This window comes from Amycolatopsis sp. NPDC098790 (assembly GCF_044759945.1).
Taxonomy (GTDB): Bacteria; Actinomycetota; Actinomycetes; order Mycobacteriales; family Pseudonocardiaceae; genus Amycolatopsis.
Genome location: NZ_JBIWAI010000002.1, coordinates 1,805,137 through 1,862,807, shown reverse-complemented (window position 1 = coordinate 1,862,807; position 57,671 = coordinate 1,805,137). Strand labels below are relative to the sequence as shown.

Annotated in this window: 46 protein-coding genes (2 of these 46 only partly in view); 30 read left to right on the top strand and 16 right to left on the bottom strand. The window is 71.9% G+C overall.

The annotated features are described in order from the left end of the window. The 7 genes from pucD to ACIQWX_RS22375 all read left to right on the top strand — a co-directional run. A protein-coding gene (pucD, locus tag ACIQWX_RS22405; RefSeq protein WP_400874089.1) for a xanthine dehydrogenase subunit D crosses the window boundary here: on the top strand, positions 1-98 show its final stretch. It extends 2,194 nt beyond the left edge of the window; the window shows 98 of its 2,292 coding nt (coding positions 2,195-2,292); its start codon lies beyond the left edge, outside the window; it ends in the stop codon at positions 96-98. A gap of 1 nt (position 99) precedes the next feature. Then, positions 100-582: a nucleoside deaminase gene (locus ACIQWX_RS22400; RefSeq protein ID WP_400874086.1), complete on the top strand. Its 483-nt coding sequence runs from the start codon at positions 100-102 to the stop codon at positions 580-582. A 108-nt stretch (positions 583-690) separates the two neighbouring features. Further along, a complete protein-coding gene (locus ACIQWX_RS22395; RefSeq protein WP_400874084.1) occupies positions 691-2,136 on the top strand; it encodes an NCS2 family permease in 1,446 nt (481 codons plus the stop codon). 10 nt (positions 2,137-2,146) lie between these two features. Next, entirely contained in the window at positions 2,147-2,524 is a 378-nt protein-coding gene (locus tag ACIQWX_RS22390; RefSeq protein ID WP_400874081.1) for a gamma-glutamylcyclotransferase, read from the top strand. Continuing rightward, positions 2,521-3,615 (top strand): glycerate kinase, encoded by a 1,095-nt coding sequence (locus ACIQWX_RS22385; RefSeq protein ID WP_400874078.1) that lies wholly within the window; start codon positions 2,521-2,523, stop codon positions 3,613-3,615. Before ACIQWX_RS22390 ends, ACIQWX_RS22385 begins: the two co-directional genes overlap by 4 nt. Before the next feature lie 27 nt (positions 3,616-3,642). Then, on the top strand, positions 3,643-4,338 hold the full coding sequence (locus ACIQWX_RS22380) for a TetR/AcrR family transcriptional regulator (RefSeq protein ID WP_400874075.1): 696 nt from the start codon (positions 3,643-3,645) through the stop codon (positions 4,336-4,338). A gap of 299 nt (positions 4,339-4,637) precedes the next feature. Beyond that, positions 4,638-6,860, top strand: a complete 2,223-nt coding sequence (locus ACIQWX_RS22375; protein WP_400874072.1) for a glycoside hydrolase family 15 protein — start codon at positions 4,638-4,640, stop codon at positions 6,858-6,860. Positions 6,861-6,907: 47 nt separating this feature from the next. Here ACIQWX_RS22375 and ACIQWX_RS22370 read toward each other — a convergent pair whose 3' ends face one another. Together ACIQWX_RS22370 and ACIQWX_RS22365 are read right to left on the bottom strand one after the other, a co-directional pair. Further along, complete coding sequence (locus ACIQWX_RS22370) at positions 6,908-7,777, bottom strand: hypothetical protein (RefSeq protein WP_400874069.1); 870 nt, start codon at positions 7,775-7,777, stop codon at positions 6,908-6,910. Continuing rightward, positions 7,774-8,775 (bottom strand): SPFH domain-containing protein, encoded by a 1,002-nt coding sequence (locus ACIQWX_RS22365; protein ID WP_400874067.1) that lies wholly within the window; start codon positions 8,773-8,775, stop codon positions 7,774-7,776. The genes ACIQWX_RS22370 and ACIQWX_RS22365 overlap by 4 nt, the downstream gene beginning before the upstream one ends. A 76-nt stretch (positions 8,776-8,851) precedes the next feature. Between ACIQWX_RS22365 and ACIQWX_RS22360 the strand changes: the two genes are divergently transcribed. Further along, positions 8,852-9,529: an NUDIX hydrolase gene (locus ACIQWX_RS22360; protein WP_400874064.1), complete on the top strand. Its 678-nt coding sequence runs from the start codon at positions 8,852-8,854 to the stop codon at positions 9,527-9,529. A 3-nt stretch (positions 9,530-9,532) separates the two neighbouring features. Here the strand turns inward: ACIQWX_RS22360 and ACIQWX_RS22355 are convergent, their stop codons facing one another. The 4 genes from ACIQWX_RS22355 to ACIQWX_RS22340 form a co-directional block, all read right to left on the bottom strand. Beyond that, positions 9,533-11,302, bottom strand: a complete 1,770-nt coding sequence (locus ACIQWX_RS22355; protein WP_400874061.1) for an FtsX-like permease family protein — start codon at positions 11,300-11,302, stop codon at positions 9,533-9,535. A 3-nt stretch (positions 11,303-11,305) separates the two neighbouring features. Beyond that, a complete protein-coding gene (locus ACIQWX_RS22350; RefSeq protein ID WP_400874058.1) occupies positions 11,306-11,965 on the bottom strand; it encodes an ABC transporter ATP-binding protein in 660 nt (219 codons plus the stop codon). A gap of 140 nt (positions 11,966-12,105) precedes the next feature. After that, positions 12,106-12,636: a PadR family transcriptional regulator gene (locus tag ACIQWX_RS22345; protein WP_400874055.1), complete on the bottom strand. Its 531-nt coding sequence runs from the start codon at positions 12,634-12,636 to the stop codon at positions 12,106-12,108. A gap of 33 nt (positions 12,637-12,669) precedes the next feature. Then, a complete protein-coding gene (locus ACIQWX_RS22340) occupies positions 12,670-13,788 on the bottom strand; it encodes an FAD-dependent monooxygenase (RefSeq protein ID WP_400874052.1) in 1,119 nt (372 codons plus the stop codon). 88 nt (positions 13,789-13,876) lie between these two features. Between ACIQWX_RS22340 and ACIQWX_RS22335 the strand changes: the two genes are divergently transcribed. The 3 genes from ACIQWX_RS22335 to ACIQWX_RS22325 are packed head-to-tail and all read left to right on the top strand — an operon-like array spanning position 13,877 to position 14,886. Further along, positions 13,877-14,572, top strand: coding sequence for a TetR family transcriptional regulator (locus ACIQWX_RS22335; RefSeq protein ID WP_400874049.1), 696 nt, complete (start codon positions 13,877-13,879; stop codon positions 14,570-14,572). Next, positions 14,496-14,735, top strand: coding sequence for a helix-turn-helix domain-containing protein (locus ACIQWX_RS22330; protein WP_400874046.1), 240 nt, complete (start codon positions 14,496-14,498; stop codon positions 14,733-14,735). The genes ACIQWX_RS22335 and ACIQWX_RS22330 overlap by 77 nt, the downstream gene beginning before the upstream one ends. A gap of 22 nt (positions 14,736-14,757) precedes the next feature. After that, positions 14,758-14,886, top strand: coding sequence for a helix-turn-helix domain-containing protein (locus tag ACIQWX_RS22325; protein WP_400874043.1), 129 nt, complete (start codon positions 14,758-14,760; stop codon positions 14,884-14,886). Between the two features lie 19 nt (positions 14,887-14,905). Here the strand turns inward: ACIQWX_RS22325 and ACIQWX_RS22320 are convergent, their stop codons facing one another. The 3 genes from ACIQWX_RS22320 to ACIQWX_RS22310 all read right to left on the bottom strand — a co-directional run bounded on the left by ACIQWX_RS22320 (position 14,906) and on the right by ACIQWX_RS22310 (position 19,490). Continuing rightward, on the bottom strand, positions 14,906-15,499 hold the full coding sequence (locus ACIQWX_RS22320; protein ID WP_400874041.1) for a hypothetical protein: 594 nt from the start codon (positions 15,497-15,499) through the stop codon (positions 14,906-14,908). Between the two features lie 65 nt (positions 15,500-15,564). Next, positions 15,565-18,402, bottom strand: coding sequence for a glycoside hydrolase family 2 TIM barrel-domain containing protein (locus ACIQWX_RS22315; protein ID WP_400874038.1), 2,838 nt, complete (start codon positions 18,400-18,402; stop codon positions 15,565-15,567). Between the two features lie 83 nt (positions 18,403-18,485). Further along, positions 18,486-19,490, bottom strand: coding sequence for a LacI family DNA-binding transcriptional regulator (locus tag ACIQWX_RS22310; RefSeq protein WP_400874035.1), 1,005 nt, complete (start codon positions 19,488-19,490; stop codon positions 18,486-18,488). 241 nt (positions 19,491-19,731) lie between these two features. On the opposite strand from ACIQWX_RS22310, the gene ACIQWX_RS22305 reads away from it, so the two are divergent. Beyond that, positions 19,732-21,126 carry an amino acid permease gene (locus tag ACIQWX_RS22305; RefSeq protein WP_400874032.1) on the top strand — a complete coding sequence of 465 codons (1,395 nt, stop codon included), beginning with the start codon at positions 19,732-19,734 and terminating at the stop codon, positions 21,124-21,126. On the opposite strand, the gene ACIQWX_RS22300 is transcribed toward ACIQWX_RS22305, so the two are convergent. After that, positions 21,114-21,731, bottom strand: a complete 618-nt coding sequence (locus ACIQWX_RS22300; RefSeq protein ID WP_400874029.1) for a transcriptional regulator — start codon at positions 21,729-21,731, stop codon at positions 21,114-21,116. The genes ACIQWX_RS22305 and ACIQWX_RS22300 overlap by 13 nt on opposite strands. Beyond that, the gene (locus tag ACIQWX_RS22295; protein ID WP_400874027.1) at positions 21,728-22,837 is read right to left on the bottom strand and encodes a pyridoxal-phosphate dependent enzyme; all 1,110 of its coding nucleotides are present in this window, start codon (positions 22,835-22,837) and stop codon (positions 21,728-21,730) included. The genes ACIQWX_RS22300 and ACIQWX_RS22295 overlap by 4 nt, the downstream gene beginning before the upstream one ends. A 732-nt stretch (positions 22,838-23,569) precedes the next feature. Here ACIQWX_RS22295 and ACIQWX_RS22290 point away from each other — a divergent pair. From ACIQWX_RS22290 to ACIQWX_RS22255, 8 genes are all read left to right on the top strand, one after another. After that, on the top strand, positions 23,570-30,430 hold the full coding sequence (locus tag ACIQWX_RS22290; RefSeq protein ID WP_400874024.1) for an SDR family NAD(P)-dependent oxidoreductase: 6,861 nt from the start codon (positions 23,570-23,572) through the stop codon (positions 30,428-30,430). 8 nt (positions 30,431-30,438) lie between these two features. Continuing rightward, positions 30,439-34,767 carry a beta-ketoacyl synthase N-terminal-like domain-containing protein gene (locus tag ACIQWX_RS22285; protein WP_400875858.1) on the top strand — a complete coding sequence of 1,443 codons (4,329 nt, stop codon included), beginning with the start codon at positions 30,439-30,441 and terminating at the stop codon, positions 34,765-34,767. After that, positions 34,764-35,069 carry an acyl carrier protein gene (locus ACIQWX_RS22280; RefSeq protein ID WP_400874021.1) on the top strand — a complete coding sequence of 102 codons (306 nt, stop codon included), beginning with the start codon at positions 34,764-34,766 and terminating at the stop codon, positions 35,067-35,069. Before ACIQWX_RS22285 ends, ACIQWX_RS22280 begins: the two co-directional genes overlap by 4 nt. Next, positions 35,066-35,872 (top strand): alpha/beta fold hydrolase, encoded by an 807-nt coding sequence (locus ACIQWX_RS22275; protein ID WP_400874018.1) that lies wholly within the window; start codon positions 35,066-35,068, stop codon positions 35,870-35,872. Before ACIQWX_RS22280 ends, ACIQWX_RS22275 begins: the two co-directional genes overlap by 4 nt. Next, positions 35,872-37,041 (top strand): glycosyltransferase, encoded by a 1,170-nt coding sequence (locus tag ACIQWX_RS22270; RefSeq protein ID WP_400874015.1) that lies wholly within the window; start codon positions 35,872-35,874, stop codon positions 37,039-37,041. Before ACIQWX_RS22275 ends, ACIQWX_RS22270 begins: the two co-directional genes overlap by 1 nt. 45 nt (positions 37,042-37,086) lie before the next feature. Next, the gene (locus tag ACIQWX_RS22265; protein ID WP_400874012.1) at positions 37,087-37,551 is read left to right on the top strand and encodes a GNAT family N-acetyltransferase; all 465 of its coding nucleotides are present in this window, start codon (positions 37,087-37,089) and stop codon (positions 37,549-37,551) included. A 39-nt stretch (positions 37,552-37,590) separates the two neighbouring features. Beyond that, a complete protein-coding gene (locus ACIQWX_RS22260; protein WP_400874009.1) occupies positions 37,591-38,427 on the top strand; it encodes an SDR family NAD(P)-dependent oxidoreductase in 837 nt (278 codons plus the stop codon). Positions 38,428-38,509: 82 nt separating this feature from the next. Then, positions 38,510-40,543 carry a DHA2 family efflux MFS transporter permease subunit gene (locus ACIQWX_RS22255; protein ID WP_400874006.1) on the top strand — a complete coding sequence of 678 codons (2,034 nt, stop codon included), beginning with the start codon at positions 38,510-38,512 and terminating at the stop codon, positions 40,541-40,543. A 36-nt stretch (positions 40,544-40,579) separates the two neighbouring features. On the opposite strand, the gene ACIQWX_RS22250 is transcribed toward ACIQWX_RS22255, so the two are convergent. Both ACIQWX_RS22250 and ACIQWX_RS22245 read right to left on the bottom strand, forming a co-directional pair. Further along, positions 40,580-42,622: a hypothetical protein gene (locus ACIQWX_RS22250; protein ID WP_400874004.1), complete on the bottom strand. Its 2,043-nt coding sequence runs from the start codon at positions 42,620-42,622 to the stop codon at positions 40,580-40,582. Positions 42,623-42,683: 61 nt separating this feature from the next. Further along, positions 42,684-43,523: a PHP domain-containing protein gene (locus ACIQWX_RS22245; protein ID WP_400874001.1), complete on the bottom strand. Its 840-nt coding sequence runs from the start codon at positions 43,521-43,523 to the stop codon at positions 42,684-42,686. A 39-nt stretch (positions 43,524-43,562) separates the two neighbouring features. Here ACIQWX_RS22245 and ligD point away from each other — a divergent pair, with 39 nt between their 5' ends. Then, positions 43,563-44,510, top strand: a complete 948-nt coding sequence (gene ligD, locus ACIQWX_RS22240; RefSeq protein WP_400873998.1) for a non-homologous end-joining DNA ligase — start codon at positions 43,563-43,565, stop codon at positions 44,508-44,510. A 44-nt stretch (positions 44,511-44,554) separates the two neighbouring features. Beyond that, positions 44,555-44,962: a response regulator gene (locus tag ACIQWX_RS22235; RefSeq protein WP_400873996.1), complete on the top strand. Its 408-nt coding sequence runs from the start codon at positions 44,555-44,557 to the stop codon at positions 44,960-44,962. On the opposite strand, the gene ACIQWX_RS22230 is transcribed toward ACIQWX_RS22235, so the two are convergent. Next, positions 44,893-46,089, bottom strand: coding sequence for a thiolase family protein (locus tag ACIQWX_RS22230; RefSeq protein ID WP_400873993.1), 1,197 nt, complete (start codon positions 46,087-46,089; stop codon positions 44,893-44,895). The genes ACIQWX_RS22235 and ACIQWX_RS22230 overlap by 70 nt on opposite strands. Positions 46,090-46,220: 131 nt before the next feature. Between ACIQWX_RS22230 and ACIQWX_RS22225 the strand changes: the two genes are divergently transcribed. The 6 genes from ACIQWX_RS22225 to ACIQWX_RS22200 all read left to right on the top strand — a co-directional run bounded on the left by ACIQWX_RS22225 (position 46,221) and on the right by ACIQWX_RS22200 (position 54,966). Further along, a complete protein-coding gene (locus ACIQWX_RS22225; protein WP_400873990.1) occupies positions 46,221-46,658 on the top strand; it encodes a winged helix-turn-helix transcriptional regulator in 438 nt (145 codons plus the stop codon). Positions 46,659-46,955: 297 nt separating this feature from the next. Next, entirely contained in the window at positions 46,956-50,546 is a 3,591-nt protein-coding gene (locus tag ACIQWX_RS22220; RefSeq protein WP_400873987.1) for a discoidin domain-containing protein, read from the top strand. A 58-nt stretch (positions 50,547-50,604) separates the two neighbouring features. Beyond that, positions 50,605-51,366: an SDR family oxidoreductase gene (locus tag ACIQWX_RS22215; RefSeq protein ID WP_400873984.1), complete on the top strand. Its 762-nt coding sequence runs from the start codon at positions 50,605-50,607 to the stop codon at positions 51,364-51,366. A 99-nt stretch (positions 51,367-51,465) separates the two neighbouring features. Next, positions 51,466-53,766: a glycosyl hydrolase family 95 catalytic domain-containing protein gene (locus ACIQWX_RS22210; protein WP_400873981.1), complete on the top strand. Its 2,301-nt coding sequence runs from the start codon at positions 51,466-51,468 to the stop codon at positions 53,764-53,766. 59 nt (positions 53,767-53,825) lie between these two features. Beyond that, positions 53,826-54,194 carry a DoxX family protein gene (locus ACIQWX_RS22205; protein WP_400873979.1) on the top strand — a complete coding sequence of 123 codons (369 nt, stop codon included), beginning with the start codon at positions 53,826-53,828 and terminating at the stop codon, positions 54,192-54,194. A 16-nt stretch (positions 54,195-54,210) separates the two neighbouring features. Continuing rightward, on the top strand, positions 54,211-54,966 hold the full coding sequence (locus ACIQWX_RS22200; RefSeq protein WP_400873976.1) for an alpha/beta fold hydrolase: 756 nt from the start codon (positions 54,211-54,213) through the stop codon (positions 54,964-54,966). Here the strand turns inward: ACIQWX_RS22200 and ACIQWX_RS22195 are convergent. Next, positions 54,963-55,121, bottom strand: a complete 159-nt coding sequence (locus ACIQWX_RS22195; RefSeq protein WP_400873973.1) for a hypothetical protein — start codon at positions 55,119-55,121, stop codon at positions 54,963-54,965. The genes ACIQWX_RS22200 and ACIQWX_RS22195 overlap by 4 nt on opposite strands. 120 nt (positions 55,122-55,241) lie before the next feature. On the opposite strand from ACIQWX_RS22195, the gene ACIQWX_RS22190 reads away from it, so the two are divergent. Next, entirely contained in the window at positions 55,242-55,997 is a 756-nt protein-coding gene (locus tag ACIQWX_RS22190) for an HpcH/HpaI aldolase/citrate lyase family protein (RefSeq protein ID WP_400873970.1), read from the top strand. Positions 55,998-56,050: 53 nt separating this feature from the next. Next, positions 56,051-56,809 (top strand): DinB family protein, encoded by a 759-nt coding sequence (locus tag ACIQWX_RS22185; protein ID WP_400873967.1) that lies wholly within the window; start codon positions 56,051-56,053, stop codon positions 56,807-56,809. On the opposite strand, the gene ACIQWX_RS22180 is transcribed toward ACIQWX_RS22185, so the two are convergent. After that, positions 56,806-57,671: the 3' portion of an epoxide hydrolase family protein gene (locus ACIQWX_RS22180; protein WP_400873965.1), read on the bottom strand. Its footprint extends 361 nt past the window's final position; 866 of the gene's 1,227 nt are visible here — the last part of the coding sequence; the start codon falls outside the window, past its right edge; its stop codon occupies positions 56,806-56,808. The two genes, ACIQWX_RS22185 and ACIQWX_RS22180, sit on opposite strands and share 4 nt — an antisense overlap.

Below are 57,671 nucleotides of genomic sequence, written 5' to 3'. Positions count from 1 at the left end.
TCTCCGCCACGCCGGCGATCGCCAACGCCATCCGCGCGGCCACCGGCCTCGAGCTGCCGCGCGTCCCGATCCGCCCCGAGCACATCACAGGAGTTTGAAATGACCACGTCGCTTTCGGTCGAGCAGGAATGGCTCGACGAAGCCATCCGCATCGCGGCGACGAACGTCGCGAACGGCGGCGGCCCCTTCGGCGCGCTGATCGTCAAGGACGGCGAGGTCGTCGCGACCGGAGTCAACCGCGTCACCGCGAACCTCGACCCGACCGCGCACGCCGAGGTCGTCGCGATCCGCGCGGCCTGCCAGGCGCTCGGCACGTTCAAGCTCGACGGCTGCGTGCTCGTCTCCAGCTGCGAGCCGTGCCCGATGTGCCTGTCCTCGGCGCTGTGGGCGCGGGTCGACAAGGTCCTCTTCGCCGCCGACCGCGACGACGCGGCCAAGGCCGGCTTCGACGACCGCGCCTTCTACGAACTCTTCGACCGTCCCCGCGAAACGTGGACGGTGCCCGTGACCCGACTGTCCACGAAGGACGGTTTCGCCCCCTTCGCGGCTTGGCTCGACAAGGCCGACCGCACCGACTACTGACCCACAAGGCCAGCTGACCGGAGCAAACCGAATCGAACGTCCCGCTCGCCCAGGCACGGTGTGGTGCCTTGGCCTGGCCGAGCACACCCACCGGCAAGGGCAGGACGCATGACCCAGACCGAAGTCCCCACTCCCGTGGTCGACGAAGTACCCCCGCAACGCCGCTCGCTGCTCGACAAGCTGTTCGAGCTGCGCGCCAGGCAGAGCACGATCGGCCGCGAAGTCCGCGGCGGCGTCACGACGTTCGTCGCGATGGCGTACATCGTGCTGCTCAACCCGCTCATCCTCGGCGCTTCCGCCGACATCACCGGCGCCCGGCTGTCGGCCGCGCAGGTGACCACCGCGACCGCGCTGGCCGCCGCGGTGATGACCGTCCTCATGGGACTCGTCGGCAACGCGCCGCTCGCGCTGGCCGCCGGCCTCGGCATCAACGGCATCGTCGCCTTCCAGATGGCCCCGTCGATGACGTGGGCGCAGGCGTTCGGGCTGGTCGTGCTCGAAGGCGTGTGCATCGTGCTGATGGCCGTCAGCGGTGTCCGCGAGCGGATCATGAACGCGATCCCGCGACCGCTGAAGATGGCGATCACCGTCGGGATCGGGCTCTACATCGCCCTGGTCGGGCTGGTCAGCGCCGGGTTCGTGACCCGGATGCCGGACGCGGCGCAGACGACGGTCCCGGTGCGCCTCGGGGCGAGCGGGCACCTGCACGGCTGGCCGATCGTCGTGTTCTGCTTCGGCCTGCTGCTGATGATCGTGCTGATGGCCCGCAAGGTCCCGGGCGCGGTGCTGATCAGCATCGGGGTGGCCACGTTGTTCGCCGTCGTGCTGCACGAAGGGTTCGGCGTCGGCGGCTGGGGCCTCACCACTCCGGCCTTGCCCGACCACGTGGTCGCGGCGCCGGACTTCGGGCTGTTCGGCCACATCGACCTGTTCGGCGGCTTCGCCTCGGCGGGCGCGCTCGCGGCAACGGTGTTCCTGTTCACGCTGGTGCTGTCCGGCTTCTTCGACGCGATGGGCACGATCACCAGCGTCTCGGACGAAGCCGGCCTGTCGAAGAACGGCAAGGTCCCCCGGATGGGCCGGATCCTCCTGGTCGACGGCGCGGGCGCGATCGCGGGCGGCGTCACGGGTTCGTCGCCGAACACGGTGTTCCTGGAGTCCGCGGCCGGCGTCGGCGAAGGCGCCCGGACGGGCCTGGCGAGCGTCGTCACCGGCCTGCTCTTCGCCGGAACGCTGCTGTTCACGCCCCTCGCCGGGGTGGTCCCGGCCCAGGCGGCGGCGCCCGCGCTGGTGGTCATCGGCGGCATGATGGTGGCGCAGTGCCGAAACATCCCGTGGAACGACCCCGACTACACGATCCCGGTGTTCCTGACGGCGGCCCTGATCCCGTTCACGTACTCGATCACCAACGGCGTCGGCGCGGGCTTGATCGCGTTCGTGCTGATCAAGATCGGCCGCGGCAAGTGGCGCGAGGCAGGCTGGCTGCTGTCCCTGCTGGCACTGGTGTTCGCGGTGTACTTCGCCGTCGACGGCGTAGAAGCCCTCTTCCGCTAAGGAGAATGACGTGGCCCTGATGTTCTTCAACGGCGGCGCCATGCGCGGCGAACCGCTCCACCACCTCCTGGACGGCTCGCCCTTCGTGGGCACGACGGAAACGGCCCCGAAGTACCGTTTCTACGCGGTAGGCGACCAGTGCCCGGCGCTGTACCCGGTCTCGCACGGAGGAGCCCCGGTGACGGGCGAGGTCTACGACGTCTCACTGGACGACTTGCGCGACAAGGTACTGCCCTCGGAGCCGCACGAGCTGGAGCTGGGGGTGGTGGAACTGGCGGACGGAAGTTCGGCATTCGCCATGCTGCTGCGCCGGCCGTACACATCGCACGTGGCGTTGCGCGACATCACGGAGGTCGGCGACTGGCGGGCGTACAAGGCAAGCGCGTGAAGGTCCTGGTGGCACCGGACAAGTTCAAGGGATCACTGACGGCGGCCGAGGTGGCATCGGCGGTGGCATCCGGTCTCACCGACGTCCACCCCGGCCTGGAGGTGAAGACCCTACCGGTGGCAGACGGCGGCGACGGCACGGTCGACGCGGCGGTCGCCGCCGGCTACGAGCGGGTCCGAGTCCCAGCACGAGGCCCGACGGGGGAGCGGGTGACGGCGTCGTACGCGGCCCGCGGCGACACGGCGGTGGTGGAGCTGGCCGAGGCATCCGGGCTGCACCGCCTCCCGGGAGCCCCGGCCCCGCTGACGGCAACGAGCGCAGGCACCGGCGACGTCATCGCGGCGGCCGTGCGAGCGGGGTGCCGCCGCATAGTGCTCGGAGTAGGCGGCAGCGCGTGCACGGACGGCGGAGCGGGCATGCTGTCCGCACTGGGAGCCCGCCTCCTGGACGCCGCCGGACGCGAGCTTCCGTTGGGCGGAGCGGCCCTTCTTAGGCTGGCGTCACTGGACGTGTCGGGGTTGTCCGAAGTGGACATCGAGCTGGCGAGCGACGTGGACAACCCGCTCTATGGACCCCACGGAGCGGCGGCGGTCTACGGCCCGCAGAAGGGAGCATCGCCGGAGGAAGTCGAGACGCTGGACGCGGCGTTGCGGAACTGGGCGTCGATCGCCGGCTCGGATTTCGCATCCCGTCCCGGCGCGGGCGCGGCCGGGGGAGTGGGTTTCGCGGCAATGGCAGTGCTGGGTGCCCGGATGCGACCGGGCATCGAGCTACTGCTGGACCTACTGGGCTTCGACGGGGCCTTGGCCGGAGCATCGCTGGTCGTGACGGGCGAGGGATCCCTGGACGAGCAGACGTTGTCCGGCAAGGCCCCGGCCGGGGTGGCGCGAGCGGCGGCGGCCAAGGGAATACCGTGCGTAGCGGTATCCGGCCGCTGCCAGCTGTCCGCGGCAAAGCTGCGCGACGCGGGAATCTCGGCGGCGTACGCCCTGACGGACCTGGAACCAGACCCGTCACGCTGCATGGCGGAGGCGGCACCGTTGCTGCGCCGCCTCGCCCACCGCCTGGCGATCGATCAGCTGAACGCCTGATACCAGCAATTGGTTACCATCGTAACCATGGCAACAAAGACGGCGGCGGACACCCGGGCACGCATCCTGGAGGCGGCAGCAGCACTGCTGGTGGCCGAGGGCCGCGACGGGTTGTCAACACGCGCGGTAAGCGCGGCGGCGGGCGTCCAGCCCCCGGCGTTGTACAGGCTGTTCGGAGACAAGGACGGCCTGCTGGACGCGGTAGCGGCGTACGGGTTCGACGAGTATTTGACGAGCAAGCGAGCCCTGGGCTCAACGGGCGACGCGGTAGAGGACCTCCGCCGAGGTTGGGACTTGCACATCGAGTTCGGGCTGTCGAGGCCCGAGTTCTACGTGCTGATGTACGGAGACGCCCGCCCAGGCCGCACATCCCCGGCAGCGCGCGAGGCAGAGGCAATGCTGCGAGGAATAGTCGAGCGAGTAGCGGCAGCGGGCAGGCTGAGGGTGAGCGTAGAGCGAGCGGCAAGACTGGTGCACGCAACAGGAATGGGCGTAGTCCTGTCGCTGATCGCAACGCCGGAGCAAGAGCGAGACGAAGAGCTGTCAACAACGGCCCGAGAGACGGTACTGACCCGAATCCTGACGGGAACAGAGGAGCAGCCAGGTTCAGGCCTGCCAGAGCGAGCAATAGCACTAAGGGCAGGCCTGGACGGAGCAGCAGCGCTGACCCAGGCAGAACGGGTGCTGATGGCCGAATGGCTGAACCGCATAGCAAACGCGTAAAGCGAGGGCCAGTCGAAAACCCGAGCACCATCGGAACCCAGGCCCTCCCGCAACCCCGATCCGAAGCCAGAACACGGCCGGCAACACCGGGTCAAGGCATCTTTCCCGCCTTGACGCGGTGTTACCGGCCGTAGTCACAATGCCAGCTTCGGGGTTGCAGACAGAGACCATGCCAGTGGCTAGTCCACTCGTAGCAGGGCTGTATCGATCCAGTCCGATCGGACATTGCTTGTCACCCCGACGTGACCCAATATGTTGCCGCCCACAACATATCCACGACAAAGCCGTCGGAGGCCCCGATGATCAGGTGGAAAGCGGTCCTGGCCAGCACAGGAGCAACAATCCTGCTCACAGCGGCAGTCCCGGCGACAGCCCAAGCAAGCGGCACGGCAACAGACTGCTGCGGAGGAGGAGCCTCCTGGGCAACGGGCAACAAGTCAGCATTGGGGACATCAACGACAACGGCCAGCCCACTGTGGTTCACGGTGGCCAACGGAGTGACATCCGAGGTGTTCTACCCCCGAGCCGACATCCCGAACATGCAGGACATGCAGTACGTGATCACCGACGGAACCACATTCGTGGACCTCGAGCGAGACGCGACGAACCACGCAGTGACGATGCCGGACGAGAAGGCACTCCAGTACACGGTCACAAACACGGCAAAGAGCGGAAAGTACCGCATCACCACGGACTACGTAACGGACCCAGCCCGAGCAACACTGCTCACGAACACCCGCTTCCAATCCTTGGACGGCGGAAACTACCGCCTGTACCTCCTGGCCAACCCGTCAATGGCGGGCGGAGGGGCGAACGACAACGCGTGGTGGGACGGTACCGGCCTGGTAGCAACCGGAACCGAGACCCTGTTCGCCGGCACAGCAACGACAGTCGCACAGGCAATACGAGTCTCGACCGGTTTCACAGCGCACGACAACGGCTACACGGGCGCGGCGAGCGACTGCCTGACCGACCTCCGTGCGGACAAGAACCTGAACAACCAGTTCGACAACATCTCCAGCACGGGCAACGTGGTCCAGTGTGGACAGATCCCGGTAGGAACGGACACGACGTTCACGGTCGCCCTCGGCTACGGCAGCACGACGGCAGCGGCAACGTCCAACGCGAGCGGCTCGCTGAGCACCGGCTTCTCGGCAATCTCGAGTACCTACCGCACCGGCTGGAACTCCTACGTGAACAGCCTGAAACCGGCCCCGGCCAGCGTCTCGGGCGACACACAACGCCGCCGCGCGTACTACGTGGCAGCAATGGCGCTGAAGACGGCGGAGGACAGACAACACCCCGGAGCAAGCGTCGCGGGCCTGGCGACCCCTTGGGGCGACTACACAAACGGCGACCACCTCAACGACGGCTACCACCGAGTCTGGGGCCGCGACCTCTACCAGCAGGCAACGGGTCTCCTCGCCGCCGGCGACAGCGCCCAGGCCAAACGGATGGCCCAATTCCTCTGGAACTCCCAGTGGATCGGCACCCCCACAGCCGGAGACGGCACGACGTACCCGGCAGGCTCATTCCCCCGCTACAGCCCGGTATCCGGGGTGAACGGCGCCACCGCCCAGCAACTCGGCTGCTGCGAACAGCTCGACCAGGACGCCGACGCAATCCTGCTGGCCTGGCTGACCGGCCTGACCGACGCGTCAACGTACGCCAAGGTCAAAACAACGGCCAACCACATAGTCTCAACCGGCCCGGACACAACCGAGCGCTGGGAAGAGCAGTACGGAAAGTCCCCATCATCAGTGGCAGCCGAAATCGCCGGCTTGATCGCAGCAGGCGCAATCGCACGCGCGAACGGCGACACAGCAAGCGCCACATCATGGGAGTCCACAGCGGACAACTGGCGCAACTCCCTGGCAGGCTGGACGGTCACGACAACCGGCTACTGGGGCGGCCACACGTACTACGAGCGCCTGGACCGAGCGGGAAACCCCAACGACAGCGCAACGATCTGCTTTGACGAAGGCTGCTTCTACGAGCACGACGTCACGGACTTCGGGTTCCTGGACCTCGTCCGACTCGGCATCCGCCCAGCAGCGGACGCGACGATCGCGAACTCGATAGCCCCCACAGCGGCCGCGTCCGACGGCAACTCGTCGGTGCAGGTGACGCTCCCCAACGGCGACATCTACTTCCACCGCTACCCCCACGACAACTACGGCGAGAGCACCACGAACTGCACGGGCTGGCCCGCGAACGGCGGCCAACGGTTCGGCCGCCTCTGGCCGGTGCTGTCGGGGGAGCGGGGCCAATACGAACTCGCCAACGGCCGCTCGGCCACGGTCTACCTGAAGTCCATGGCGGACTCGGCCAACGAAGGCTACTTCGTGCCCGAGCAGATCTGGGACCGCGCCGACGTCGGCTGCTTTGGCCTGGGCCGCCCAACGGGCAGCGCTGGCCCGCTGATGTGGGCCGAGGGCCAGTACCTCCGGCTCGCCCAGAGCATGGACGCGGGCCACAACCTCGACACACCGTCGATCGTCAAGTCTCGTTACGGCACCTAGAACGACCTGCCGGCCCGGCACGCCCCCTCGGTGTGCCGGACCGGCGGTCACCGCACCAGGCGGACGGTCTTCGCCGCCGGGACGAACGTCGCCGTCTGGCCGCGGGTGAGGGCCACCGTGTCGGCTTCGAGGCCGTCGCCGAACGCGACCAGGCGGTCGGACTCGACCTCGACCGTCAGCGGCGCCCGCGTCAGTTCCCCTTCGGTGCACGTGGTTCCGGTCGTCGGCGACGGCCAGGCCTCGCGCACGAACCAGACCAGCCGGGCCTCGCCGGGCGCAGGCAGGCGTAACGCGCTGCCGCGTTCGCGCCACACCGACCCGCACCAGCCGGTCGCGCCGGTGCCCGTCCCGACGAGGATCCCCGACGACGCCTGGCGTTCCGCCGGCCCGCCACCGACCCCCAGCCGGTAGCGGGCCGTCTGGTGCCCGGCGTGGCCCAGGTAGATCTCGTTGAGCGCGAGCAGCCGCTGGCCGTCGTCGGCGGTCAGCTCGGCCATCGTGCGGTGCTCGACGTCCTGAGTGGACCGCACCAGGTCCGCGACGGCCGCCGGTGGGTGCCGCACCAGCACCCCGGGCGCGCCCGGCGCGATCCCGACCACCGGCTGCCCGTCGAGGTACTTGGCCACGTTCGCGACGAGCCCGTCCTGGCCGACCACGACGACGACGTCCTCCGGGGTGAACAGGAACCGGTCGAGGTCCGCCCGTTCGACCTCGCCGCGGCGCCAGTCGAGCGGGATGGCCGCCGACGCCGCGGCGAGGGCCGCACGCACGGCGGCGTCCGCCTCGGTCACCTCGGCCAGGTCCCGCCCGCGCGTGCGCAGGAAGAACTCCGCCTGGCCGCGTGTGCCGTGCCGGGCGAGCAGCTCGGCCAGCTCGGTGCGCCGGTGCACCAGCACGACGCGCGGTGCGAGGCTCACGACCGCACACCCAGCTTCGTCAGCAGCAGCGCGAGCAGGTCCGGCGTGACCGTCAGGCTGTCGATCTGCGGCAGGTTGCCGGCCAGCTCCTTCAGCGCCAGGCCGGTCAGGACACCTTCGGGCAGGTCGCGGTACGCGGCCAGCCGCGCGGCTTCCCCGGCCGCTTCCGCCTCACCGAGCGCGCGCTTGCCTTCGGCTTCGACGAGCGTCAGACGTTCCTTGCGCGAGGCCTGCGCCTCGGTCTCGATCCGGCTCGCCGCCGCGGCTTCTTCGGCCTGACGCCGGGCGTTCGTGCCGCGCTGGGCGACCAGCTGCTCTTCGCGACGGGCGAGCTCGATCTGGTTCTGCAGCTCGTTTTCGCCGATCGCGCGTTCGCGTTCGACGGCCAGCGCGCGCCGCTCGAAGGTCGCCCGGTCGGCCTCCTGCTGGACCTTCTCCCGCGCGGTCGTCTGCAACGCCTTTTCGACTTCCGGCTCGGCCCGGATCGCGACGACGCGGACGTCGACGACGGCCGAGCCGGTCTGCGCGAGCCGCGTGTCCTCCTCGGCGAGCCCCGCGCGGACCCGGTCGCGGACCGCGCTCACGCCGTCGACCAGCGCGGTCGCCAGGTCGATGCGGGTCAGCACCTCCACGGCGTACTGCTGGACGTTCTCGGTGAGCAGCCCGCTGATCTGGGCGAGGGGGTCGCTTCTCCAGCGTCCGGTGTTCGGGTCGATGGAGAAGTCGATCCGCTGCGCGGCCAGCTCGGGGTTCTCGATCCGGAAGGTCAGCGCGAGCTGGACGGTGACGTCCTGGAAGTCGGCCGTGCGGGCGTGGAACAGCAGCGGCAGTTCGCGGTCGTCGACCGGGACCTCCGAGACGACCGCGGTCAGCGGCCGGTACCAGAACGACAGTCCGACGCCGTCGTGCGCGAGCTTGCCGCGGCGGTAGTGGCGGATGTGCACGGTGGGGGCGCCACGCAGGTGGCGGAACCCGAAGCGGCGGTCGATGTCGGCCATGAGCCCTCCTCTTATCGTCGAGGTGACGATATGCGGACGGGTGGCTAATCGTCAAGGTGACGATTATAGTCGTGGCATGGGTCACCCGCCGTTCGCCGTCACTGTGGATCTCGTCGTGCTCACCCTGACCGGGGACGAGCTGTGCGCACTGGTGGTGCGCCGGGGAGTCGAGCCGTACAAAGGGGAGTGGGCACTGCCCGGCGGGTTCGTCCGCGAGGACGAGGACCTCTCGGACGCGGCGCGCCGCGAGCTGGCGGAGGAGACGGGGCTGGCGCCGGGGACCGTCCACATCGAACAGCTCGCCGGCTACGGCGCCCCGGACCGCGACCCGCGGATGCGCGTGGTGACGGTCGCGTACCTGGCGCTGGCACCGGACTTGCCAACGCCTCGCGCGGGCACCGACGCAGCGGAGGCACGCTGGACGCCAGTGCGGTCGCCGGCCCGCGAGCACCTGGCGTTCGACCACGACCGGATCCTGGCCGACGGGGTCGAGCGCGCCCGCGCGAAACTGGAGTATTCCCCGCTGGCCACGGCGTTCTGCGCGCCGGAGTTCACGGTCGCGGAGCTGAGGCGGGTGTACGAGCTGGTGTGGGACACGCGGCTGGACCCGCGCAATTTCCACCGCAAGGTGACCGGGGCCGAGGGTTTGCTGGCGCCGACCGGGCGGACGACCACCCGGGACGGTGGCCGTCCCGCGCAGTTGTACCGGCGGGGGAAGGCCGAGTTGCTGTACCCGCCGATGCTGCGCGGGTGACGCTCAGGCCAGCGCGCGCCCGGCCGGGCGGCGGGCGTGCACCCACGCGGGCAGCGCGGTCAGCACGCCGACCGCCACCAGCACCCCGAGGGCGGCCACGAACTGCGCCGGCACCGGGGGCGGGGCGAACTTCGGGTTGAAGAACCCGTACAACCCGATCCCGCCCGGGATGCCGGCGAGCACCGCGGGCACGGCGGGCAGGAGCTGCGCGGTGCACAGCGCCGCGACGACCTGACCCGGCGTCGCGCCGAACGTGCGGCTGACCGCCAGCGCGTGCCGCGCCTGGACCGCGCTGCTCCATCCGACGAACACCGTGTTGAGCACGGAAAGCGCGGCCAGCGCGACCGTCACCCCCAACGCGACCTGGCCGATCCGGGCGTTCACCGCCGCCATGGCGGGATCGGTCAGCCCGGTGCCCGTGTCGTGGGCGACGGCGGCGCGAAACGCCAGCAGCGCGGAGATCGTGACGCTGATGGCCGCCGTCCCGAGCGCCGTCAACGCGGCGCGGCCCGGCCGGCGGGCGAGCAGCCGGACGCCGACCAGCAGCGACGTCGGCAGATACGCCGTCAACGCGGTCAGCCGCGGGTGGCGCGAGATCAGGTGGGCCGGCTCGGCCAGGGCGTGGACGGTGCTGGTCCGCGCCGCCCGCAGGACAGGCCCGGCCGTCGCGGTCAAGACCACCAATGCCGCGAGGATGACCACGGCGACGACGGTGCCCACGCCCGGCGGCTGGGTGGTGACCAGCAGGCCGGCGCTGGGATTGGCCAGCCCGGGCGCGGCCAGCGTCCCGGCGGTCAGGCCGAGCGCGGTCGCCACGGCCGTCGGCAGTACGTACTGCGCCAGCAGAACCGCGGCGACGGTCCGCGGACCCGCCCCGACCGCCTTGAGCAACCCGGCGCGCCGATTGTCCCGGGCGGCGCGGACGGCGGCGAGCGCCGCGAGGGTGACGATCGCGGCCGCGGCCAGCAGCCAGCCGCCGGCGATCAGGGTCGGCCGGGTGTCCTTGATCATGTTCGTGTCGGTCCGCAGCACCGTCTGCCAATTGTGCGTGTTGACCCAGTCGCCGCCTCGGTTGTCCTTGGCGAACACGGTGTCCCGCCAAGTGGTCGGTGCGTCCGGATCGGACAGTCTCAAGTGGATCAAGTAGACGACGGTCGCGTCCCCGATGGCGGCCTTCGCGTCGGCGGTGGTGAGCCAGATCCGGCCGCCCCGGTCGGACGGGCCGTCGCCCTGGGCCCAGTCACTCCACGGGTACACGGGGGTGGCGGCGCTGATCGCGATCCCGACGACCGGGTAGGCCCGGCCGCCGAGGGTGACGTCGTCGCCGACGTGGACGCCGAACACCTCCGCGAAGCCGCGTTCGACCACCGCGCCGCCGGGGCGGACCCAGGAGCCGTCGGTCACGAGTGGACGGTCCACTGTGGAGGGACCCTCGTCGCGGCCTTCGATCGACGAGTGCGCCTCGCGGCCGTGCAGCCCGACGGTGGCGTCGAAGGCGAAGATCGGGTCGGCCTGCTCGGCGACGCCGGGCGTGCGCGCGAGGCGGCCGGCGAGGTCCGACGGGTCGGTGGCCGTCGTGATGACGGTGAGGTCGGGGCCGGCGGTGGCCGCGCGGGTGTTCTCGTACCCGGTCGTCACGGCGCTGCCGGTCGCCAGGCCGAGGGTCAGCGCGGCCGTGGCGGCGGTGACGGCGACCAGGAACAGCGCGGCCTCGCCGGGACGGCGGCGCAGGTCGCGCGCGGCCAGGCGCCACACGAGCGGCAGACGCCCCACGGCTCAGCCTTCCCAGCTCAGCAGCGCGCCGAGCGGGGCCGTGGCGCCGTCGAGCCGGGTGTCGTCGACGAGGGCGCCGTCACGCAGCGCGACGACGCGGTCGGCGGTGGCGGCGACGCGGTCGTCGTGGGTGACCACGACCAGGGTTTGGCCGCCGGCGCGCAGTTCGTCGAAGAGGCGGAGGACGTCGCGGGTCGCGGCGCTGTCGAGGTTGCCGGTGGGCTCGTCGGCCAGCACGACAAGGGGTGCGTTGACCAGCGCCCGGGCCACGGCCACCCGCTGCCGCTGCCCACCGGAGAGTTCGGACGGCAGGTGGCGGGCGCGGCCGTCGAGCCCGACCCGGTCCAGCAGCGCGGTGGCGCGGCCGCGGGCGGTGCGCGGGGAAGCGCCGGCGAGCAGGGCGGGCAGCTCGATGTTCTCGGCGGCGGTCAGCTCCTCCATGAGGTGGAAGTCCTGGAAGACGAACCCGGTGGCGCGCCGGCGCAGGCGGGCGAGCGCGCGTTCCCCGAGGTGGTCGATCCGGCGGCCGCCGAGCCGGACCTGGCCGCGGGTCGGCCGGTCGAGGCCGCCGAGCAGCTGGAGGAGTGTGGACTTCCCGCAGCCGCTGGGTCCGGTGACCGCGAGGGTCTGCCCGGCGGGGATGTCGAGGTCGATGCCGTCCACGGCGCGGACGAGGGTTTCGCCCCGGCCGTAGGTGCGGGAGAGGCCGATGGCCTGCAGAACCGGTCCTTCGACATGCGGTCGCGGAGGCGCGGTTGCCCGTTGTTGCCGTGAGCCACCTCCGGGCCGCCGGCCGTCTCCCGTCATGCGTTCCCGCCTTTCCCTCGGGCGGACCACGTCCGCTCGCACGCTTCCAGCCAGCGCAGCTCGGCCTGCCACCGCAGCGTGATGCCCTCCAGGAGCAGGCCGGCTTCCGAATCCGCGTCCTGGGCGAGTGCCGCCTGCTGTGCGTCGGCGAGGCTGCGGAGCAGCTCGCGCCGCCGGGCGTCCACCAGGGAGAGGGGGTCGGCCAGGCCCGACTCGGCCGCGGCCACCAGCTTCAGGTGGAACTCTGCGACGTCCGCCTTCGGCCCGGCCCCCTCGGCCATCCACGCGACCACCCGCTCCTGCCCGGCCGCCGTCAGCGCGTACACCTTGCGCCGCGGGCCGCGGACCGGCTCGTCCTCGCGCTCCTGGACCACCAGGCCCGCCTTCTCGAGCCGGGTGAGCGTCACGTAGATCTGCCCCACGTTCAGCGAGTCCCCCACCGGTCCGAGCGCCGACACCAGCCGCCGCCGCAGGTCATAGCCGTGCGACGGCTCCTTCGCCAGCAAAGCCAGCACGACGTCCTGCACGGCTCAATAGATAGCGGTTAGCCAAAGGACGTGTCAAGCGGGCGTCAGCCGCCGCACGAGCGGAAGCAGGCGCGTGCCGAAGTTGCGGACCGCCAGGCCGCGGCGGGTGGCCGGGATGAGCAGGGCCGCCGCCGTGGAGACGTTGCGCTGCTTCGGTTCCACCAGCTTCCGGTGTGCCGCCTCGTACCGGCGGAACGCCCCGGCCGCGTCGCCCGGGGTCCGGTCCAGCTCCTCCGCCAGCGTGTGCGCGCCGGCCATCGCCAGCGTCGAGCCGTCGCCGAACAACGACACGCACGACGCCGCGTCCCCGGCCAGCGCGATCCGGCCGGACGACCAGCCGGCCATCCGCACCCGGCTCACCGAGTCCAGGTACAGGTCGCCGGCCTCGCGCACGCGCTCCAGCAGTTCCGGCACGCGCCAGCCGGCGCCCTCGTACGCCTCGGCGAGCATCCGCTTGTGCAGCGCGGTGTCCCGGTGGTCGAACCCCGGCACGGCGGCGCTGCGGAACATGAACGCGGCGATCCCGCGGCCGCGCGACGGGTGCACCGCGACCGCCCGGCCGGGCGAGTTGTACATCACCAGCTGGGTGCGGTCGGCGGGCGGCTCGGCCAGCGACAGCGTCGCGATGTAGACGCCCATGTGCTCGACGAACGCGTGCTCCGGCCCGAACACCAGCCGCCGCACGCCCGAGTGCAGGCCGTCGGCGCCGATCACCAGGTCGAAGCGCCGCGGCGCGCCCCGCTCGAACGTGACGTCGACACCGCCGTCGTCCTGGCTCAGCTCGGTGATCGAGTCGTGGAAGACGAACTCCGCGTCCTCGCGCGCGGCTTCGTGCAGGATCGCCGCGAGGTCGGTGCGCGGCAGCTCGATGCCGCCGTCGCCGCCGATCGCGACGCGGCCGGTCCGGCGCCCGGCGTCGTCGACGAACTTCATCGACGTCACGGCCGTGCTCGCCTCGCGCAGTTTCCCGGTGATGCCCATCCGGTCGGCGACGCGCGCGGCCGGCCCGCGCACGTCCACCGGGCTGCCGCTCGAGCGCAGCCCGGCGGCGCGCTCGACGACGGTCGGCCGGAAGCCGGCGCGGGCCAGCCAGTACGCCAGCGTCGGCCCGGCGACGCCCGCGCCGGAGATCAGTGCGGTCCGCTCGGTCATGGTGGTACCCCCATCGAAGTCCTGACCATCGGTCAGTCATGACCGTACGCTCCTGTCCACCGGTCAGGCAACCGGCTAGGCTCGGGCGATGACCGACGACACCCGCGCCCGGATCCTCAGCGCCGCGCTCGAGGAGTTCTCCGAGCGCGGCTTCCACGCGGTGTCGGTCCGGGAACTGGCCGAGCGCGTCGGCGTCACGAAAACCGCCGTGCTGTACCACTTCCCGGGCAAGGCGGACATCGTGACGGCGCTGGCCGAGCCGCTGCTGGCCGACCTCGAAACGGCCATGGCGAAGGCCGCGGACGCCGCCGCCCCGCGCGCGGCGGCGATCGAGGGACTGCTCGACGTGTGGCTGAGCCACCGCTACCTGCTCCGGATGAACCTGCGCGACCTCGGCCTCACCGCGTCGAAGGCGGTGTTCGACCGCTTCCGCGACGGCATGCTGAAGGCGAACCACCTGGTGGCGGGCCCGGACGCGGACCTGGCGGGCCGGGTCCGCGCGGCACAGGCGATCGCGATGCTCAGCGACCCGGTGGTGCTGTTCGCCGACGCGCCGGCGGACGAACTGCGCGCGGCGGTCCTCGACGGCGTCGACCGGTTGTACGCGGTCCCCGAACCCGAGGTGGGCGCCCGTGCTCGCCGCGGCCGGCCACCGGTGATGAGCCCGGAGACGATCGAGGCGGCCCGGCGCCTTTACGACGCCGGCCATGCGCCTGCTGACATCGCCACGGCGCTGGGCGTCTCCCGCGCCACCATCTATCGCCACCTGCCGGGCGCGGAATGAGGCCAGGTCTCGCGCCTGCCGGGGCTGGCCGTCGGTGCTTGCTCCGGCGACGATCGAGGCGGCCCGGCGTCTCTACGACGCGGGGCACGCGCCGGCTGTCATCGCCACGGCGCTGGGCGTCTCCCGGGCCACCATCTATCGGCACCTGCCGGGTGCGGAATGAGGCCAGGCCCCGCACTCGCCGAGTGATTGCCTCGGCGACGATCGAGGCGGCCCGGCGCCTTTACGACGCCGGGCATGCCCCTGCCGACATCGCGACGGCGCTGGGCGTCTCCCGCGCCACGATCTACCGCCACCTGCCGGGCGGGGAATAATGAGACGCACTAATGAGACTTATTGAGACGCGACCTCGATCGAGGGAAGCGCCGAGAGCTGGGCCGGAGTCAGCTTCGACGCCGCCGCGAACACCGTTTGCTGGTGGTCCTTGATCCGCTCGTCCACTAGCCGGCTCAGCTCGAAGGCCAGCCGGCCGGTCTGCTTGACCGTGACGTCGTCCACCAGCGGCCGCGCGGCCGACGTGATGACCACCCCCGAAGCCTCGCCACCCGAGGATTGTGAGACACCGACCGAGTAGGCCTCGCGCGGGTTGACCGGCCCGTCGATCGAGAAGTCGCGGATCCGGCCCAGCAGCGCGTGCCACTCGGCGACCTCGCCCGGCACGCCGGTGGCCGTGACGTCGTCGACCGTCAGGTGCAAGCCGCGGTCGCCGGTGCGGAAACAGCGGGCGTAGGAGTTGAGCGCGGACACCCACAGCGCCTCGACGAGCACGGCGTCGACCCGCGGGCGGGCCAGCTCGGCCACCAGCCGTTCGCAGCACTCGAGGGTGAACTGGAGGTCGTCGAAGAGCGCGACGAGATCGGCCAGGCCGAGCGCGCCGGGCGTCGTGAGCTGCCGGGCGCTCGTGGGGGTCGTCGTGGAAGGGGTCATCCGGGACGCTCCTGTCGGCGGCGGTCGAACCTCAACGACACCGCATCCGGGAGCGCCCCGGGGTCTCAATTTGCGACAGTGGCGAGCCGGAAGCACAGGCTGAACGACGTCTTCCGCGGCACCAGCCGGTACGCCGGCAGCACGCCGGGCCCGCAGGCCGCCGTCCCGAGGCCGTGCTGGGCCACGTCCAGCGTCAAGTGGACCAGCGATCCCGGCTGCAGCTCGTCGGTGTGCCGGGCCGCCTCCACCGCCGCCGCCGTCCAGCGGCGGGCCGTGAAGCCGAACACCGGGTCGCCGTCGATGCGCAGGCCCGCTCCGGCCGGGTCCGTCAGACGCACCCAGCGCACGTCGGCCCGGTTGCCGTTCTCCTGCGGGAAGACGTACGGCGTCTGCAGGCCGTCGACGCTGCTCGAGAACCGCCCGATCCGCACCGCCTGGCGGCTGTCCGGGTACGCCTCGCCGGGGCCCGCGCCGAACCACTCGGCCGAGCCGAACGTGCCCGGGACCGCCATCGCCAGGCCGAGCCGGGGGAGCGTGCCCGGGAAGTCGCCGTCGGGGGTCACGTCGACGCGCAGCCGCAGGCCGCCCTCGAAGGCCGACCACGTGTAGTCCGTGAGCAGGCCGAACGGCTGCGCCGGCGGCGCGACGCGGGTGCGCACCACCAGTTCGTCGCCGTCGGCGTCGACCTCGATCACCCGGTGCTGCATGCGGTGCAGCCCTGCCGCCCGCCACTGCGACGCTTCGGACGGCCCGGGCGACGACCCGCGGTCGTTGTCCGTCGTCGCGCGCCAGACGTCCAGCCGCGGCCCTCGGATCGGGTGCCCGCCGAGCGTCGTCAGCGTGCCCGTCGCGGGATCGAACTCGCCGGCGCCGAGGACGAGCCGTCCGGACGTGCGGAACACCGGACCCCGCGGCGAAGGCAAGGCACGGGCCGGCGCGGGCGTCACCGGCAGCTGGCCCCAGCCGACGACGTGGCCGGCGGGCGCCCACGCCGTCCCGGACGTCAGCGACGCCGAGACGGTCAGCCACGACTCGCCGCGGGTCGGCGGCAACGACGGCAGCGGAACCGAAACGTCGTGTCCGGAGTGGACAGCCGGCACGTCGAGAACCCCGTTCGCGACAGCGGTTCCTTCCTCATCGAGCACCCAGGTGAACGTCAAGTGCGCGGTGTCCACGTAGTCGTAGTGGTTCGACACCCGGATGCCGGACGGATCGGCGTCGATCCGGACCGGCTCGATGATCTTCGCGAACTCCGTCAGCCCCGGGGACGGCGTCCGGTCCGGGAAGAGCAGGCCGTCGATGACGAAGTTGCCGTCGTGGAGGGGCTCGCCGAAGTCGCCGCCGTAGGCGAAGCGGCCCGGCGCGGCCAGGCCGTGGTCGATCCACTCCCAGACGAACCCGCCCTGGCAGTTCGGGTACCGCTCGAACAGCTCGCGGTATTCGAGCAGCCCGCCCGGGCCGTTGCCCATGGCGTGCGCGTACTCGCAGAGGATGAACGGCAGGTCCCGGCGACGCTCGTCGTCGTCCTCGCGACGCCCGATCAGCTCCACTTCGGACGGTGTCGCGTACATGCGGCTGTGGACGTCCACATAGGAGCAGTCGTGGTCGCCTTCGTAGTGCACCGGACGGCTGGGGTCGCGTTCGCGCACCCACTCCGCCATCCGCGCGAGGTTGTCGCCGGTGTGGCTTTCGTTGCCCAGCGACCAGAGGATCACGCTGGGCCGGTTCTTGTCCCGCTCCACCGTGCGGCGGATCCGGTCGAGGTAGGCGTCCGTCCACATCGGCTCGGAGCTGGGGTTGCGGTCCCACCCGAGCGGCCCGAAGCCGTGCGTCTCCAGGTCGCACTCGTCGATCACCCACAGGCCGTGCTCGTCGCACAGTTCGAGGAACGTGGGATCCGGCGGGTAGTGGCTGGTCCGGACGGCGTTGACGTTGTGCCGCTTCATGAGCAGGACGTCGGTCAGCGCGGTTTCGCGCGAGACGACGCGCCCGGTGCGCGGGTCGTGTTCGTGCCGGTTCACCCCGCGCAGCAGCAGGCGCCGCCCGTTGACCTTGAGCTGCCCGTCTTCGATCGTCACGGTCCGGAACCCGATCCGCACCGGTACCCGTTCGGCCACTGTGGACAGTGTGCCGTCGTAGAGCCGCGGGGTTTCGGCGCTCCACGGTTCGACGGGCAGCTCCAACGGCGAACCGGCCGGGTGCCCGGCGACGCCCAGTGCCGGGATGTCCAGCACGACGTCCGAGCCGGCCTCGACTCGGACCGTGCCCAGCCCGGTCGTGTGGTCGTAGTCCGCGTGGATCCAGTGGTCGCCGATGCCGCCGGCCGGGCGGGCGAGCAGCGTCACGGGCCGGAAGATCCCGGACAGCCACCACATGTCCTGGTCTTCGAGGTAGCTGCCGGCCGACCACTGGTGCACGCGCACGACCAGGACATTGCCGTGCGGCTTCAGCAGCGACCCGACCTCGAACTCCGCCGGCAGCCGGCTGCCCTTCGTCACGCCGAGCTCGGTGCCGTTGAGCCAGATCCGGCCGCACGAGTCGATCCCGTCGAAGCGCAGCAGAGACGACCCGGACGGCCACGCCGCGGGCAGGTCGAACCGCAGCCGGTGGTCACCGGTCGGGTTCTCCGACGGCACGTGCGGCGGGTCGACCGGGAACGGGTAGTGCACGTTCGTGTAGGCGGGCTTGCCGTGCCCGTGCAGCTGCCACAGCGAGGGCACCGGCAGCTCGTCCCACGCGGAGTCGTCGAACACGGGATCGGCGACATCCGGGGGAGCGGCGGCGAGGCTCGGCGACAGGTGGAACCGCCAGACGCCGGTCAGCGACAGCGACGGCGCATCGGAGCCGAAGGCCGCGCGCGGAGCCACCGAGCCGTAGCCCGGTCCTGGGTCTTCGACGTACACCGCGACACCTCCCGTGAGCGTTCCCGTGAACGTTCACGGGACTGGCCGAAGTGTGCGGACCGCCGGGTCGGCGTGTCAAGTGATCAGGCGGATTCCCGCAGGTGAAGCCGGGCGCGGACGACCAGCTCACCGGGTTCGAGGGGCGCGGCACCGGTCACGAGCCGCGTCGTTTGCTCGACGGCCAGCGCGCCGAACGCCCGGGTGTCGATGGCGACGCTGGAGAGCTCCGGGTCGACGAGGGTGCCGAGGGCGAGCCCGTCGAACCCGATCACCGCGAGGTCGTCCGGGACGCGCAGGCCGAACCGGCGGGCTTCGCGCAGGGCGCCGATGGCGATGACGTCGTTGAACGCGAACACGGCGGTGACGTCGGGGTGGGCGGCGAGCAGGCTCGCCAGGGCCGCACCGCCGCCGTCCACGGTCTGGGCGGCGCGCGCGATCCACCCGGGCGCGACCGCGAGGCCGTGCTCGGCGGCGGCCCGGCGAAACCAGAGCTGCCGGACGCTGGGCTCGCGCCCGTCGTCGTCGAGCATCCCGATCCGCCGGTGCCCGCGCCCGGCGAGGTGCGCGACGGCCTCGCGGACGCCGTCCTCGCCGTCGATCGGGATGCCGCTGAACCGCGGCAGGCGCGGCTCGCGGCCGAGCAGCACCACCGGGACGCCCGGGGTGAACCGGTCGAGGTCCTCTTCGGACCGGCTGAAGTAGCCGACCACGGCGTCGACCTGCGAGCCGATGACCCGGAGCGTGGCGAGCTCCTGCTCGGCGTCGCCGGCGGTGTCGTAGACGACGACGTGCCAGCCACGCGCCCGGGCGGCCGCCAGCGCCCCGGAGGCGACTTCGGTGAAGAAGGGGTTGAGCAGGTCCGGCACGACCAGGCCGATGGTCGTGGTGTCCGGCCGGACCAGGCCGCGGGCGAACCGGCTCGGCCGGTACCCCAGCTCCCGGGCGGCGTCGAGGACGCGCTGCTTGGTCGAGCCGTCGATCTCGGCCTTGTCGTTCAGGGCCCGCGAGACGGTCTGCCGCGACACGCCGGCCGAGCGGGCGACGTCGTGGATCGTCACCCGCCGGGGTTCCGTGCTGCTCGAGGACACCCGTCGAGTATGCCTGCCCGCGGTCCGGGCGCCACCCCCGCGGGTGGCCGGGCGGCGCGAGCCCCGGCGGCCGGCCGACTGTCCACTTCGGTCACCTCCCGGACGTGTGGCCGGTGTGGAATCGCCGTGTCAAATCGAAACCGGCTAGCACCAACGAAAGCGGGTGGTGATCTCCGGCACACCTTAAGTCTTCCTTAGCCTGCTTGGTGACCTGACGCACAACCTCTAGCGTGCGTGAACCATGGATTCCTCGCTCCTCACCGAAAACGGTGAAAGCTACTCGAAAGCACTGGGCAACCGCCAAGTGCAGATGATCGCCATCGGCGGCGCGATCGGCGTCGGGCTGTTCCTCGGCGCCGGCGGGAAGCTGCACCAGGTCGGCCCCTCGCTGGTCCTCTCCTACGCGATCTGCGGGGTGGCCGCCTACTTCGTGATGCGCGCGCTCGGCGAGCTCGTCCTGCACGAGCCCAGCTCCGGCAGCTTCGTCACCTACGCGCGGAAGTTCATCGGCCCGTGGGCCGGGTTCGTCTCGGGCTGGATGTACTGGGTGAACTGGGCCATGACCGGGATCGCGGAGATCACCGCGGTCGCGATCTACGTCCACAAGTGGCTGCCGGACGTGCCGCAGTGGATCACCGCGCTGGTCGCCCTCGGCGTGCTGCTCGCGGTGAACCTGCTGAGCGTCAAGCTGTTCGGCGAGCTGGAGTTCTGGTTCTCGGTGGTCAAGGTGCTGGCCATCGTCGTCTTCCTGGTCACCGCGCTGGGCCTGGTCTTCACCAGCGCGGACATCGGCGGCACGCCGGCCGGCGTGCACAACCTGACCGACCACAGTGGATTCTTCCCGGCGGGCGTCGGCATCGCGCTGATGACGCTGCAGGCGGTCATCTTCGCCTACTCGGCCATCGAGGTCGTCGGCATCGCGGCGGGCGAAACGAAGAATCCGCGCCAGGTGCTGCCAAAGGCGATCAACGGCGTGGTGTGGCGGATCGGCGTCTTCTACGTCGGCTCGGTGCTGATGCTGGCCATGCTGCTGCCGTGGCCGTTCTACAACGGCGACGAAAGCCCGTTCGTGACCGTGTTCAGCCGCCTCGGCATCCCGGGCATCGGCGACGTCATGAACGCGGTCGTGCTGACCGCGGCGCTCTCCAGCGTCAACTCCGGGCTCTACTCGACCGGCCGGATCCTGCGCTCGCTGGCCGAGAAGGGCGAAGCGCCGTCGTTCGTCAGCCGGATGAGCAGCCGCCACGTGCCCTACGGCGGCATCCTGTTCACCTCGGTCGCCTACCTGCTCGGCGTGGTGCTGAACTACCTGGTGCCCAAGGACGCGTTCGACATCGCGATCGCAATCGCCTCCCTCGGCGTGATCACGACCTGGGCGACGCTCGTCTTCTGCCAGCTGCGGCTGCGTCAGGCCGCGCTGCGCGGCGAGCTGGAGCGCCCGTCGTACCGGATGCCGTGGGCGCCGTACTCGGCCTGGGCGACGCTGGCGTTCCTGGTGCTGGTGGTCGTGCTGATGGGCTTCTCGGACGGCGCGGAGAAGATCGCGTTCTACTCGATCCCAGTGCTGGCCGTGGTCCTCGCGGTCGGCTGGCGGTTCGTGGTGAAGCGGCGGGAACCCGCGGCTCAGCGCAAGTAGTTGTAGACGCTCGCCCGCGAGATCCCGAGCAGGTCGGTCAGCGCCGGCACCGCGTTCTTCAGCTCCAGGAACCCGCGCTCCTTGAGCGTCCGGACGAGGTCCTTCTTCGCCGCCGGCGGCAGGCCGCGCGGGGTGTGGCCGCGCTCGGTGGCGTAGTCCTCGACCAGTGCGCGCAGCTCGTCGCCGGTGCGGGCCCGCAGCGACTCGGTCAGCGGGGCCGGTTCGTCGGCGCGGGCCAGCCGGGTCAGGGCGCGCGCCGCGGAACCGAGCAGCGAGACGTCGAGGTTGAGGCACAGCGCCGCGACGTACTCGCCGCCCGAGTTGCGGATGCCGATCGACGTGCTCTTCGCCGGCCGTCCGTCCGGGAAGCGGTTCGGGTAGTTCTGGAGCACGTCCGGGAAACCGGGGTCGGCGATCCGGGCCAGGCCGAGTTCGGTCGCCGGATCGCCGACGGCGCGCCCGGACAGGCCGCCTTCGATCGCGCGCACGGCGTGGGCCGGGTCGCGCAGGTCGTGCAGCACGACCTCGCACAGCCCCGGGAACATCCGGCCCACGGCCTGCGCGATCTTCTCGGCCTCGCGCAGCAGGAGCTCGTCCTCGGTCATCCGATCAGCTCCCGCAGCTTGTCCGGCGCCTTCAGCCCGGATCCGGTGAGGACGACGACGGTCGTCTCGCCGGGCCGGATGGCGCCGCGGGCGCGGAAGACGTCGACGGCCGCGGCGGCGGTCGCGCTGGTCGGCTCCGCGTAGAGGCCCAGCGCCGCCAGCCGGCGGGCCGCCGCGGCGATGGCGTCCTCTTCGATCGCGACGGTGTCGCCGCCGGACCGGCGGATCGCCGCGACGACCTCCGGGAGGCGGACCGGCTGCCGGATGGCGGTCCCTTCGGCGACGGTCGGCGCGAACGGCGGTGGCTGCCGGTCGTGGAAAGCGGCGTCGATCGGGGAGCAGTTGCGGGGCTGGGCGACCAGCAGGCGCGGCCGCCGGGTGATCGACCCGGCGGCCAGCAGCTCGCCGAACCCGAGGTCGCAGCCCAGCACGATGCTGCCGGCGCCGGCCACCGTGACGACGGCGTCCGGTGCGCGGAAGCCCAGGTCCTCCCACAGTTCGTACGCCAGCGTCTTGGTGCCCTGCAGGAAGAAGGGGTGCCAGTTGTGGCTGGCGTAGGTGGTGCGCGCCGAGCGGCGGACGGCCTCGGCGGCGGTGTCGTCGCGCGTGCCGGGCACCAGCTCGACGTCGGCGCCGTACGCGCGGGTCTGCAGGACCTTCGCCGGTGACGTCCCCTCCGGAGCGAGCACGGTGGCCGCGATGCCGGCCGCGGCGCTGTAGGCCGCGACCGACGAACCGCCGTTGCCGGAGCTGTCTTCCAGCAGCTCGGTGACCCCGGCGCCGGCCAGCGCGGAGATCATGACGCTGGACCCGCGGTCCTTGAAGCTGCCGGTCGGGCTGAACCACTCGAGCTTGAACCGCACGTCGCCGTCGCCCCACGGCCGCGGGACCAGCGGGGTGCAGCCCTCGCCGAGCGAGACCGGGCGCAGGTCGCCGGGCAGGGCGGCCCGGTAGCGCCAGAGCGACCGGACGCCGGTGTCGACGTCGCCGGGGGTGAGGCCGGGCAGCGGGGCGACGGTCAGCGGCGCACCGTCGTCGCCGCGCCACCGCACCGGGTCGCCCGGGTAGCGCGTCCCCGACCGCTCGTCCGCGTACCAGTACTCCACGACCACCTCCGTGCTTGGACAGGCAGTCCAAGTGTAGACGATCAGTCCACCGTTACCGGTGAGTATGCGAAACGCTTTCAGCTTCTTCTAAGGAAAATCTGTCACCGGAGAGTGGAAAATTCTTGTCGGCAAGCGCGCGGCGGGGGACTGGAGGTACCGATGGTGTCCGGCTGAATACCGGGAGTCGTGCTGGTCGGAGCCGGTGCCGTCCGCGCGCGGCCGTCACGAGTGAGGTCGCGTGAGCACGACGAACCCGGGAGATCCGGGGATCCACAGTGGACTCCCGGTTCCGGCGACGCGAATCGCGCCGGGGCTGGGCGCCGCTTTCGGCTGTGGGTAAAAATGCCGGGAAAATAGCGGACGCGCAATCCGGAATTCCGCGGATTCCGGATTGCGGGACAGCTCGTTCGTCGTGGTGGTTTTTACCGCCACGACGCTTTGTGTTGTACGCGGGAAACGGCAGGACCGCCGGTCGTCGTGGTCCGGTGTGGTCAGTCGCACTGCGTCCGCCGGGTGAGAAGGCTTGCCCCATCTGGTGGTGTGTGGCACGTGGACCCCAGGTCGGGCCGCGGAACGTGACGGCGGCGTTAAATTCTTGCGTCTTCCGGCTGGTCCATCGCGAATTTTCTGAACCGGTACGACGAAATCGTGGTGGGTTGTTGACGACGGCGGTGCGAACCCGCTTAAGTACTCCCCGTTGCCATCACCCTTTCGTGCGTAGCGGGAGTTCCCATGCGTGTTCCGAAAGCCGACCGCGGATCGGCCGGCCTGATCGTCGCCGTGTCCCCCGTGCGGTGGCCGTCGGCGCGCGCGGTCGCCGCCGCCGCGCGCGGGGGCGGGCTCGGCGTCCTCGACCTGACCGGCGGCCCGGCCGCCGCGGACGAGCTCGCGCTGCTCGCCGAGTGGGGCGTCCCGGAGTACGGCGTCCGGCTGGCCGGCCCCGTGGCCGACCTGCCCGAAGCCGTGACCACGGTCCTGCTGACCGAAGACTCGCCGTGCACCGCGCGCGACTTCCCCGGTCGCCGGGTGCTCGCCGAGGTCACGAGCCGCGCGTCGGCCGCGCGAGCCGTCGACGGCGGAGCGCACGGCCTGATCGCGCGCGGGCACGAATGCGGTGGCCGGACCGGCGAGCTGAGCACGTTAGTGCTGCTCCAGGCCCTGCTCGAAAACTTCGCCGTGCCGGTGTGGGCGGCGGGCGGGATCGGCCCGCACACCGCGGCCGCGGCGGTCGCGGGCGGCGCGGCCGGGGTCGTCGTCGACACCCAGCTCGCGCTGCTGCCGGAAGCCGAGCTGCCGTCGGCGCTCACCCGCGCCCTCGCCGGGCTGGACGGCTCCGAGACGACGGTCGTCGACGGCGTCCGCCGCCTTTCACGGCACGGTTCTGAGCCGATCGAAGCCGGTCAGGACGTCTTCCTCGCCACCCGGTTCCGCGACCGGTGGGGCACGGTGACCGCGGCCGTGCGCGGCCTGGCCGACGCCATCGGTGACGCCCTGCGCGTCGAAACCCCGGTGCTCGGCCCCGGCAGCGCGGGCAGCCGCGCGCTGGGCACGGCGCTGCCCATCGCGCAGGGACCGATGACCCGCGTCAGCGACCAGCCGGCGTTCGCGGCCGCGGTGGCCGCGGGTGGCGCCCTGCCGTTCATCGCGCTGGCCCTGTCCGGGCCGGACCAGACCCGCGACGTCCTGGAACGGACCCGGGAAGCCGTCGGCGACGCACCCTGGGGCGTCGGTGTCCTCGGCTTCGCCGCGGAAGACGTCAAAGCCGCGCAGCTGGCAGTGATCCGCGAGCTGCGGCCGACGCACGCCATCATCGCCGGCGGCCGCCCCGCGCAGGCCGCGGCGCTGGAAGAGGCGGGGATCTCGACGTTCCTCCACGTGCCGTCGCCGGGACTGCTGAAGCAGTTCCTCGAAGCGGGGGCCCGCAAGTTCGTCTTCGAGGGCTCGGAGTGCGGGGGCCACGTCGGGCCGCGTACCAGCTTCCCGTTGTGGGAGGCGCAGCTCGGCGTCCTCGCCGACCTCGTCGCGGCCACGCCGGACGCGGCCGCCGACCTGCAGTTGCTCTTCGCGGGCGGGATCCACGACGAGCGCTCGGCGGCGATGGTCGCCGCGCTCGCCGCGCCGGTGGCCGCGCGCGGCGCCGCGATCGGCGTGCTCATGGGCACCGCCTACCTCTTCACCCGCGAGGCCGTCGACGCCGGCGCCGTGCTCCCGCTGTTCCAGCGCAGCCTGCTCGGCGCCGAGCACACGGACCTCCTGGAGACCGCGCCGGGCCACGCCACCCGCTGCGTCCGCAGCCCGTTCACCGAGGAGTACGCGGCGATCAAGGCCGACCTCGCCGAACAGGACGTCCCGAGCCGGGACGCCTGGGAACGGTTGGAGCAGCTGAACGTCGGCCGGCTTCGCTTGGCCAGCAAGGGGATCGAGCGCGTCGGCGCCGAGCTGCGTGACGTCGGCGAGGACCGGCAGCTCGCCGAAGGCATGTTCATGGCGGGCGAGGTCGCCGTGCTGCGCTCGGCCGTCACGACGATCGCCGCCCTGCACACCGCGGTCGGCGAAGGCGCGAACGCGGTCCTGCGCGAGCGGGCGGCCGCCTTCGCCGTCGAGACGGCGGAACCCCCGGCGCCCGAACCCCTCGACATCGCGATCGTCGGGATGGCCTGCATGTTCCCGCAGGCGCCCGACCTGGCGACGTTCTGGGCGAACGTCCTGGCCGGCGCGGACGCGGTCACCGAGGTGCCGCCGCAACGCTGGGACACCTCGCTCTACTACGACCCCGAGGGCCAGGGGGAGAAGACGCCGTCACGCTGGGGCGGGTTCCTGCCCGAAATCGGCTTCGACCCGCTGAAGTACGGCATCCCGCCGTCGTCGCTGGCCAGCATCGAACCCGTGCAGCTGCTGGCCCTGGAGGCCGCGCACCGCGCGCTCGTGGACGCCGGCTACGAAGACCGCCCGTTCGACCGGGCCCGGACGTCGGTCGTGTTCGGCGCCGAGGCGGGCAGCGACCTGTCGAACGCGATGTCCCTGCGGACCGTCCTGCCGTCCTATGTGGGCGGACTGCCGTCCGCTTTGGACGATCAGCTGCCGCGGATCACCGAGGACTCGTTCCCCGGTGTGCTGGCCAACGTGATCGCCGGCCGGATCGCCAACCGGCTCGACCTGGGCGGCGCGAACTACACCGTGGACGCCGCGTGCGCGTCGTCGCTGACCGCCGTCGACGTCGCCTGCAAGGAGCTGACGGCCGGCACGAGCGACCTCGTGCTGTGCGGCGGCGCGGATCTGCACAACGGCATCAACGACTACCTGCTGTTCGCCTCGGCGCACGCCCTCTCGCCGACCGGGCGGTCGGCGACGTTCGACAGCGCGGCCGACGGCATCGCGCTCGGCGAAGGCGTCGCCTGCGTCGCGCTGAAGCGGCTCGCCGACGCCGAACGCGACGGCGACCGCGTCTACGCCGTGATCAAGGGCGTCGGGGCGGCTTCGGACGGGCGGGCGCTGGGTCTCACGGCGCCGCGGCCGGAAGGCCAGCACACCGCGCTGACCCGCGCGTACCGCAACGCCGGCGTCTCGCCCGCCCGCGTCGGACTGGTCGAGGCGCACGGCACCGGCACCGTCGTCGGCGACCGGACCGAGCTGGGCACGCTGACGAAGGTGTTCACCGAGGCCGGGGCCGCGCCGGGCGGCTGCACGATCGGGTCGGTGAAGTCGCAGATCGGGCACACGAAGTGCGCCGCGGGGCTGGCCGGGCTGATCAAGACCGCGCTGGCCTTGCACACCGGCGTCAAACCGCCGACGCTGCACCTGTCCGCGCCGAACCCGGCGTGGGACGCCTCGACCAGTCCGTTCGTGTTCCGGACGGCCGCGCAGCCGTGGGCCGCGCCGCCCGCCGAGCGGATCGCCGGGGTCAGCGCGTTCGGCTTCGGCGGCACCAACTTCCACGTCGTGCTCGGCGCGCACGACAGCGTCCCGCCCGCGCTGTCGGCGGACGAGTGGCCGGCCGAGCTGTTCGTCTTCGGCACGGACGCGGCGGTCCGCGACCTGCTGGCGCTCGCTTCGGACGTCCCGGCGGGACAGCAGCCGTGGCGGCTGCGGGACCTCGCGCTGTCGGCGGCGCTGCGGGCCCAGGGCCGGCCGGTGCGGCTCGCGGTCGTGGCGTCCACTGTGGACGAGCTGACCGGGTTGCTGCGGCAGGCGCTCGCCGGCGAGGACGCCCCGGGCCTGTACCGCGCCGGCTCCGACGAGCCCGGCGAGGTCGCGGTGCTGTTCCCCGGCCAGGGCAGCCAGCGGCCGGGCATGTTCGCCGAGCTGTTCGTCGCCTTCCCGGAACTGCAGCGGTACCTGCGGCTGGACCCGCCGACCGCCGACGTCGTGTTCGGCCCGGCGGTGTTCGGCGAACCCGCGCGGCAGGCGCTGGCCGACCGCGTCACCGACACCCGCGTCGCCCAGCCCGCGCTCGGCCTCACCGGCTTGGCCGCGTTCCGGCTGCTCACCCGCGCCGGCGTCCGGCCCGCGATGCTCGGCGGTCACAGCTACGGCGAGCTGACGGCGTTGGCCGCGGCGGGCGCGTTGACGCCGGAGGCGCTGCTGCACGCCAGCCACGCGCGGGCGGCGGCGATCCTCGGCGCCATCCCCACGGGCGACCCGGGCGCGATGGCGGCCGTGTCGGCGTCGGCATCGTCGGTCGAGTCGGTGCTCGCCGGATCCGATGTGGTGCTGGCCAACCACAATTCGCCGTCGCAGACGGTCATTTCCGGCCCGACTGCCGACGTCGAGGACGCGGTCGGGCGGCTGCGCGCGGCGGGGTTCGGCGCCAAGCGGCTCCCGGTCGCGTGCGCGTTCCACAGCCCCCTGGTCGCGGCGGCGGGGGAGACGTTCGGCCGCGACCTCGACGCGATCGGTGTCGTGCGGCCCGCCGTCCCGGTGTACTCGAACCGGACCGCGGCGCCGTACCCGGAGTCGCCGGACGACATCCGAGGTGAGCTGGCCGCGCAGGTGGGCTCGCCGGTCCGGTTCGTCGAGCAGATCGAGGCGATGTACGCGGCGGGCGCGCGGGTGTTCGTCGAGGCGGGACCGGGTGTGGTGCTGGCCAGGCAGGTCGGCGCGATCCTCGGGGACCGTCCCCATCGGACGGTCGGGTTCGAGCAGCCGGGCCGCCGTGGCCTGCCGGGGTTCCTGGGCGCTTTGGCGCAGCTGGCGGTGGCCGGGGTGGACGTCGAGACGGGCTGGCTGTTCCGCGGCCGCGACGCGGTGGACGCGGCTTCCGTGCCGCGGCGGAAGCGTCCCGGGTGGACGGTCGACGGCCATCTCCTCCGCACGGCCGACGGTGTCATTCCGGCTGGGGCTCTCCGTCCGGCTTCGCGGGTTTCGCTCGGGTCGTCGGTGGCGGTGCCGGAGTCGACCGCGGAAGCGATGGTCACCGACTTCCTGCGGACGAGCCGGGAGATGATCGCGGCTCAGCGGGACGTGCTCTTGGGGTACCTGGGCAGTGAGGCGCCGGTCGTCGTGTCAGCACCGGTGCCGGTTGTCGAGGCGCTGCCGGTCCCGGTGGTGGTGCCTTCCGAGCGGCCGGTGCTGGAAACGATCGTCGAGGTCATCGGAGAGCGGACCGGGTATCCGGTGGAGATGATCGAGCCGGACCTCGACCTGGAAGCCGACTTGAGCGTGGACTCCATCAAGCGGGCGGAAATCGCCGGCGAGCTGGCCACCCGGCTGGGCCTAGCGGGCGGCGACATCGAGGAGTTCGCCAAGGCTCGAACGGCGGCGGCGATCGCGGAACTGGTCGGCGAGGTGCGCCCCAATGTGGCCTTGGTTGCGTCAGACGCACCGAAGGCCGCCTTGGGTGCGTCTGACGCACCGAAGGCCACATTGGGGCGCTCGGTCTTGGAGACCGTGGTCGAGGTGATCGGGACCCGGACGGGTTATCCGGTGGAGATGATCGAGCCCGATCTCGACCTGGAAGCCGACTTGAGCATCGACTCGATCAAGCGCGCCGAGATCGCGGGTGAGCTGACGGTTCGCCTCGGCACGGGTGACGTGGAGGAACTCGCCAAGGCGCGCACGGCCGCGGGGATCGCCGAGATGTTCGGCCCCGGCGCTGCCGGCGGCCTGGCGGGGACGGGCGATGGCAGCAGTGCGGCGAACCACTTCCGGCCGGAGCCCGACGCCGGCCAACCAGCCGGGCGCCGGGCTGAATCCCAGCCTGGGGTTCACCACTCCGGACCGCAGCCGGTGATCGTCGCGCCGAAGCGGTACCTCATGACCGAAGTCGACCTCGCTCCCGCCACCAGCCCGGACATCGCCGGGAGCCGGTTCCTCGTGCTCGGCTCCGGTCCCCAGGCCGAAGCCGTCCGCACCGAACTCGTCACGCACGGCGCCGACGCCGAGATCAGTACCGACGTCCGACCCGGGTTCGACGGCTACCTGCACCTCCCCGACGGCGATCCCGTCCTGCCCGCCGCCTTCCCCCAGTACCAGGCGATCCTCGCCGAGAAACCTCGCTGGCTGCTCACCGCCGGACCCGCCGAAGGGCTCCGCGGCTTCTACCGCAGCGTCTCCCGCGAGTACCCCGGTACCCTCGCCCGGGTCGTCGAACACGCCGACCCCGCACAGCTGGTCGCCGAGCTGTCCACAGTGGACCGCGAGCCCGTCGTTCTCAGGGACGGAAAGCGGCGCGGCCTCGCGCCCAGCGAACAGCCCCTGGGCCTCCTCGGCAGCAGCGGCGCGGGCCCGGCCGGCGACGGCGCCGCCGAAGCGGCCGCCATCGGGCTGGACCGGGACTCCGTCGTCCTGCTCGTCGGGGGCGCCAAGGGCATCACCGCCCGCTTCGCCACCACCCTCGCCGCCGCGACCCGCTGCCGCGTCGAACTGCTCGGCCGCACCCCCGTTCCGACCGGCGACGAGTTCCCCCACGCCCACGACGCCAAAGCCCTGCGCGCCGCCCTCGTCGAAAAGGGACTGAAGAGCCCCGCCGAGATCGAGAAGACCGTCCGGCGCGTCCTGAGCGAACGCGAAGTCCGCACGACCCTGACGCAACTGGCGGAACGCGGCAGCCCGGTCCGCTACCAGTCCGTCGACATGCTCGACGCCGAAGCCGTGCACCGCGCGGTCAAGGAGATCCACGCCGAGTACGGCCGGCTCGACGGCATCGTCTACGCCGCCGGTGTCATCGAGGACAAGCTCGTCCCCGACAAGACGCCCGAGTCGTTCGCCCGCGTCTACGGGACCAAAGTGGACGGTGCCAGGACGCTCCTCGAGGCCACCGCCGACCTGCCCGACGAGCCGAAGTTCGTCGTGCTCTTCGGCAGCATCGCCGCGACGCTCGGCAACCGCGGCCAGTCGGACTACGCCGCCGCCAACGACGCACTCGAAGCCCTCGGGCGGCGGTGGCCTGCCGGGCGGGCGGTCACCGTCCACTGGGGACCGTGGGCGCCCACCGGCGACCACGACGGCATGGTGACGCCCGAGCTGATGCGTGACTACGCCCGTCGCGGCATCGAGCTGATCGACCCCGACGAAGGCACCCTCGGCCTGCTGCGCGAGCTGGCCTGGGGTCGCCAGGACGTCTCCGCCGTCGTCCACACCGCATCGGGGTGGTGACGGTGGTGATGGACCCGCGCGTGGCGATCGTCGGGATGTCGGTGCTGCTGCCGGGTGCCCCGGACCTCGCGGCGTACTGGCGCAACCTCGTCGGCGGCGTCGACGCCATCACCGAAGTCCCGCCCGAGAAGTGGGACGGCGTCCACTACGCGCCGGACGAGCGGCGCGCCGACCGCGTCTACTGCCGCCGCGGCGGGTTCGTCGACGAACTGGCCGAAGTGGACGTCACCGGCTTCGGGATCATGCCGAACTCGGTGCCCGCCACCGAACCCGACCAGCTGATCGCACTGCGCGTCGCGGCGCAGGCCCTCGCGGACGCGGGCGGCCCGGACCGGCTGCCCGCCGACCGGGCGAAGGTGGGCGTGGTGCTCGGCCGTGGTGGCTACCTGACGCCGGGGCTGGTCCGGCTCGACCAGCGCGTCCGGACCGCGAGCCAGCTCGTCCGCACGCTCGGCGAACTCCTGCCGGAACTCGGTGCGGACCGGCTCGACGCCGTCCGGCAGGCCTTCACCGACCAGCTCGGCCCGGAGGCGCCGGAGTCCGCGATCGGGCTCGTGCCCAACCTGGCCGCGTCCCGGCTGGCCAACCGCCTCGACCTGCGCGGCCCGGCGTACACAGTGGACGCCGCCTGCGCGTCCTCGCTGATCGCCGTCGACCACGCGGTGCGCGAACTCGCGTCCGGCCGCTGCGACGTCGTGCTCGCCGGCGGCGTCCACCACTGCCACGACATCACGTTCTGGAGCGTGTTCACCCAGCTCGGCGCGCTGTCGCCGTCCGAGCGCATCCGGCCGTTCCACCGCGACGCCGACGGCGTGCTCATCGGCGAGGGCACCGGCGTCGTCGTGCTCAAGCGCCTGGCCGACGCCGAACGCGACGGCGACCGCGTGTACGCCGTGATCACCGGGACCGGTGTCGCCTCCGACGGCCGGACGGCGAGCCTGGCCAACCCGGACTCCGGCGGCCAGGTCCGCGCGGTCCGCCAAGCGTGGGCGGCGGCCGGGCTCGACCCCGCCGAACCGGACTCGCTGGGGCTGCTGGAAGCGCACGGGACGGCGACCCCGGCCGGTGACGCGGCCGAACTCGCCACCCTGGAAGAGGTCTTCGGCCCCGCGGGCGCGGCGGTCCTCGGCTCGGTGAAGTCGATGATCGGGCACACGATGCCGGCGGCCGGGATCGCCGGGCTGGTCAAGGCGGCCTTGGCCGTGCACCATGGCGTCCTGCTGCCCACCCTGCACTGCGACGACCCGCACCCCGCGCTCGCCAGGACCCGGTTCTCCACTTTGGACACGGCGAAGGAGTGGGACGCGCCGGTGCGCCGGGCCGGGGTCAACGCGTTCGGGTTCGGCGGGATCAACGCCCACGTCGTCCTCGAACAAGCGCCCGGGCGCGCGAAGCCGGTCGTCGTCCGCGAGCCCGAGCGCGTGCTGCGGCTCGCGGCCCGCAGCGTCGACGAGCTGCGCGACCTGCTGGACCGGCCCGGAACGCGGCCGACCGGCGACGGACCCGTCCGGCTCGGCATCGTCGACCCGACCGAGAAGCGCCTGGCGCTGGCCCGCAAGGCGGTCGGCCGGGGGAAGCCGTGGCGCGGCCGCAACGACGTCTGGTTCGCCGATCGCCCGCTGCTCGGCCCGGGCGGCGGCAAGCTGGCGTTCGTGTTCCCCGGCCTGGAGTCGGAACTGGCGCTGAACTGCGGCGACGTCGCCCGGCACTTCGGCCTGCCGTGGGACCACGACGACGTCGAAGTCGGCGACGTCGGGCGCCAGGGCACCGCGGTGTTCGAGCTGGGCAGGCTGCTCGGCTCCGCGCTCGGCCGGCTGGGGGTCACCCCGGACGCCGTCGCGGGGCACAGCCTGGGGGAGTGGACGGCGATGGCCTTCGCCGGCGTGTACGCCGAAGAGGAGGTCGACGCGTTCCTCGCCGGGTTCGACCCGGACGCGCTCGTCGTCCCCGGCCTCGCGTTCGCGGCCATCGGCACGCCCGCGCCCCGCGTGCTCGAAGAGCTGGCCGGCCGCGCGGACGTCGTGCTCTCCCACGACAACTCGCCCAACCAGGCCATGGTTTGTGGCCCCGCAACCGCGGTCGAGGCCCTCGTGACGCGCTTCCGGGACGCCGGCATCGTCGCCCAGGTGCTGCCCTTCCGGTCCGGGTTCCACACGCCGATGCTGCGCCCCTACCTCGGCCCGATTCGCGAGGCGGCGGCGCGGTTCACCCTGCACCCGCCGCGGATGCCGCTCTGGTCGGCGACCACGGTGTCGGAGTACCCGGCGACCGAGGCGGGGATCCGCGAACTGTTCGTGCGGCACCTGCTGGAGCCGGTCCGGTTCCGGCCGCTGGTGCGCGCGCTGCACGCGGCAGGCGTCCGGGCGTTCGTCCAGGTCGGCGCGGGTCAGCTGGGTTCGCTGGTCGGCGACACCCTGCACGGCGAAGACCACTTGGTCGTGGCCGCGCACTCCGCGCACCGGCCCGGGCTCGCCCAGCTGCGCCGCATCGCGACGGCGTTGTGGGCCGACGGCCTCGACATCGACTTCACGCGGCTGCCCGGCGATCGCCCGGCCCCGCACAAGGCCGTCAAGCTGGACCTCGGCGGCCGGCTGATCTCCCTGGACGACGAGGTCCGCGCGCGCATCGCGCTGCCCGCCGTCCGCAAGTCCACTGTGGACGACCTGGCGGGCAAAGGCCCGCTCGCCGCGGAGTTCGCCGCCTTGCTCAAGGACACCGCCGACCTGGCCTCCGCCGTGCTCGCGGGCCGTCCCGAAGCGGCACTTTCACGTGAAAGTGCTGCCCCAGGACGGAGCTTTCACGTGAAAGCTCCGCCGCCGAGGGAGCTGGACACGTCCCTGACCGTGTCGGTCGAGACGATGCCGTACCTGCTCGACCACTGCTTCTTCAAGCAGCCGCCGCAGGCCGAGCCCGGGGACCGCTGGCCGGTCGTGCCGGCGACCACGGTGATCGGCCACCTGATGGGCTTCGCCGAACAGGCCGCGCCCGGCCGCCACGCGGTCGCCGTGCACGACGTCCGGCTGACCCAGTGGATCACGGCCGTGCCGGCGGTCACCGTCGGCGTGCGCGTCCGGCCGCAGGGCCCCGACCGCGTGCTCGCGGCCCTCGACGGCTACTCCCAGGCCACCGTGGAACTCGCCCCGGCGTACCCGGCGGACGCGCCCGCACCCTGGGCGTTGCCCGCGTCGGCCGAGCAGGTCCCCGAGACCACGGCGGCGCAGCTGTACGACGAACGCTGGATGTTCCACGGCCCGCGCTTCCAGGGCGTCACCGAGCTGACGGCGGTCGGCGAGCGGCACGTCCGGGCCGTCCTGACAACCCCCGCCGCACCCGGCGCGCTGCTCGACAACGTCGGCCAGGTGCTCGGCTACTGGATCATGTCCCGGCTGCGCGAGCGCACCACCGTCTTCCCCGTCGGCATGCGTGAGATCCGGTTCCACGGCCCACACCCGGCACCGGGGGAGCGCCTCGACTGCCTGGTCAAGATCACCGGGCTGACCGGCGAGTTCCTCGACGCCGACATGCAGCTCGTCCACAACGGACAGGTGTGGGCCGAGTTCACCGGCTGGCGCGACCGCCGGTTCGACAGCACGCCGCACATCCGCCAGGCCGACCGGACGCCGGAGCGCTCGACGCTGTCGATCGAGCAGCCGGGCGGCTGGGCGCTGGTGCACGAGCAGTGGCCCGACCTGGCCACTCGCGAACTGATCATGCGCAACTACCTCGCGGGTGCCGAACGCGAGGCCTACGACCAACGCCCGCCGCGCGGCCGGCGCCAGTGGCTGCTCGGCCGGATCGCGGCGAAGGACGCCGTCCGGCAGTTCCTGTGGGCCCGCGGCGAAAGCGAGATGTTCCCGGCCGAGCTGCGGATCGGCAACGACGAGGCCGGCCGTCCCCACGCGACCGGGGCGTACGGCCGGTCCTTGCCGCCGTTGACGATTTCGGTGGCCCACCGCGGCGAGGTCGGCGTGGCGATCGCCCGGCCCGGCCGGTGCGGCATCGACGTAGAAGAGGTCGCCGCCCGCACGGAGTCCACTGTGGACGCCGCACTCGGCGCGGGCGAGCAGGCCCTGTTCGCCGGGCTGAGCGGCGACCCGGAGCGCTGGTTCGCCCGGTTCTGGACGGCCAAGGAAGCCGTGGCGAAGCTGCTCGGCACCGGGCTGCGCGGCGAGCCGAGAGACTTCGAAGTCGTCGCGGCGACGCCGGACGAGCTGACCGTCCGCGCCGCCGGCACCGGCTTCCTCGTGCACTGCACCGACGTCGAAAGCCTGCCCGGCGCACCGCCGCGCCGGTACGTCGTCGCCTGGACCGAAGAGACGAAGGAGACCGCGGGATGAGCATCGAGACCACGGCCACGGACGAAGCGACCGTGCTCGCCCAGCTCGGCGGCATGTTGCGGGAATTGCTGGAGGAGTACGGCCTCGACGACGCCGAGATCACCATGGACACGACGTTCCACGACGACCTCGAGCTGGAGAGCGTCGACCTGGTGGCGCTGTCCGGGCAGCTGCGGGAGCACTACGGCGAGCGCGTCAACTTCGCGACCTTCATCGCCGAGCGCGACCTCGACGAGATCATCGCGCTGACCGTCGGCGAGCTCGTCCGCTACATCGTCGCCTCGCTGCGGGCGACGGCGTGAGCAAGGTCCGCGCCGGCGAGCTGGACGTCCACGTCCAGCGGCTCGCCCCCGACGTGCCGCTCGACGGGGACGCGCCGCTCGTCGTGTGCGTGCACGGCCTGCTCACCGACAGCCTCGCCAGCTACTACTTCACGCTCGGCCCGGCCTTCGCCGAGCGCGGGCTCGACGTGCTGATGTACGACCTGCGCGGGCACGGCCGCACGACCCGGCCGGCGGCCGGCTACCACTTGGAGGAGTTCGTCGGCGACCTCGTCGCGGTCCTCGACGCGTGCGAGGTGACGCGGCCGGTGCACGTCGTCGGCAACTCCTTCGGCGCGTCGGTCGCGTTCGGGCTCGCGGCGGCCCGCCCGGACCGGGTGGCGAGCGTCGTCGTCATCGAGGGCGAACCGCCGACCGAAGAGTGGACGCGGCACATGGCCGACGGCCTCGCCGACGCGAAGACCCGGCTGGCGATCGACGAGGTCATCGGCTGGATCGCCGACAACCACGGCGCGCACACCGCGCGGCTGTCGAAGGCGGCCAACAAGATCCTCCAGACCACCACGATCGCCGAGGACATCCCGCGCAGCGCGACGATCGCCGCGGACCTCTCGGCCGTGCGCTGCCCGGTGTTCGCCATCTTCGGCGGCGACTCCGGCCTCGCCGAGCAGGTGCCGCACTTCGAGACGCACCTGGACCGCTGCCGCTGCGTCGTGCTGCCCGACCAGGGCCACTCGGTGCTGGTCGAGCGCACCGCCGAAGTGATCGAGCTGATCTTCGGCTGGGTCCGCGACACCTCGCGCGTCCCGGTGCGGACGCGGTAGTGGCCCGGTTCCTGTTCGTCGTCCCGCCGCTGGTCGGGCACGTCAACCCGGCCGCCGGCGTCGCGGCCGAGCTCGTCGCGCGCGGGCACGAGGTCGCCTGGGCGGGGCACGAGGAACTGCTCCGGCAGCTGGCCGGCCCGGACACGCTCGTCTTCGCCTGCGACCTGCCGGCCGGGGCGCCCGCGCGCCCGGCCGGGCTCAAGGGACCGGCCGCGCTGCGGTTCCTCTGGGAGGACTTCCTCGTCCCGCTGGCCGACGCGATGGCGCCCGGCGTCGCGGCGGCGATCGACGCGTTCGCCCCGCACGTCGTGGTCGCCGACCAGCAGGCACTGGCCGGCGGGGTGCTGGCCGAGGCCCGCGGGCTGCCGTGGGTCACGTCGGCGACGACGTCGGCCGAGCTGGTCGACCCGCTGGCGGGCATGCCGAAGGTCGCGGACTGGGTCGGTTCGCTGCTGCACGAACTTCGGACGCGGATCGCCGGCGGCCGCGGCTCGGCCGACCCGCGGTTCTCGCCGCACGGCGTCCTGGCGTTCACCACCCGCGAGCTGCTCGGCGCGGCCACGCTCCCGCCGCGCGTGCGGCTCGTCGGGCCGGCGCTGGGCGAGCGTCCGTCCACAACGGACTTCCCGTGGGAGTGGCTCGACCCGCTCCGGCAGACGGTGCTGGTCTCGCTCGGCACGGCGAACACCGAAGCGGGCGGCCGGTTCCTGGCGACCGCGGCGGAGGCGTTCGCCGGACTCGACGCGCGGGCGGTGCTCGTCGACCCGGGTGAGGTGCTCGGCCCGGTGCCGCCGAACGTCCTGGTGCTGCCGCGAGTCCCGCAGCTGGCGCTGCTGCCGCGGATGGACGCGGTGCTGTGCCACGCGGGCCACAACACCGTGTGCGAAGCGCTTTGGCACGGGCTGCCGCTGGTGGTCGCCCCGATCCGCGACGACCAGCCGATCGTCGCCGCCCAGGTCGTGGCCGCGGGCGCGGGCATCCGGCTGCGGTTCGGCCGCGCCGACGCCGAGCGCGTCGCGGCGGCGGTTTCGGAGGTGCTGACCGAGCCGGCGTACCGGCGGGCGGCGGAGACCGTGGCGGCGTCCTTCCACGCCGCGGGCGGAAGCGCGGCCGCGGCCGGTCATCTGGAACAGCTCGCCCTGGAAAGCCTGGCTCATTTGCGGCCGTGAAAGTTGTTGTTTACTCTGAAAAAACACGTCGTTACCGTGCTGGGTATGACTGTTTCCGTCGATGTCACCGAAGACGTTCCCGAACTCGTCGCCTCGGCCGCCGCGTTGTTCGCCGAGGACGCCGGGAGCCGTGACCCGCGCATGGATCTCGGCTGGCCCGCTCGCGAAGGCGCGGCGTACTACCAGGGCCTCGTCCAGGACGAGAACGCGCTGTGCCTGCTGGCCCGCGCGGACGGCGCGGCCGCCGGCCACCTGATCGGGCGGCTGCTGCCGGTCGGTTCGCTGCGGCCGAAAGCGGTGCGGGCGGCGCTGGAAAGCATGCGGGTCGCGGCCGAGCACCGGCGCGAAGGCGTGGGGGAAGCGCTGGTGTCCGCGTTCGTGGAATGGGCGCGGGAACGCGGCGCGAACGAACTGGTCGTGCAGGCGTACGCGGCGAACGACGGTGCGCTCGCGTTCTACCGGGCGCAGGGCTTCCGGCCGTTCGAGGTGACGCTGGCCAGGGAAGCCTGAGCCGTGCGGGCCGGACCCGGCCCGGTCACACTGGTGCGCATGGGAATCCTGGACGGACGGGCGGTCGTGGTCACCGGGGCGGGACGCGGGCTCGGGCGGGCGTTCGCGCGGCACGCCGCCGGATCGGGTGCCTCGGTCGTGGTCAACGACATCGACGCCGAGCCGGCCCGTGAGACCGTGGCCGCGATCGAAGCGGACGGCGGCGAGGCCGTGGCGAGCGTCGGCTCGGTGGCCGACGCCGGCTACGCCCGGGCGCTGATCACCCTGTGCCGCAACCGGTTCGGCAAGCTCGACGGGCTCGTCAACAACGCGGCCGTCGGCTACCACGCGCGGCCGTGGGAGGACGACGACGCCGAGCGGATGCGGGCGCTGGTCGAGACCAACGTCCTCGGGCCGCTCCACTGCGGCACGGCGGCGGCGAAGGTGATGGTTGCCCAGGGCAACGGTGTCCTCGTCAACGTGACGTCCGGGTCGATGATCGGGCAGCGCGGGGCCGCCGCCTACTCGGCGTCGAAGGGCGCGGTCGCGTCGATGACGTACTCGTGGGCGGCCGACCTGGCCGGGCGCGGGGTGCGCGTCAACGCCGTCAGCCCGATCGCCTGGACCCGGCTGATGGCCGCCGACCCGAAGGGGAACCCGGACGCGCACCCGCCCGAGCGGGTCGCGCCGCTCGTCACCTACCTCCTCAGCGACCTGTCGAACGGTGTCACCGGGCAGGTGTTCCGGCTGGCGGACGGCCACCTGCACACCGTCCGCCAGCCCGCGATCATCCGGCCGGTGCTGCACCAGGACGTCTGGACACCCGAAGAGATTGCCGCGGCCGTCGACGGCGAGCTCGTCCTCGAATCGCCGCCGCGGGACCGCTGGACGCTCTGACCGGCACGGACCACCGGAACGGGTGGCTATCCACAGTGGACGGCGCGCACTAGCCTCGGAGGCCGAGCCAGGAGGGTGCGGAATGACGGCCACCGCGGAGGTCGCCCACGAGCCGGCGCCCGCGCCGCTGAGCAGGGGCCGGGTCAACGCCGTGTTCGGCGCCGTGCTGCTCGGCATGCTGCTGGCGGCGCTGGACCAGACCATCGTCGGCACCGCGCTGCCGACCATCGTCGGCGACCTCGGCGGCGTCGGGCACCTGTCCTGGGTCGTCACGTCCTACCTGCTGGCCGAGACGATCATGACGGTCGTCGTCGGCAAGCTCGGCGACCTGTTCGGCCGCAAGCTGATGTTCCAGCTGTCGGTGATCGTGTTCGGCATCGGCTCGTTCTGCGCCGGCTTCGCCGACAGCATGGTGTGGCTGATCGTCTGGCGCGCGGTGCAGGGCCTGGGCGGCGGCGGGCTGATGGTCACCTCGACGGCGTTGATCGCCGACGTCGTCCCGCTGCGCGAACGCGGCAAGTACCAGGGCGTCCTCGGCTCGGTGTTCGGCGTGGTGACCGTGGCCGGCCCGATGCTCGGCGGGTTCTTCGTCGACCACCTGTCCTGGCGCTGGGCGTTCTACGTCAACATCCCGCTGGTCGTCGTGGTGCTGGTCGTGGCGTCCTCGGCGATGCCGAACGCCCGCGCGGCGATCAAGCCGGTGATCGACTACGCCGGCATCCTGCTCATCGGCCTCGCCGCCACCGGGCTCACGCTCGTCACGAGCTGGGGCGGCACGCAGTACGCGTGGGGCTCGCCGGTGATCATCGGGATGGCGATCGGGTCGGTGGTGCTGCTCGCCGCGTTCGTCTTCGTGGAGCTGCGGGCGAAGGAACCGATGCTGCCGATGCGGCTGTTCCGGAACCCGGTGTTCACCGTCGGCGGGATCATGAGCTTCGTCGTCGGGTTCGCGATGCTCGGCGCGCTGTCCTACCTGCCGACGTACATGCAGTACGTGCAGGGCACGTCGGCGACGACGTCCGGGGTCCGGCTGCTGCCGATGGTGCTGGCGCTGCTCGTCGCGTCCATCGCCGCGGGCAACGCGGTGAGCCGGACCGGGCGGTACAAGATCTTCCCGCTGGTCGGCGCCGCGGGAATGACCATCGGGCTCTACCTGCTTTCGCGGCTCGACACGGACACCGGGTTCTGGGAGGCGTCGGCGTACATGGCGGTGCTCGGGCTCGGGATCGGGCTCGGCATGCAGGTGCTGACCATCGCCGTGCAGAACACCGTCGACTACGCGGACCTGGGTGTCGCGACGTCGGGGGTGACGTTCCTGCGGTCGATCGGCAGCTCGTTCGGCGCGGCGATCTTCGGCACGGTGTACGCCAACCAGCTGACGCCGAACCTGGCCGGGGCGGTCGCGTCGTTGCCGCCGGGTGTCGACCCGCGGGCGCTGCAGGTGCCGACGGCGTTGCACGCGCTGCCGGACGCGGTGTCCGCGCCGGTGATCAAGGCGTACAGCGACTCCCTGCACGTCGTGTTCCTCGCGGCGGCGCCGGTCGGGCTCGTGGCGTTCGCATTGGCGTTCTTCCTCAAGGAGGTCCCGCTGCGCGACACGGCCCGCGCGGCGGCCCCGGACCTCGGCGACGGCTTCGCGATGCCGGAGGCGCGTACGGACGACCGCGAGCTGGAACGCGCGGTCGCGACGTTGTTCTTCCGCGAGCGCCGCAAGGTCGCCCCGGCGATCGTCTCGCGGGCGGGGACCGAGCTGGACGAGGGCGGGATCTGGTGCCTGCTGCAGGTCCACCTGCGCGAGCGCCGCAGCGAGCCGGCGACGCTGCGGGCGATCGGCGAGTACTTCGGCGTGCCGGCGGCGGTGCTGGAACCGGCGTTCAACCGGCTCGAGCTGACCGGCCACCTGCGTTACGCCCGCGACGGCTGGGAGCTGACCCCGGCGGGACGGTCCGAGTTCGCGAAGGTGGTCGGCGCGTGGCACGACTGGCTCGCCGACCGCCTCGGCGACTGGGGAACGGGCAACCGGGCCGACCTGGACGCGGCGATCGGCCGGGTCGCGGCACGGCTGCTGGACCAGAGCGCGGAGTCCCGCGCCTACGGCCGCCACGCCCTGGCCTGACCCCGGACAGATGCGGGTCGTGGCTGTGACGCAGTACTACGCGGGTTTGCGGATCAGGCCCGTATATCCAGCAAGGGCGATTGTCGCCAGGCCCCACACCGCCGCCTGCAACAGCCACACCGCCACGGTGAACCACTGTCCGGCGGTGCTGGCCGTGTCGAGGTCGCATCGGGCACGGATCCCGGTCGGCGACAGCGGCAGACCCCGGTCCAGCCCGACTCCGATCAGTTCGACCGTCGTGCACGCCGTGCCCGACCGTGCGGTGAAGCTCGCGGTACGTTCGGCAGCTCGATGGCCGTCGCCGGTGAGCGTGTGCCCGGCCCAGAGGCCGAGCGCCCCGGCGGCCGTGAGGGTGAGCAGGAGTGCCGCTGCCGTCCGTCGGGCCCAATAGCCGTACCCGGCCAGTAGGCCCCAAGCGCGGTGGAACAGGCGGGAGTGCCAAGCACCGATCGCCGCACTGTTGCGGTGGTGGAGGTCCTGCTGCTGGGCGATCAGGATCCGCCGAGCGTTGCCGTCGTGACCCGCGGTCCGTTCGGCGGCCGCCAACTGCTGGTACGGCTGAGGCCGGTAAGAGGTGGTGTGGTGCCGGAGCACGTGCAGCCACTGGTGCCATTCGACGCCGGCGAGTTGTCCGAACGTCAACCCGTCGACCTCGATCCGGTGGACTTGTGGGCAGCTTCGCCGCCGGTGAACGCGCTTGCAGATCATGCCGGAGGGGAAGGTGAAGCGTTCGGCAACGCGGGCGTTGTCGAGAGCGAGGGTGGTCGTCCCGTGACGCCGATTGGTGATCGTCACGTCGGTGAGGTCGAGGTGGCGGCTGATGTCCGCGCTCTGCAGGCACAGGGCGCCGACCTCGCCGTAGCCCGTGACCGTGGCTGCCTCGAGCCGCAGGCCGTTGCCGACCTCCAGCCGGTCGGCCTGCAAGCCAGGGCCGGAGTCGTTGGTGATCGTCGCACGCAGAAAGTTGGCGTAGCCGGTGACGTGGGCACTGTGCAGCCTGACCGCTCCCTCCTCGCCGGCGCCCGACACGAGTGCGTCGTCGAGCCACAGATCCCGGCTCACGTGCAAGCCCTGCGCACTGAGCCCGGGGCCGCTTCGGCCGGTGATTCGCGCGCGGCCGAGCTGCAGGTGCCCGGTGACCGTCGCACTGTGCAACACCAGGGCGCCGTCCCGGGCGGTGCCGCGCAACTTGGTCTTGGTCAGCCACACATCACCGTCCGCCCGCAGGCCGGACGCATTCACCGCTGGGCCTGTTGGGTTGGCCACCTCGGCGTCGGAAAATTCAAGATGGTGCAGCTGGGCACCTTGAAGTCCGACCGCACCTCCGCTTCCCGAGCCCGTGACGGTCACCTTGTTCAGCCAAAGAGCACCGTCGACGTGCAGGTCCGTGGCATCCAGGGCTGGGCCCGAACCATTGATGATTTCGACATCGGTCAGGTCCAGGTCGCCCTCGATGTGCGCACTCCGCAGAACGACCGCGCCTAACTCGTCTGAACCCGTCACCCGTGCTCTCGTGAGGGACATCGAGGCGGCCCGCAGGGCGTTGGCGTAGAGAACCGGCCCTGACTCGCCGCCGAGTTTCGCGTCCGCCAGGTCGAGGTGACCAGTGACCACAGCGCCTTGCAGGCTCAGGGCGCCCGCGGGGTTGGTGCTCTCCGAACGGAGCCCGGCGAGCGAGAGCGCGCCAACCCTCAAACCGTCGGCGTACAGCGCGCTCAGCCGACTTCCCGCGAGTGACAGAAAGCGCAGGTCGGCCGCCGTCAGATCGAGCGGCTCGGTTATGGCACACCTGTCGAGAGCCAGGCCCACGACGCTACTGGCGTTGCGGAGGTCCAGCGGGCCGGTGACCAGGGCGTGGTGTAGTCGCACGCCGCGGGGGTCCAGCGATCCGTACCGGCCGAGAAGCAGATCCCTGAGAACTCCGGCACGGATGTGGTGCGGCGACCTGTCAGCGTGCGGCGGTTCGGCGAGGTTCCGCGGACGGCAGCTCAAGGGCTCCCCTCGGCGTGCGTGGGCGACCAAACGCTTCTCGAGGTCCGTGAGGCCGTTCGGACTGCGCGTACCATCTGCGTCGTTCACGTCTGTTGTGTCGAAGGCACGCCGCCGGCTGCTACACACGGAATGGCGTACGACGAGCGAGTCAGCGGCGCCAGAAGTCGTGGGGGGTGCGGCCTGGGCGGAAGCCGCACGACTCAACTAGCGCCGCCGCCTTCGCGAAGCCGTGGCCGACCAGGCCCGGCTCGTGCGCGTCGCTGCCGAACGTCGCCGCGTCGCCGCCCTCCTCGAACCACCACCGCACCACCTCGCCCGGCAGCGGCACCTTCGTGTTGACCTCCAGCGCGCGCCCGCTCGAGGCCAGCGCGCGCAGCACCGTGCGGAACTCCTCCTCGAACTCCGCCGCGGCGAACGGCGGCCCTTCGGCCGGCCACGACCGCAGCGCGTAGTCGATGTGCGCCAGCACCGCGAAGTCCGCCGTCGACTCGACCAGCGCGAGCACCTCCGTCAGGTACGCCCGCAGGAGGTCGCCCGGCGGTCGGTCGGTCAGCACCGTGACCTCGTGGTGGTGCTCGTGCTGTCCGGGCAGGGAGTGCACCGAGCCCAGCACCCGGTCGAACTCGTGCGCGGCGAGCAGGGCGTCGGCGCGCGGGCGGTGCCAGTGCGGCTCGCTCAGCTCCACTCCCGACAGGATCCGCAGCGACGGGAACCGCGCCCGGCACTCCTCCACGCACGCCAGGTAGCCCGGGACGTCGAGGTCCGGCGGCTCCAGGACGCCGTCGGGTCGCAGCCGCACCCGGAAGTGGTCCGGCAGCAGCGGCCGGACCGGCTCGGGGATCAGCCACGGCGTCAGGTCGGCGTGCTCGGTGAACGCCACCGACGGCAGCCCCAGCTCGAGCGCCCGCTCGCAGGACCCGATCATCGACCCGGTGACCGTGTCCCACGACCATTCGGTGTGGACGTGCCCGTCCGGCGGGAGGCTCACCAGGCCACCGTAACGCGGATTTTGGGCTACGGTCTGGCCATGGCGCAGAAGTCGGCGGCGATCGAGCTGGAAGTCGGCCCGCACGCGGTGCGGATCTCGAACCCGGACCGGGTCTACTTCCCGGCCCGCGGCGAGACGAAGCTCGACCTGGTCAACTACTACCTCTCGGTGGGCGACGGCATCGTCAACGCGCTGCGCGAGCGGCCGTGCATGCTGCACCGCTTCCCGTCCGGCGTCGCGGGGGAGAAGGTCCACCAGAAGCGCGTCCCGAACGGTGCGCCGCCGTGGCTGGAGACCGTGCGGGTGACCTTCCCGCGCTACAACCGGCACGCCGACGAGCTGTGCGTCACCGAGCTGGCGCACGTCGCCTGGGCGGTGCAGATGTCCACAGTGGAGTTCCACCCGTGGAACTCCCGCCGTGCGGACACCGAAAAGCCCGACGAGTGGCGCATCGACCTCGACCCGATGCCCGACTGCGGCTACGACCGCGTCCGGCGGGTCGCGCACGTCGCGCACGAGATCCTCGACGAACTGGGCGCGGTCGGCTGGCCCAAGACGTCCGGCGGCCGTGGCCTGCACATCTACGTCCGGATCCAGCCGGACTGGGGCTTCAAGGACGTGCGGCGCGCGGCGCTGGCGTTCGCGCACGAAGTCGAACGCCGCGCGCCCGACGACGTCACGACGACCTGGTGGCGCAAGGACCGCGACCCGCGGCTGCTCTTCGTCGACTACAACCAGAACGCCCGCGACCACACGATCGCGAGTGCCTATTCGGTCCGCGGCAACCCGGAAGGCACGGTGTCCACGCCGATCCGCTGGGAGGAGATCGACGACGCCGAGCCGGGTGACTTCACCATCGCGACGGTCCCCGCGCGCTTCGCCGAGCTGGGCGACCTCCACGCGGGCATCGACAAGGCCGTGTTCTCCCTGGACCCGCTGCTGGAGTGGGCCGACCGCGACGGGCTCGAGGAACCACCCGAAGACTGACGTATTTCCCGGGCCGGCTCGCGGATCTGCTCGGGGTGAAGGTCGTGCTGTCGGGATTGGACACGGGTGCGTGGAGCCTCGTCGCGTTGCAGGTCGTCCTCAAACGCGAGGGCCACACCGTGCGCGTCGCGGGCGAGGCGGTCGAGGCTTGCCGGCGGGAGCCCCCGGACTGCCTGGTGCTGTCCACTGTGCTCGGTGCTTCCGGGATGGACGTGCTCCGCCGCGTGCGCGCAGAACCCGCGCTGGCTGGCCTGCCAGTGGTGCTCGGCGGCCGGCTGAAGAACACGCGCGCGGAGCTGCTGGCCCTCGGCTTCGACGAGGTGTTCCCGGTCGCCGCCACGGATCCCGGGGGAGCCGTGGCGGCGCTGCGGGAGTACCTGGGTCAGTCCAGGCGCTCGATGATCGTCGCGTTGGCGAGGCCGCCCGCCTCGCACATCGTCTGCAGGCCGTAGCGGCCGCCGGTCTGCTCCAGCACCGACAGCAGGGTCGTCATCAGGCGGGCGCCGCTGCCGCCGAGCGGGTGGCCGATCGCGATCGCGCCGCCGTTGACGTTGACCTTCGCCAGGTCCGCGCCGATCTCGGCCTGCCACGCCAGCACCACGCTCGCGAACGCTTCGTTGACCTCGAACGCGTCGATGTCCGACACACTGAGCCCGGCCCGGTCGAGCACCTTCCGGGTGGCCGGGATGACGCCGGTGAGCATGTACAGCGGGTCGTCGCCGGCGACGGCGAAGCTGTGGATCCGGGCGCGCGGCCGCAGCCCGAGCGCCTTCGCCGTCTCGGAGCTGGTCAGCAGCAGACCTGCGGCGCCGTCGTTGATCGGCGACGAGTTGCCGGCCGTCACGTGCCAGCCGAGGCCGGGGAACCGCTGCTCCCAGACGTCCGCGCGGAATGCCGGCTTCAGCGCGGCGAGGATCTCCGGGGTCGTCGACGGCCGCACGGTTTCGTCGGTCGTGACGTCGACGAGCACGCCGTCCGGGCCGGGCGCCTTGAGCGGCGCGACCTCGCCGGCGAACTTGCCGTCGGCCCAGGCACGAGCGGCCCGCTGGTGGCTTTCCGCGGAGAACTCGTCCAGCTGCGCGCGGCTGAAACCCCACTTCGCGGCGATCAGCTCGGCGCTGATGCCCTGCGGCACCAGGCCGTCGGGGTAGCGGGCGGCGACCTGCGTCCCGAACGGGTCGCGCCCGGCCACCTGGCTGCCCATCGGCACCCGGCTCATCGACTCGACGCCGGAGGCGATCACGACGTCGTACGCGCCGGCGATCACGCCCTGCGCGGCGAAGTGGACGGCCTGCTGGCTGCTGCCGCACTGCCGGTCGACGGTCACCGCCGGGACCGACTCCGGCAGGCCCGCGGCGAGCGCGGCCCAGCGGGCGGTGTTCATGCTCTGCTCGCCGATCTGGCCGACGGCGCCGCTGATCACGTCGTCGATGCGGGCCGGGTCGATGCCGGTGCGCTCGACGAGCGAGCGCAGCGCGTGGGCGTGCAGGTCGACCGGGTGCACCCCGGCCAGTGTGCCGTTCGGCTTGCCCTTGCCGACCGGGGTCCGTACCGCGTCGACGATCACCGCGTCCGTCATGGCGTCTGCCTCCTCGCAGATCGGGGATCTGTCCGGTATACGCCGAGTAAGTTGGATTACACGACTCACTTGTCCGCCAGGTCACACGCGACTGAAGTGCTAGGTTGGATTTTCAACCCCAGGGAGGTGGCATGACCCGGCGTGGTCGCGAATGCTCGGTCGCCGAGGCCCTCGAGGTCGTCGGCGAACGCTGGAGCCTGCTCGCGCTGCGGGAGGTCATGCTGGGGGAGCGGCGGTTCAACCAGATCGCCGAGAACACCGGCGCCAGCCGGGACATCCTGGCCGCGCGGCTGCGCAAGCTCGTCGACGCGGGCGTGCTCGAAAAGCGCCGGTACGAGGACCACCCGCCGCGCTTCGAGTACCACCCGACCGAAGCCGGCCGCGCGCTGCAGCCGATCCTGCTCGGCCTGATGGCCTGGGGCGACAAGTACGTCCACCAGGGCGAACCGCCCACGCTCTGGCGCCACGCCTGCGGGGAGGTGCTGGAACCGGCGACCGTCTGCGCGCACTGCGGCGACCCGGTCAACGCCCCGGGCACCCACGCGATCCGGCTGGGCGCCGTGCACTGACCTCGACCCCGGAAAGGCCTCCTCGCATCCCCCGCGAGGAGGCCTTTTTCGTGGGCGGGCGTTGACTTGAGACCCCCGTCACGGTAACTCTTGAACGAATCAGTGCAAGAACCTGACAACAGCGCGAGAAATCAAGGCAGTCGTCAGGAAGATCCCGCCCAGCCCCTCGACGAAGAGGTGCCCATGACGGCTGTCCCGTGCTGCCCGCGCGCGCCCCCGGATCCGGTCCGCGCGTGTCCCGTTCCCTGGTTTTGCCGTCCCCACGCGTCTCCCCTCCTCCCCGGATCCGAGGAACCCATGAGAACGAAGCGACTCCTGTCGCGCGCGGCCACCTACGCCGCCCTGTCCCTCCTCCTGGTCACCCCCGCCGTGGCCGCGAGCGCAGCCCCGGCCGCCGCTCCCGCGCAAACCGTCCAGGCCGCCGCCCAAGCCGCCTCCGCGACCTACACCGCCAGCAGTCAGCTCGGCGAGTACCCCGCCACCAACGTCGGCGACGGCAACCAGGCCACCTACTGGGAAAGCGCGAACAACCAGTTCCCGCAGTGGATCCAGGCGGACCTCGGCACGGCGTCGAACATCGCCCGGCTGGTCCTCAAGCTGCCGTCGAACTGGGAGGCCCGCACCGAGACGTTCAGCGTGCAGGGCAGCACCACCGGCACCGGCTTCAGCGACCTGAAGCCGTCGGCCGGCTACCGCTTCGACCCCGCGACCGGCAACACCGTGACCGTGGACGTCACCGCGAACACCCGGTACGTGCGGCTGAACATCAGCGCCAACACCGGCTGGCCCGCCGCCCAGCTGTCGGAGTTCGAGGTGCACGGCCCGGCCGGCGGCGACACGCAGCCGCCGTCCGCGCCCGGCAACCTCGCCTACACCCAGCCGGCGAGCGGCCAGATCCGGCTCACCTGGTCGGCGTCGACCGACAACACCGGCGTCACCGGCTACGACGTCTACGCCAACAACCAGCTCCGGGGCAGCGTCGCCGGGAACGTCCTCACCTACACCGACAACCAGCCCGACTCGACGACCGTGGCGTACTACGTCCGGGCGAAGGACGCGGCCGGGAACCAGTCGGGGAACAGCGGCACCGTCACCCGCAACGGAACGCAGGCCGGGACGAACCTCGCGCTGGGCAAGCCGATCACGGCGTCCTCGACGGAGTTCACCTTCGTCGCGGCCAACGCCAACGACAACTCGACCAGCACCTACTGGGAAGGTGGCGGCGGGACGTACCCGAACCTGCTGACCGTCGCGCTCGGCTCCAACGCCGATCTCAACCAGGTCGTCGTCAAGCTCAACCCCGACGCCTCCTGGGGCCCGCGGACGCAGACGATCGCCGTCGAAGGCCGTGACCAGAGCGGCACCGCCTTCACGACGCTGTCCGCCGCGCAGACCTACAGCTTCAGCCCGGCCACCGGGAACACCGTGACGATCCCGTTGAGCGGCCGTGCCGCCGACGTCCGTCTTCGTGTCACCGCCAACTCCGGTGCTGGCGGCGGGCAAGCCGCGGAGTTCCAGGTCTTCGGCGTCCCCGCGCCGAACCCGGACCTGACGGTTTCGGGCGTGTCCTGGTCGCCGCAGAACCCCGTCGAGACCGACGCGATCACCGCGTCGGCGACCGTCCGCAACGCCGGGACGGCCGCTTCGGGCGCGACGAACGTCAACCTCTACCTGGGCACCACCAAGGTCGGCACCGCGAACGTCGGTGCCCTCGCCGCCGGCGCGTCGGCGACCGTGTCGGCCAACATCGGCACCCGCGACGCGGGCAGCTACCAGCTGACGGCCAAGGTCGACGAGGCCAACGCCGTCATCGAGCAGAACGAGGCCAACAACTCCTACACCGCCTCGACGGCCCTGGTCGTCAGCCCGGTGCAGAGCTCCGACCTCGTCGCGGCCACGGCGTGGTCGCCGAACAACCCGTCCGCGGGCAACACCGTCACCTTCACGACGACCCTGCGCAACCAGGGCACCGTGGCGAGCGCGGGTGGCGCCCACGGCGTCACGGTGACGATCGCCGACCAGAACGGCACCGTCGTCAAGACGCTGACCGGGACGTACACGGGCGCCATTGCCGCCGCGGCCACCGCGAGCCCGGTGAACGTCGGCACCTGGACCGCCGCCAACGGCCGGTACACCGTCAAGACGGTCGTGGCGAACGACGCCAACGAGCTGCCGGTGAAGCAGGCCAACAACACGAGCACCCAGGCGCTGTTCGTCGGCCGGGGCGCGAACATGCCCTACGACATGTACGAGGCCGAGGACGGCGTCGTGGCCGGCGGGGCTTCGGTGATCGGGCCGAACCGCACCATCGGCGACCTCGCGGGCGAGGCGTCGGGCCGCAAGGCCGTGACGCTGAACTCGACCGGCTCCTCGGTGGAGTTCACCACCCGCGCGTCGACCAACACGCTCGTCACCCGGTTCTCCATCCCGGACTCCGCGGGCGGCGGCGGGATCAACTCGACGCTGAACGTGTACGTCGACGGCACGTTCCTCAAAGCCATCGACCTGACCTCGCACTACGCGTGGCTCTACGGCGCCGAAACCGGCCCGGGCAACTCGCCGGGCGCCGGGCCGCGGCACATCTACGACGAGGCCAGCGCGATGCTCGGCACGACCGTGCCCGCCGGCCACAAGATCAAGCTGCAGAAGGACGCGGCCAACAGCACGAACTACGCGATCGACTTCGTGAACTTCGAGCAGGCCACCGCGACCGCGAACCCGGACCCGGCGCACTTCGCCGTGCCCACCGGGTTCACGCAGCAGGACGTGCAGAGCGCCCTCGACAAGGTCCGCCAGGACGCGACGCTCACCGGCGTCTACCTGCCGGCCGGGAACTACGCGCTGTCGAGCAAGCTGAACGTCTACGGCAAGGCCGTCACGGTCACCGGCGCCGGGCCGTGGTTCACGAAGTTCACCGCGCCTTCGGGCCAGGAGAACACCGACATCGGCATCGACGTCCAGTCCAGCGCGAACGGCTCGACGTTCAGCGGGTTCGCGGTGTTCGGGAACTACACCTCCCGCATCGACGGCCCGGGCAAGGTGTTCAACCTGACCAACGTCGCGAACCTGACGATCGACAACATCTGGGTCGAGCACCAGGTCGTCATGGTCTGGGGCACGAACGTGGACAACACCACGATCAAGAACTCCCGGATCCGCGACACCTTCGCCGACGGCGTCAACCTCACGAACGGGAGCACCGGCAACCACGTCACCAACATCGAGGCCCGGTCCACCGGTGACGACAGCTTCGCGCTGTTCGCCGCCACGGACATCAATCCGGGCAACCAGTACGACAACGTGTTCGAGAACCTGACCTCGCTCACCCCGTGGCGCGCGGCCGGGCTGGCGGTCTACGGCGGGTACAACAACACCTTCCGCAACCTCTACATCGCGGACACGCTGACGTACTCGGCGATCACGATCAGCTCGCTCGACTTCGGCTACCCCTTCCTCGGGTTCGGGCCGCAGCCGACGACGGTCCAGAACGCCTCGCTCGTCCGGGACGGCGGCCACTTCTGGGGCCAGCAGACCTTCCCGGCGATCTGGCTGTTCTCCGCGTCCAAGGAGTTCCGCGGCATCCGGGTGTCCGATGTGGACATCCAGAGCCCGACCTACAGCGGCATCATGTTCCAGACCAAGTACACCGGCACCACGCCGGAGCACCCGGTCGAGGACACCGTGCTGACGAACGTGTCGATCACCGGCGCCCACCGCAGCGGGGACGCCTTCGACGCCAAGTCCGGGATCGGGATCTGGGCCAACGAGCTGCCGGAACCGGGCCAGGGACCGGCCGTCGGCTCGGCGACGTTCACCGGGCTGACGCTGAGCGACAACGACGAGGACATCCGCAACAGGACGACCACGTTCACCATCAACCGCAACTAGGCAGGAGACGCGGGTGCCCGCCGGGAAGCCGTTTCCCGGCGGGCACCGCCGTGCCAGGATGACGCCGGAGGTGGTCGACGTGCGGATCCTGGTCACCGGCGGCACCGGGCAGCTCGGCTCGGCGGTCGTGACGCGGCTGCGGGCGGCGGGCGAGGAGGTCCGCGTGCTGAGCAGACGGCCCGGGCCGGACGTCGTCCGCGGCGACCTGCGGACCGGGCGCGGCATCGACAGCGCGGTGGCCGGCGTCGACGTCGTCGTCCACTGCGCCACCGACTACTTCGGGCGCGAGTCGACGCTCGCCGAGACACTGGTCGAAGCGGCGCGCTGGGCGGGTGTCGAGCACCTGGTCTACGTCTCGATTGTCGGCGTCGACCGCGTGCCGCTCGGCTACTACCGGGCCAAGCACGAGGCCGAGGAGCTCATCGCCGCCTCGGGGCTGCCGTACACGATCCAGCGGGCGACGCAGTTCCACGGCCTGGTCCGGAAGCTCCTCTCGGGCGCGACCCGGCTGCCGGTGGTGCCGGTGCCGAGGGTGTCGTTCCAGCCGGTGGACGTCCGGGACGTCGCCCGCCGGCTCGCCGGACTGGCCCAGGACGACCCGGCCGGCCGGGCGCCCGACTTCGGCGGTCCGGAGGTCCTGACGGCGACTGAGCTGGCCCAGGCGGTCGGCGAGGCGAGCGGGCGGTTCCGGCGGATCGTTCCGCTGAAGGTGCCGGGGGAGACGTTCCGCGTCTACGCCGACGGCGGGCACCTCACGCCGGAGCACCACGAAGGCGAGATCACGTTCCAGGAGTACCTGCTCGAGCACGCTCATATGTAATCGGATTAATTACGAAGAATCTTGACCTCGGATCCGGATAGGTCATATGTTTGGCGGGCTGTACGCCGGTCCCCGCCTTCAACGCCGAACGGATCCGACATGTCGAACCCTTCCTCTCGTCGTACGTTCTTCAAGCTCGGCGGCGCGGTCGGCGCCGGTCTCGCCTTCAGTGGCGTTCCCGCTTTTGCCGCCGGTGCCGAGGTTTCGCGTCCGGACGCGGCGGACCTCGTGCCGGAGGCACGGGCGACGACGCTGTGGTACCCCGCTCCGGCGGCCGAGGACAAGATCATCGAGCAGGGCCTGCCGATCGGTAATGGTCGGATCGGTGCTCTCGTCGGAGGAGACCCGGCCGCCGACTTCCTGTACCTCGCCGACGCGTCCCTGTGGACCGGCGGCGCCAACGACGTCCTCGAGGACGACGGCCAGTTCCCCTACGAACGCGAGAAGTTCGGCACGCTCGGCCTGCTGGCGAAGCTGCGGATCTCGGTGCCCGCGCACACCGGCGTCACGGACTACCGCCGCACGCTCGACCTGAGCAACGGCGTCGTCGTGATCACCTACCGGCACCAGGGCGTGCGGTACCGCCGCGAGTACTTCGCGAGCCACCCCGACGACGTCGTGGTGGTCCGGCTCAGCGGCGGGCCCGTCACCGGCTCGGTCTCGCTGGAGCCCACCCGCGGCGAGCCGATGTCCGGCACCGCGGCGTTCACCGGGACGTTCGGCAACGGCTTGAAGTACGCGTGCACGGTGGCCGGCGGGACCACGTTCAGCGGCAGCCGGGACGTGGTGATCGTCGTGACCGGCGGCACGAACTACGTGCCCGACGCGGCGCGGAAGTTCCTCGACGCGTCCCTCGACCCGTTGGCGCTGGCGCAGCAGAAGGCGGCGAAGGCCCTCCGCGCGGGCGGCGGCGCGCTGCTGGCCACCCACGTCGCCGACTACCGGCGGCTCTACGACCGGATGACCGTCGACCTGGGGCAGTCGCCACCGGCGAAGCGCGCGCTCGACACGTGGTCGCGGCTGCTGGCCCGCCACGACGACCCGGCCACGCCGGATCCCGAGCTGGAGGCGAGCTACCTGCAGTTCGGGCGCTACCTGACGATCACCGGCTCCCGCGACGGGCTGCCGATGGGCCTGCAAGGGCTGTGGCAGAACAACAACACGCCCGACTGGATGAGCGACTACCACACCGACATCAACGTCCAGATGAACTACTGGCTGGCCGACCGCGCGGCGCTGCCCGGGAGCTTCACTGCACTGGCCGACTACTGCCTCGCGCAGCTTCCCGTGTGGACGGACAGCACGAACCGGCTGTTCAACGACCCGAGGAACCGCTTCCGCAACACGAGCGGCAAGGTCGCGGGCTGGGCCGTCGCGTTCTCGACCAACATCTACGGCGGCTCCGGCTGGTGGTGGCACCCCGGCGGCAACGCGTGGCTGTGCAACTCGCTGTGGGACCACTACGCCTTCACCCAGGACAAGGCGTACCTCGCGCGGATCTACCCGCTGCTCAAGGGCGCGGCCGAGTTCTGGGCGGCCCGGCTGGTCCCGATGACGGTCGACGGCCGCGAGGTGCTCGTCGACGACCACGACTGGTCGCCCGAGCACGGCCCGCAGGACACCCGCGGCAACACCTACTCGCAGGAGATCGTCTGGGACCTGTTCGAGCACTACCGCGAAGCCGTCGCGGTCCTGGGCCGCGACCGCGCGTACGGCGACCGGATCGCCGGGCTGCAGAAGAAGCTGTACCTGCCGAAGGTGAGCCCGGCGACCGGCTGGCTCGAGGAGTGGATGTCGCCGGACAACCTCGGCGAGACGACGCACCGGCACCTGTCCCCGCTGATCGGCTTCTTCCCGGGCGACCGGATCGCCGCCGACACCGCACCGAAGGAGCTGCTCGACGGCGTGCGCGCGCTGCTGATCGCGCGTGGGATGGACAGCTACGGCTGGGCGACCGCGTGGCGCTCGGCGTGCTGGGCGCGGCTCAAGGACGCCGACCGCGCGTACCAGCTGCTGCTCACGGTCCTGCGGCCGTCGGTCGGCAACGGCAACGGCACCGCGCCGAACTTCTTCGACATGTACAGCCAGGGCAGCTACACGATCTTCCAGATCGACGCGAACCTCGGCGCGCCCGCGGCGATGGCCGAGATGCTCGTCTACTCGCGGCCGGGCGTGCTGGAGCTGCTGCCGGCGCTGCCGTCGGCGTGGGCCCGGTCTGGCCGGGTGACCGGCATCGGCGCGCGCGGCGGCTTCGAGGTGGACCTGTCCTGGCGCGACGGCAAGGTGACGCGGGCGGTGGTCAAGAGCGTCGGCGGCACCCGGACGGAAGTCCGCGCCGGGCAGTGGCGGCGGGTGATCGGCTTGCGGCCGGGGCAGTCGGTCACGGTCCAGCCAAGTTGAGGAGTAACCTCCGGAAAGTGATGTAGTGTTCAATCACTTTCTTCGGACCGGAGGTCGTCGTGAACGTCGTGCTGTGGATCGTGTCGGGTGTGCTCGCCGCGCTGTACCTCGCCGCCGGTGGCATGAAGCTCGTGACGCCGCGGGAGAAGCTGCTGGAAAACCCGAACATGGGCTGGACGGCGGACTTCTCCGACGCGGGCGTCAAGGGCATCGGCGCGGTCGAGATCCTCGGCGCGATCGGGCTGATCCTGCCGTGGGCGCTCGACACCGCGCCGGTGCTGACGCCGCTGGCCGCCACCGGACTGGCGGTGATCCAGATCGGTGCGATCATCGTGCACGCACGGCGCAAGGAAACGAAGGCGCTGCCGATGAACGTCGTGCTGCTGGTGCTGGCGGCGTTCGTGGCGGTGGGCCGGTTCGCCGGCTGAAAATCCCGGAGGATCGATGACGCTTCCCGCTCACACCGACCACGGCGGCGACGGGCCGGTGGTCGTGCTGCTGCACAGCTTCCTGATGGACGGCGGCATGTTCGCCCCGCAGCTCGCGGCCCTCGACGGCTTCCGGTGCGTCACGGTCGACGAGCGCGGCCACGGCGGCACGCCCGCCGCCGGGCCGTTCGACTACTGGGACGTCGCCCGCGATGTCCTCGCGGTGCTGGACCACCTCGGCGTCGAACGCGCGGCGGTGGTCGGGACCAGCCAAGGCGGGTTCGTCGCGCTGCGGATGGCACTGCTGGCGCCGTCGCGGGTGTCCGCGATCGCGGTGCTCGGCACGTCGGCGGCGGCGGAGGACCCCGCCGTCGCGGCCGGCTACCGGGCGGTGCTCGACGCGTGGGTCGGCGGGGGAGCGCCACCCGAGGTGCTCGACGGTGTCGCTCAGATCTGCTTCGGCGACTTCGATGCCTCCGCGGACAAGAAGCGGTGGGCGTCGGTGCCGCCGGAGCAGCTGACGCTGACGATGAACGCGCTCGTCGACCGGGACGAGGTCCTGTCCCGGGCGGGCGAGGTCGCGTGCCCGGCCTTGGTGCTGCACGGCTCGGCGGACCTCGCCTACCCGGTCGAGCGGGCGGCCGAACTGGCGGACGCCCTGCCCGCCGCCGAGCCCCTGGTCGTCGTCGACGACGGTGCCCACTTCCTCAGCTACACGCACGCCGACGCGGTGAATCCCGAGCTGAAGCGGTTCCTCGACGCGCACGCCTAGCCGTGCCGCAGCTCGGCCCGGCGGGCCGAGAACAGGCCGGCCCACAAGGCCGTCCAGTGGCGAGGTACCTCCCGTCGCCGCCGGACGGGCCGGGGTGGGCCGGCCCGGTACTCCATCTCCACCCGCACCCAGTCGTAGATCCAGTCGCCGCGCATGGTCGCTTCCTCACGTAGGCCTTCTTCCGATGGACTCCACGTTCGTCCTGAGGGGACCGTCGCCGCATGGGGTGAACGCGCACTCCGCGGCCCCCGCGATCCCTTACTAGGCTCAGCGGCGTGCCCGCGACCACTTACCTTTTCGTGCCCGGCGACCGGCCCGACCGCTTCGGCAAGGCCGTGGCGAGCGGCGCCGACGTGGTGATCCTGGACCTCGAGGACGCCGTCGCCCCGGCGGACAAGGACGCCGCCCGAGCGTCGGTCGCGGCCTGGCTCGAGACCAACCGGGCGACGGTCCGGATCAACGCGCCCGGCACCCCGTGGTTCGACGCCGACGCCGCCCTGGTGGCCGCCCGCGGAGTCCCGGTCATGGTGCCGAAAGCCGAAACGCCCGGCGTGCTCGCGGGGTTCCGCGAGGTCGTGGCGCTCGTCGAGACCGCGCGCGGCGTCGAAAGTGCCGGTGAGCTGGCCGCCGTCCCGTCGGTGACGCGGCTGGCGTTCGGCAGCGTCGACCTGGCCGCGGAACTCGGCGTCGCGCCCGAAGACCCGGAACCGTTCGCCTACGCGCGCTCGCGGCTGGTGATCGCCTCGGCGGCGGCCGGCCTCGCCCCACCGGTCGACGGCGTCACGACGGACCTGCGCGACGACGACCGCCTCGCCGCCGACGTCCGGTACGCCCGCCGGCTGGGCTTCGGCGGCAAGCTCTGCGTCCACCCGCGCCAGATCGAGCCGGTCCGCGCCGGGTTCGCGCCCACTGAAGCCGAACGGGAGTGGGCCCGCCGGGTCCTCACGGCGGGCGCGTCGGCGTCCACTGTGGACGGATCCATGGTGGACAAGCCGGTGCTCGCCAGGGCCCGGCGCATCCTGGGGGACTGAGGCAAGTCCGGAAAGCGCTGCGCAGTCACCGGCCGCGGTGCGAGACTGCTCCGATGGCTTCCGAATACGTCCAGAGCGACCGCTTCCGAGGCGCCCGGATCCACCTGTGCGACCTCGCGGGCCTCGAGATCCGCGACTGCGAGGTGACCGGCCTGAAGATCGTCGACTGCTACGGCGGCGACATCTCCCTCGGCGGCTACTTCGAGCGCCTCGTCGTCAACGACGTCGACGTGACCGCCTACGTCGAGGCCGAGCTGGATCGCCGGCACCCCGCGCGGGTGCTGGCGCGCGAAGCGGCTTCCCCCGGGGACTACCGGGCCGCTTGGGACGCCATCGAGAACCTGTGGAACGCGACGCTCGACCGGGCGCGTCAGCTGGCCGAGGCCAAGCTGTACGAGCGGGTCGACGGCGAGTGGTCGTTCGTCGAGACGCACCGGCACCTGCTGTTCGCCTCCGATGCCTGGCTCGGCAACGCCGTGCTCGAGGAGGAAGCGCCCTACCACCCGTTGGGCTTTCCCGCCGGGGGGACGCCGCCCGAAGAGACGGCGAAGCTCGGCCTCACCCTCGACGCCAACCCGACGCTCGACGAGGTGCTCGCGCCGCGCCGCGCCCGCATGGCCGTGATGCGGCGGGTCGTCGACGGACTCACCGAGGCCGAGCTCGACCGGGTGTGCGGTCGCAAGCCGGCCGACCCGTATCCCGAACAGGAGTACGTCGTGCGCCGCTGCCTCAAGGTGGTCCTGAAGGAAGAAGCGGAGCACCACCGGTACGCGGTGCGTGACCTCGCGGTGCTCGAGTCGGGTGCGTCCTAGGGACGGCGGCCGCGGAAGGTGCGGCGCAGGTCGTCCACCCAGGCTTCCGGGTTCTCCCACGGGATGAAGTGGCCGCCGTGGTCGTGGGCGGCGACGTTGACGTGGTTGAACCACGTCGCCTGCGGCCCGTTCTCGAACGCCCGGACGCGCTCGTCCGCGGAATGGATGCCGGGCGGGTTCTCGTACGTGACGAAGGTGAGGCCGGTCGGCGCCTCGACCCGCGGCGTGCGGTCGTGGGACGGCGTCCACGGGTAGCGGTTGGCGTTGGCGTAGTAGCGCATCGACGTCGCGATCGAGTTGGTCGCCCAGTAGATCGTCGCGTGGGTGAGCAGGTCGTCCTTGGTGAAGACCGATTCGACGTCGCCGCCGTTGTCGCTCCACGCGGTCCAGCGCTCCAGCAGCCAGGCCAGCAGGCCGGCGGGGGAGTCGCTCAGCCCGTGCGCGAGGGTGGCGCCGTCGAGCACGTGCACGGTGAGGTGAGCCGCCGAGCGGTGGTCCAGCTCGATGATCCGGGCGCGGACGTCGTCCGGCTGGTCGTCGGTGAGGGGCCGGTTGCGGGTGAAGCTCCACGCGCGCGGGCCGGTGAAGAAGTCGAGCGGCAGGCCCGAGCCGATGTGGATGCCGTACAGCTCGCCGGCGTACTTGTGGCCGAGCTGGCTGGTGACGATCCCGCCGATGTCGCAGCCCCCGGCGGCGTACTTCTCGTAGCCGAGGGTTTCGGTCATCAGCGTGTGCCAGAGGTCGGACACCTTCCAGAAGTTGACGTCCGGGAAGCCGGTGAGCGGGCCGGGGAACCCGAAGCCGGGCAGCGACGGCACGATCACGTCGAACGCGTCGGCGGGGTCGCCGCCCGAAGCGGCCG

Coding starts and splice junctions, on each gene's coding strand:
- ACIQWX_RS22285 (WP_400875858.1), top strand. CDS start 30,439: ATGGACCCGCGCGTGGCGATCGTCGGGATGTCGGTGCTGCTGCCGGGT.
- ligD (WP_400873998.1), top strand. CDS start 43,563: ATGGCGCAGAAGTCGGCGGCGATCGAGCTGGAAGTCGGCCCGCACGCG.
- ACIQWX_RS22360 (WP_400874064.1), top strand. CDS start 8,852: ATGGGTCACCCGCCGTTCGCCGTCACTGTGGATCTCGTCGTGCTCACC.
- ACIQWX_RS22230 (WP_400873993.1), bottom strand. CDS start 46,089: ATGACGGACGCGGTGATCGTCGACGCGGTACGGACCCCGGTCGGCAAG.
- ACIQWX_RS22185 (WP_400873967.1), top strand. CDS start 56,051: ATGGCTTCCGAATACGTCCAGAGCGACCGCTTCCGAGGCGCCCGGATC.
- ACIQWX_RS22365 (WP_400874067.1), bottom strand. CDS start 8,775: ATGGCCGACATCGACCGCCGCTTCGGGTTCCGCCACCTGCGTGGCGCC.
- ACIQWX_RS22400 (WP_400874086.1), top strand. CDS start 100: ATGACCACGTCGCTTTCGGTCGAGCAGGAATGGCTCGACGAAGCCATC.
- ACIQWX_RS22290 (WP_400874024.1), top strand. CDS start 23,570: ATGCGTGTTCCGAAAGCCGACCGCGGATCGGCCGGCCTGATCGTCGCC.
- ACIQWX_RS22280 (WP_400874021.1), top strand. CDS start 34,764: ATGAGCATCGAGACCACGGCCACGGACGAAGCGACCGTGCTCGCCCAG.
- ACIQWX_RS22260 (WP_400874009.1), top strand. CDS start 37,591: ATGGGAATCCTGGACGGACGGGCGGTCGTGGTCACCGGGGCGGGACGC.
- ACIQWX_RS22195 (WP_400873973.1), bottom strand. CDS start 55,121: ATGCGCGGCGACTGGATCTACGACTGGGTGCGGGTGGAGATGGAGTAC.
- ACIQWX_RS22215 (WP_400873984.1), top strand. CDS start 50,605: ATGACGCCGGAGGTGGTCGACGTGCGGATCCTGGTCACCGGCGGCACC.
- ACIQWX_RS22255 (WP_400874006.1), top strand. CDS start 38,510: ATGACGGCCACCGCGGAGGTCGCCCACGAGCCGGCGCCCGCGCCGCTG.
- ACIQWX_RS22375 (WP_400874072.1), top strand. CDS start 4,638: ATGATCAGGTGGAAAGCGGTCCTGGCCAGCACAGGAGCAACAATCCTG.
- ACIQWX_RS22200 (WP_400873976.1), top strand. CDS start 54,211: ATGACGCTTCCCGCTCACACCGACCACGGCGGCGACGGGCCGGTGGTC.
- ACIQWX_RS22340 (WP_400874052.1), bottom strand. CDS start 13,788: ATGACCGAGCGGACCGCACTGATCTCCGGCGCGGGCGTCGCCGGGCCG.
- ACIQWX_RS22380 (WP_400874075.1), top strand. CDS start 3,643: ATGGCAACAAAGACGGCGGCGGACACCCGGGCACGCATCCTGGAGGCG.
- ACIQWX_RS22305 (WP_400874032.1), top strand. CDS start 19,732: ATGGATTCCTCGCTCCTCACCGAAAACGGTGAAAGCTACTCGAAAGCA.
- ACIQWX_RS22300 (WP_400874029.1), bottom strand. CDS start 21,731: ATGACCGAGGACGAGCTCCTGCTGCGCGAGGCCGAGAAGATCGCGCAG.
- ACIQWX_RS22320 (WP_400874041.1), bottom strand. CDS start 15,499: ATGACCCCTTCCACGACGACCCCCACGAGCGCCCGGCAGCTCACGACG.
- ACIQWX_RS22330 (WP_400874046.1), top strand. CDS start 14,496: ATGCGCCTGCTGACATCGCCACGGCGCTGGGCGTCTCCCGCGCCACCA.
- ACIQWX_RS22395 (WP_400874084.1), top strand. CDS start 691: ATGACCCAGACCGAAGTCCCCACTCCCGTGGTCGACGAAGTACCCCCG.
- ACIQWX_RS22265 (WP_400874012.1), top strand. CDS start 37,087: ATGACTGTTTCCGTCGATGTCACCGAAGACGTTCCCGAACTCGTCGCC.
- ACIQWX_RS22210 (WP_400873981.1), top strand. CDS start 51,466: ATGTCGAACCCTTCCTCTCGTCGTACGTTCTTCAAGCTCGGCGGCGCG.
- ACIQWX_RS22225 (WP_400873990.1), top strand. CDS start 46,221: ATGACCCGGCGTGGTCGCGAATGCTCGGTCGCCGAGGCCCTCGAGGTC.
- ACIQWX_RS22335 (WP_400874049.1), top strand. CDS start 13,877: ATGACCGACGACACCCGCGCCCGGATCCTCAGCGCCGCGCTCGAGGAG.
- ACIQWX_RS22220 (WP_400873987.1), top strand. CDS start 46,956: ATGAGAACGAAGCGACTCCTGTCGCGCGCGGCCACCTACGCCGCCCTG.